This is a genomic window from Citrobacter sp. JUb117 (assembly GCF_024809055.1).
In the GTDB taxonomy this organism is placed as follows: Bacteria; Pseudomonadota; Gammaproteobacteria; order Enterobacterales; family Enterobacteriaceae; genus Citrobacter; species Citrobacter gillenii.
Window position 1 is genome coordinate 1 of the sequence record NZ_JANUFB010000001.1, and the last position, 57,671, is coordinate 57,671.

A 57,671-nucleotide genomic window follows, 5' to 3' on the forward strand; every position below is an offset into this window, starting at 1 on the left:
CGGAGCGAAGGCAGACGGTCTGGAGGGCAACGCCGTAGTGGCGCTGGTGACGGATGCGCAGGGCAATCCGGTGGCAAAGGCAGAGGTGACGTTCATGGCCGATAATACAGGAGCCTCGTTTGCGCCTGCGGTGGTGACCACGGGCGATGACGGCAGGGCCAGCACCACGCTGACCAGCACCGTGGCCGGGAAAATTATCGTGACGGCAACGGTAGGCAATAATGCCGCCAGCAAGGAGACGGCATTTGTTGTTGGAGAGGCGGCGTTCTCGAGGTCAGAAGTGGCTGTGGATAAGGATACCTATACCTCTGGTGATGATGTTGTTGTGACCGTAACACTTAATGATGAGTATGGAAATGCTGTTATTAATCAAATAGATAAGCTGGGTTCGAGTACCGTTGACGTAAATAATGCAACCATAAAAGAGGGAAGTAGCTGGCAGGACGAAGGGCGTGGGAAATATATCGCGACGTTCACCGCCATGAAGGTGACGAGTAGTGCTACCGCAAAGCTTCAGCTTAGCGACTGGGACACTGGCGTGACGTCGCTGCCTTATAGCATTGTTGCCGGAGAACCTGTTGCCTCAACGTCAACATTAACCCGCAACGCTAATGGTTATTTGGTGAATCAAGAGATGATATTCACCCTAATTCTACGAGATGGAAATCGAAATGTGGTCAGGATGGACCCTGAGAGCGTTTTAAGTGATGCAACATTCAAAACGCCTGGTTCAGATACCGTAATAAATAAACTGGAGATGAATAGTAATGGTTCTTACTCATTCACGATAACGGCGAGCGTTAAAGGTGAAGATCTACAGGCATCATTTAGACTCAATGGCTGGGCGTCAGATATTGTTACAACAAATTATGATGTTATGCCAGTTTTTCGTAATGTGAGGGGACTCCATAGCAGAGATACAAATATGGGCTTGAATCACCCCAAAGAGGGTTTCTACGGTGCTCAGTTTGTCCTGGACTTACAGGGGGGCGGCGATCGCACGGATTATAACTGGCGTACCAATGCGGATTGGGCAACGGTTGATGGGAGCGGCGTGGTGATGCTAAAAACGACGATAGCAAGCCATCAGGCCAGGGAGGTCACTGTGACGGCCACACCTAAGAATGGGAAAACGTTTGGCATTATTCGCCATACCTTCAAACTTGATAGATGGATTTCGGTTTATGACAATGAGGTATTCTATCCCGATGCCCTGGAAGCATGTGCTTCACTGAACATGAGACTCCCGGCAGATGCGAGAGATGGTTTTAGTGATTTCTGGGGTACTAAGTCTAAATATGAGCAATCTGTAATTCCGTCTCATATTTATACCGATAGCGTACGTTTTTGGATAAAAACGACTAATAATGCAGCCCCCTATCTGTGGGTACGTTATCTTATTAACGGAGTCTATTCCGGGGGGGCAGGAATATCTGCTAAATCACGTTTCCTGTGCATTGAGGATTTCTAAATATACAGGGAACTGACGACGTAACCATCACACCTCCCTACGTTATGTGGGGAGGTGTAGTCAGTTCTGTTTGGCCAAACGGCTAAAGTCTGACAATTAGCGTCTTCGTGGTAAAACGGTGGCGAGATGAGGATGAGGTACTGAGTTGTTGCGACAGTGAGCGAACATTTTGCTAACCGGAGCCAGATTGTGTGATGTATTCAAAATGCAAACGCGATCAGCTCAACGTCGTCGGGCGTGACCTTAACCATTGAACCCTCGCTGTGCCACGCACCTAATACTACGCGGAACGCAGGTTGTCTATTGGCTGTCAGTTCATGCACCGCCGGGCGATGGGTATGCCCGTGAATTAACCACTGGACCTGGTGTTTTTCCATCTCGGTAACCACGGCCTGCGGATTCACATCCATAATTTCCAGCGATTTGCTGCTGTTGGCGGCTTTGCTGTTGGCGCGCATCTTTGCGGCAATGCGTTGGCGAACAAACAACGGCAGAGCAAGAAACAGTGTTTGTAGCCAGGGCTGATGCACTTTAGCGCGAAATGCCTGATAACCGGCATCATCGGTACACAGCGTGTCGCCATGCATGATCAGCACCTTGCGGCCATACAGGTCGAGCACTTTTTCCTCGGGTAACAAGGTCATGCCGCTCTCGCGGGCAAAACGCTTGCCGAGCAGAAAATCACGGTTGCCGTGAATGAAGAAGCAGGGGACGCCGGAATCAGCCAGCGATTTTATTGCGACGGCGATTTCATGGTGCAGCGGAGTGGGGTCATCGTCACCTATCCAGGCTTCGAACAGATCACCAAGAATATACAGCGCATCGGCTTTTCGTGCTTCACCGGCTAAAAAACGCAGAAAACCGGCGGTAATCGCCGGTTCTTCCGTGCAGAGGTGAAGATCTGCAATAAACAGTGTCGCCACGATTACTCGCTGACGGTCACGTTTTCGATAATAACGTCTTCTTTCGGTACGTCCTGGTGCATGCCGCTGCGACCGGTAGAAACGTTTTTGATTTTATCAACCACGTCCATGCCTTCAACCACTTCAGCAAATACACAGTAACCCCAGCCCTGCATGCTTTCGCCGGAGAAGTTCAGGAAGTCGTTGTCGGCAACGTTAATGAAGAACTGCGCCGTTGCGGAGTGCGGAGCCTGAGTACGGGCCATCGCCAGCGTACCACGGGTGTTTTTCAGACCGTTGTTGGCTTCGTTTTTGATAGCCTCTTTGGTTTCTTTTTGCTTCATGCCAGGCTCAAAACCGCCGCCCTGAATCATGAAACCATTAATCACACGGTGGAAAATGGTGTTGTTATAGAAACCTTCGCGGCAGTAGTCCAGGAAGTTTTTAACTGTTTCAGGCGCTTTATCATCAAATGTTTTGATTACGATATCGCCGTGATTAGTGTGGAAAGTAACCATTTTTGCATCCTGTTCCGATAGAGTGGTGCTTCGACCCTGGTCAGGGTCAGAGTTAGGGGTGTGTTATAGCATAACCGCAAGATTCGATCACCTTGCAAAGTGTGCTGCTTCGGGGCCAATTTATAGGTATTATAGGGCTTTGTTATCCACACACGTCTACACGGAATCTTCGATGTTAAAAATCTTTAATACACTGACGCGCCAAAAAGAGGAATTCAAACCTATTCATGCCGGGGAAGTCGGCATGTACGTGTGTGGTATCACCGTTTACGATCTCTGTCATATTGGTCACGGACGTACCTTCGTCTCTTTTGACGTGGTTGCGCGCTATCTGCGCTTCCTCGGCTATAAGCTGAAGTACGTGCGTAACATTACCGATATCGACGACAAAATCATTAAACGCGCTAATGAAAATGGCGAAAGCTTTGTGGCGTTGGTCGACAGGATGATCGCGGAAATGCACAACGACTTCGACGCGCTGAATATCCTGCGCCCGGATCTCGAACCGCGTGCGACGCATCATATTGCGGAAATTATTGAAATCACCGAACAGCTGATCGCCAAAGGTCACGCTTACGTGGCTGATAACGGCGACGTGATGTTCGACGTGCCGACCGATCCGCACTACGGTCAGCTGTCGCGCCAGGATCTGGATCAGCTGCAGGCAGGTGCCCGTGTGGATGTGGTGGATGTGAAGCGTAACCCGATGGACTTCGTGCTGTGGAAGATGTCCAAAGAGGGCGAGCCGAGCTGGCCGTCCCCGTGGGGAGCAGGCCGTCCGGGCTGGCACATCGAATGTTCTGCGATGAACTGCAAACAGCTGGGCAACCATTTCGATATTCACGGCGGCGGCTCTGACCTGATGTTCCCGCATCATGAAAACGAAATTGCCCAGTCCACCTGTGCGCACGACGGCGAATACGTCAACTACTGGATGCACTCCGGGATGGTGATGGTTGATCGTGAGAAAATGTCCAAATCACTGGGCAACTTCTTTACCGTGCGCGACGTGCTGAAATACTACGACGCCGAAACCATTCGCTACTTCCTGATGTCCGGCCACTATCGTAGCCAGCTGAACTACAGCGAAGAGAACCTGAAGCAGGCACGTTCTGCACTGGAGCGTCTGTACACCGCGCTGCGCGGTACTGACAAATCCGTGGCGCCAGCCGGTGGTGATGCCTTTGAAACGCGTTTCATTGAAGCAATGAACGATGATTTCAATACGCCGGAAGCCTACTCGGTGCTGTTTGATATGGCGCGTGAGGTCAACCGTCTGAAGGGTGAAGATATGGCGGCGGCTAACGCCATGGCCGCGCATCTGCGCAAGCTGTCCGGCGTGCTGGGCCTGCTGGAGCAGGATCCGGAAGCGTTCCTGCAAAGCGGTGCGCAGGCGGATGACGGTGAGGTCGCTGAGATTGAAGCGCTTATCCAACAGCGTTTAGATGCCCGTAAAGCGAAAGACTGGGCGGCGGCCGACGCGGCACGTGACCGTCTGAACGAGATGGGTATTGTGCTGGAAGATGGCCCACAAGGCACCACCTGGCGTCGTAAGTAATTCTCTCAATTGCCGGATGGCGGCTAACGCCTTATCCGGCCTACGATGGAATGATCGGTAGGCCTGATAAGCGTAGCGCCATCAGGCACTATTAGTGACGTCTGTACCACCACAGCACACCCATCATGACGGCTCCCGGCAGCCACACCCACATTAATTCCGAGATAATCACCTGATGCCCATACGGCGTGGCGTAGCGTGACAGCGCGAACGGCGCAACCTTAATCACCTGCCACGGCGCAAAGAAGCGCTCATCTGACCATGGCCACAGCCAGCCAACGCCTTTTCCTCCGGTGGTCACCGAATCCAGCAGGCTGTGTGACAGCAACGACACCGTCAAAAATAACCAGCAGCGAACCAGCCCGGCTTTAAACCATCGTCGACCTATCATGATGCACAGTAACGGCACCGCGAAGGCGAACAGTAGCGAGTGGGTAAATCCGCGGTGACCGAACACGTTGCCGTAGGCAATACCGAACTTAAACGACAGGACGTCGGCGTCAGGCAGCATTGCCAGTACAACCCCGGCAAACAACAAGCGTGGGGGAATGACTTTGAGCCCCAGACCCAATCCTAAACAAAGAGGTACAGCTGCGTGGGTAACGATGGTTGGCATGATAGTCGCTTCGTATAAGAAAACGATAGGCTAACAGTCTGGTGTGAAGTGAAGGTGAAGTTAATTATCTGAAAATCAGGGGGAACGGACCGGATGTGGTGTGAACCGCCATCCGGCCCTGGGATCATGCCACGACGTTAATGCTTTGACCTTCAAAGCTCACGGTCTGTCCGGCAACGATTTTGCAGCGTTTACGTGTTTCTACTACTCCATCGACCTTCACTAACCCTTCGCCAATGGCAATTTTTGCCTGGGCGCCGCTTTCGCTCCAGCCTTCCAGCTTTAGCAGATCGCAGAGTTCAACGTGTGGGTGTTTACCCAGTGAAAATGTGGCCATCTTAAACGTCCTTTACATCATGGTATTCAACGCACGCCTGAAGCGTGTTTTCGATAAGTGTGGCGACCGTCATCGGGCCAACGCCACCCGGCACCGGTGTAATATACCCGGCGCGCGCAGCGGCATCTTCAAAGACCACATCGCCAACAACCTTGCCATTCTCCAGACGGTTGATGCCGACATCAATCACAATCGCACCTTCTTTGATCCATTCACCGGGAATAAAACCCGGTTTGCCGACGGCGACAATCAGCAGGTCAGCATGCTCTACGTGGCGACGCAGATCTTTGGTAAAGCGGTGGGTTACCGTGGTGGTACAGCCCGCCAGCAGCAACTCCATGCTCATCGGACGACCGACAATGTTTGAGGCGCCAATCACCACGGCATTCAGGCCGTAGGTATCGATGTTGTAACGCTCAAGCAGTGTCACGATGCCGCGAGGCGTACACGGACGCAGGCGCGGTGCACGCTGGCACAGGCGACCGACGTTATACGGGTGGAAGCCATCGACGTCTTTATCCGGTGCAATGCGTTCCAGCACCTTAACGTTGTCGATCCCCGCCGGTAACGGCAGCTGGACCAGAATACCGTCGATGGCGGCATCCGCATTGAGCGTATCAATGAGCTCAAGAAGTTCCGCCTCGCTGGTGGTTTCAGGCAGGTCATAGGAGCGGGAGACGAACCCCACTTCGTCGCAGGCTTTGCGTTTACTTGCTACGTAAATTTGCGAAGCCGGGTTGCTACCTACCAGCACAACAGCCAGGCCTGGGGCGCGTAATCCAGCCGCTAAACGCGCCTGAACTTTTTGAGCCACCTCAGAGCGTACCTGCTGCGCAATCGTTTTACCGTCAATAATCTTTGCTGCCATCAGAGAGAGGATTCCGTCTGTTACGTTAAATCGAAGGGGATGTCACTATTTTGTCAGAAGCGCGGCGTGCTGTCAGTTTTCGTTTGCATTTTTAGGTGAGATTAGGAACGTCTCGCTGTGCGAACGGGTGAGGTGTCAATATCGTAAAGACAGGAATAATTACTGAGTACGCTAATTAATTTTAACGTTAGTGAAACAACTCATCACCCTTCTGTTTTCATGGGTAATGCGTCATAAACCAGTCTGTTACGTACCATTGTGGTGGTGTTTAAGTAATATTTACCCAGACATTTCTTAGATCCCAATAAGAATTAGCCAGGGCCATTACAAGGATTTGCAGGTATTTTTCATTAATTGAAATGTTTAATTTATCCCTGTGACGAATTGTCATATTCGTAAAGATTAATTAGTGAATCTCGCGCTCAGGAGAGTTGGGGTCAAGCATCATTAATTCTCTTTCGATATATATCTTTACAGGATGCAGAGATAATTTGCCTGACATTTTATGTCGATAATGATTCAAACGGAGCCGGCAGGATACCGGAACCGGATGTGTGTAATTCAAGGGAAATCCATGAAACGTAAATTAATAAATACTTCTGTTATTGCCAGCTTGATGTTAGTTGCAGGGGCCGCCGTCGCAGCCGATCCGGTCAGCGTGAGCGGCGGTACCGTTCATTTTGAAGGTGAACTGGTCAATGCAGCTTGTGCGGTAAGCACACAGTCAGCCGATCAGGTGGTGACATTAGGGCAATATCGTACCGCCAGCTTTGCAGCCATCGGCGATACCACGGCACAGATTCCGTTCTCCATCGTGCTGAACGACTGCGATCCTGCGGTTGCCGCGACGGCAGCTGTGGCGTTTTCGGGTCAGGCGGATGCCTCCAACTCAGCTCTGCTGGCGGTATCTTCAGGGAATAACACCACCACCGCTGGCGGTGTAGGCATCGAAATTCTGGACAACGCGTCTACCGCGCTGAAGCCAGATGGTGCCACCTTCTCTACTGCCCAGACGCTGGTAGAAGGCACCAACACCCTGCGTTTCTCCGCACGTTATAAAGCGACCGCTGCAAGCGCCACGCCAGGCCAGGCAAACGCCGACGCCACCTTCATCATGAAGTACGAATAAGCCGTTCTGATTGGCGCAAGGAAGACGACAGCCTCAATGGATGAGGCAATATCCGGGGATGACGAAGGATGTGGCAACTGATTTTCAAAGGCATGACGCTGGCGGGAATGCTGTGCGTAATGCCTGCGCTTGCACACACGGTAATACTGGAAAGCGGTCGCCTTCACCTGCGTGGGCAACTGGTCAATGGGGCCTGTACGGTGGCCACCGATAGCCAGAACTTGCGGGTACAGATGGGGCAGTATCGCACCAACGCATTTGGCGAACCGGGAAGCTTTGCCTCGACCAGCGTACCGTTTTCACTGCGCTTAACGTCCTGCAGTGCCGACGTTTATGACCATGTTGGGATTGCGTTTGCCGGCGTCACGCCTGCAGAAGATCCGCAGGTCTTTCTGGCCAGCGGTGAGGCGTCTGCGGCCTCGGGTATTGGCCTGGCATTATTTGATGAGGGGCAACGACAAATTATTCCGAATGCGCTGCCGCGTCATTACTCCCCAATTTTAACGCAGGAAATGACGTTTCACTTCACCGCGCGCTATCGGGCTGTCTCGGAAAAGATAACGCCAGGAACGCTTCGTTCAGACGTGTGGTTTACGTTGGTCTATCCCTGATTTATTTACCAACGATAATCACACCAAAGGTATTTGTAGCCATGTTTAATTATCTTAAATCAGGTTTTATTATTTTCCTCACCTTATTTGTTTCCTGCAGTGCTCAGGCTGCTGGGGGAATTGCACTAGGTGCTACCCGCGTTATTTATCCCGCCGAGGCTAAACAAACATCGCTGGCTATTAGCAATAGCGATACTAAAGAACGTTTCCTGGTTAATTCATGGATTGAGAATAGCGCAGGCGTTAAAGAAAAAGCCTTTGTGGTGACGCCTCCACTGTTTGTCAGCGAGCCCAAAAGTGAAAATACGCTGCGCATTATCTATGCCGGTCAGCCACTGCCTACAGACCGCGAATCGCTGTTCTGGATGAACGTGAAGGCGATCCCGTCAGTCAATAAAGACAGCCTTGAGGGTAAAAACGTTCTGCAACTGGCGATTTTGTCGCGTATTAAACTCTTTGTCCGCCCAAATAACCTGCCACAGGTACCGGAAGACGCGCCCGGCATGTTGCAATTTTCCCGTTCCGGCACGCAGCTGAAAATTACGAATCCGTCAGCGTATTACGTCACGCTGGTTAACCTCAGTGTGGGAAATACGAAGGTTGATAACGTCATGGTGGCACCGAAGAACGCGGCGCAGATCCCGCTGCCTGCGGGCGTTCAGGGCAGCGTGACGTTCCAGACGGTTAATGACTACGGGGCAGTGACACCTGCCAAAACGGTTAGCGTGCGTTGATAAACGATGAATAAGACAACGTACTTACCTGGCCGGTTACCGGGGATTACGCCACCGCTGGCGGGCGTGGCGTTGTCCACGCTCGCTGCCTTATTTCCGCTGTCAGGCCACGGGGAAAGCTATTTTAACCCGGCATTTTTATCTGCGGATACGGCGTCCGTGGCGGATTTGTCGCGTTTTGAAAAAGGGAATCACCAGCCTGAGGGCGTCTACCGCGTGGATATCTGGCGTAATGATGAATTTATTGCCACCCAGGATGTTCATTTTGCCACCAGTAAGGCGAGTACCGGCGAGAAATCTGGTGGGCTGACGCCATGTTTTGGTCTCGATTGGGTTAAGCGCCTGGGGGTCAATACGGCGGCGTTTCCGGCGCTCAGTCAGGACCCGAACAATACCTGTATTAATTTGCCCGAGGCTATCCCCGGCAGCGAAATCGCCTTCGATTTCTCTACGCTACGCTTGAATATCAGCTTGCCGCAGGCCAGTATGCTGAACAGCGCGCGGGGATATATTCCGCCTGAGGAATGGGATGAAGGGATCCCGGCTGCGCTGGTGAACTACAGCTTTACCGGCAGTCGTGGCAGCGATTCTGACAGCTATTTCTTAAGCATGTTGAGCGGCCTGAACTATGGCCCCTGGCGGCTGAGAAACAACGGCGCCTGGAGCTATTCCAAAGGCGACGGATATCACTCGCAGAGCTGGAAAAACATCGGTACCTGGCTTCAGCGCGCCATTATCCCGCTGAAAGGTGAGCTGGTGATGGGCGACAGCAACACCGGTAACGACGTCTTTGACAGCGTCGGGTTTCGCGGGGCGCGGCTCTACTCGTCAGACAGCATGTATCCGGATAGCTTGCAGGGGTACGCGCCAACGGTTCGCGGCATTGCCCGTACGGCGGCGAAACTGACCATTCGCCAGAACGGTTATGTTATCTACCAAAGCTATGTGTCGCCTGGGGCGTTCTCGATTACCGATCTCAACCCGACGTCGTCCAGCGGTGACCTGGAGGTGACGGTAGATGAAAAAGATGGCAGCCAGCAGCGCTATACCGTCCCGTACTCCACGGTTCCACTGTTACAGCGCGAAGGGCGACTGAAATACGACCTGGTGGCCGGGGATTTCCGCAGCGGTAACAGCCAGCAGTCATCACCGTTTTTTGTCCAGGGCACGTTAATCGCCGGGCTACCTGAAGGCTATACGGCCTATGGCGGCACGCAGTTGGCCTCTCGTTACCGCGCGCTGGTGTTCGGTACCGGGCGCAACCTCGGCGACTGGGGCGCGGTCTCCGTCGATTTAACCCATGCGCGCAGCCAACTGGCGGATGACAGCACCCACCAGGGGCAATCGCTGCGTTTTCTGTACGCAAAATCACTGAATAATGTCGGCACCAACTTCCAGTTACTGGGATATCGCTATTCGACCCGGGGGTTTTATACCCTCGACGACGTGGCGTATCGCAATATGGAAGGTTACGAATACGAATACGACAGCGAAGGCAATCGCCATAAAGTGCCGGTGGTCCAGAGCTATCACAATCTGAGCTACAGCAAAAAAGGCCGTTTTCAGATCAACATCTCGCAGAATCTCGGAGATTACGGATCGCTGTATGTCTCAGGCAGTCAGCAAACTTACTGGAATACGTCCGATACCAACACCTGGTATCAGCTCGGCTACGCCAGCGGCTGGCAGGGGATTAGCTATTCGCTCTCCTGGTCGTGGAACGAATCGGTAGGGATTGCCGACACCGACAGGATTCTGGCCTTCAATATGTCGGTGCCGTTTAGCCTGTTGACCGGGCGACGCTACACGCGCGATAACGCGCTTGATCGCACCTATGCCACCTTCAACGCTAACCGCAATAGCAACGGACAAAACAGCTGGCAGAGCGGGATTGGCGGGACGTTGCTTGACGGGCGCAACCTGAGCTACAGCGTAAACCAGGGGCACAGCAGCACCAACGGTTACAGCGGTAGCGCCAGCGCAAACTGGCAGGCGACCTATGGCACGCTGGGTATGGGATACAACTACGACCGCGACCAGCATGACTATAACTGGCAGCTCTCCGGCGGCGTGATTGGGCATGCGGACGGAATCACCCTGAGCCAGCCGCTGGGCGATACCAATGTGCTGATCAAAGCACCAGGCGCCGAGGGCGTAAGGATAGAGAACCAGACCGGGGTGCAGACCGACTGGCGTGGCTACGCGGTCATGCCGTACGCCACCGTCTATCGCTATAACCGTGTGGCGCTGGATACCAATTCAATGAACAACCATACCGATGTGGAAAATAACGTCAGCAGCGTAGTACCGACACAGGGGGCGCTGGTAAGAGCGGCGTTTGATACACGTATCGGCGTGCGCGCGTTAATTACGGCGCAACAGGCGGGTAAACCGGTGCCGTTTGGCTCCATTGTGCGTGAAACCGCCAGCGGCGTAACCAGCATGGTGGGAGACGATGGACAAATCTACCTGAGCGGTTTGCCGCTAAAAGGTGAGTTGCTGATCCAGTGGGGCGAAGGCGCGAACGCGCGCTGTACGGCGCACTATGCCTTGCCTGAGGAGAGCCTGAAACAGGCGGTAACGCTCACCAATGTGACCTGCGAACGCCCGTCGGCATGAAAGGAATAATACGATGAAACGACAAACTGGTTGGTTACTCGGGAGCGCTTTACTGCTGCTGGCAAATTCGTCATGGGCCACGGTCTGCCAGAATTCGAATGGCACGCCGACGGATGTGTTTTACGATCTGTCGAACGTCTTTAACAGCAGTAATAACCGCCCCGGTCAGGTCGTGACGTTGCCGGAAAAGTCCGGCTGGGTTGGGGTTAATGCGACCTGTCCTGCGGGGACGACGGTAAATTACACCTACCGCAGCTACGTGACGGAACTCCCGGTGCAAAGTACGGAAGGGGGCTTTCAGTATTTGAAGCTGAATGATTACCTGTTGGGGGCTATGAGTATCACCGACAGCTATGCCGGGCTGTTTTATCCTCCACGTAACGATATTCGTATGGGAACTCACCCAAACGTACCTAAGCAGAAACCCTTTGGCGTCATGGATTCAAAGCTGGTATTCAAATTAAAAGTGATCCGCTCATTTATTAACATGGTACCAATCCCCCGCCAAACGATGTTTAGGGTCTATGTCACGACCAGCATCGGCGATGCCCTGAGTGTGCCGGTATACACCATCAGCTACAGCGGCAAGGTCGAGGTGCCGCAAAACTGCGAAGTGAATGCCGGACAGGTTGTCGAGTTTGATTTTGGTGATATCGGCGCGTCGTTGTTTAGCAAAGCTGGGGCTGGAAATCGGCCAGAAGGCGTTAACCCGCAGACTAAAACGATGGCCATAAAATGTACCAATGTTGCCGCGCAGGCCTACCTGACCATGCGCGTGGAGGCTGAAAGATCTTCGGGGCAAATGATGGTGTCGGACAACGCCGATTTAGGCTTTATTGTTGCCGACAGCAGCGGTGTACCGCTAACACCTAACAACCTGTCCAGCACCATTCCGTTTCGCCTGGATGATAACGCCGCGGCGAGCGTCAGTATCCGGGCGTGGCCGGTTAGCGTGACGGGCAATAAACCGGCGGAAGGGCCATTTACTGCCCGTGGATATCTGCGAGTAGATTATGACTAAGAGGCGCGCAATGGTCATTCGCATACTGTTGGTGGTTGCTGCCTTGCTGTCGTTTACCTCGCTAAGTCGGGCGGATACGTCGTTGGGCGAGATCAATATTGAGTTGCGCGGTAATGTAGTGGACTTTACCTGTGCCGTGATTGCCAGCGACAGCAATAAATACGTGGACCTCGGTACCTGGCCGACAAAGCAGTTAAAAACCAGTGGTGATACCACCCAACCGGTTCCTTTTTCGCTAAAGCTGGAAGGCTGCCCGCCTGGGTCGGCGTCAATCACCTTTTCCGGTACGCCGGCAGCGGGTACCACGCTACTGGCGCTGGATAATACGGCGATGGCGCAAAAGGTGGCGATTGAACTGCATGACAGCGATCGTACACGGTTGCCGCTCGAACAGGCGAGCCAGACGGTGAGTATTGACGAAAATGGCAATGCCACACTGACCTTTTTCGCCAACTATATTGCCTTAGCGGATGGGGTCCAGCCCGGACTTGCCAGGGCTGATGCGACGTTTATGATCAACTATAACTGACCACTCACTCCCGAACGTCATCTCGTCGGGAGTGGGGTTACATTAATTCATGCATTTTCGCGTAATCGATCAGCTCGACAATGGTATGCAAACCAAGTTTGGAGTAGATATTGGCTTTGTGCGCACTGATCGTTTTATTGCTGAGTAATAGCTGCTCTGCAATTTCTTTATTGGATAACCCATTTGCCAGATAACGTAGCACCGTGACCTCGCGATTGGAAAGCGGCATGTCATTCAGCTCTCCTTTACGTATATTAATGTTATTAATAAAGTTAAGCGTATCTGACGGGAAAAAAGAATAACCGGATAAGATCATTTTTACCGCATTGTAGATATCATTCAGGTCCTTGCGTTTACTGACAAAACCATTTGCACCTGCCCGGATAGCGCGTCCGGCGTAAAAAGATTCTGATTTTGAGGACAGAAACAGAACCCGCGTCTTTTCCTGCAGTGATTTAATTCTCTTGAGTAGGGTAAATCCATCGGCACCAGGCAGTTCAATGTCCAGAATGACGAGATCGACAGGATAGGTGCGTAGGTGATCAATTGCTGTACGACTGTCGTCAGTTTTCAGTACCACTTCGATATTACTATTTTTTTCGAGCAGCACTTCTATCGACATTCTGACAATAGGGTGTTCGTCCATAATGATAACGGATGCTGGTTTCATTGTTGTATGCCTCAAACTGTTCGTGTATCTTGCGATTTTGATAAAACATCAGGCGTTATTAATATTGTCAAATAGCCAAGGGTTGTTCTGCGAGAAGAACCGAATAAATAAGACTTCATCCTTGTTTATTCAGCCGTTCTTGGTAAGAACAATGAGTGTGTGGAATATCCATTTCACACCAGGAAAAATTTACAATTAATCATTAAACAGTAGGGATTATACCTACTCTACTCATTCGGAAAAGTCTTGCGGTAAGTAACTTCTTAATGGCTGTTACGATATCCTGAAAGAACCCAATATGCTTACGATTGTTAGTATTATTTTCCTTCTGTTTTAATTATGGCAGATTGAAAGTTTTTTTAAAATACTAAAAACAACACAACAGGCTGATTGTTTAGGTTTTGTTAAGGAGGTCTTAGATGGCCATTACGACGTAATGCACAGAGTTCGTAGGGTTAAGTGCTTTGCACGCCGCAGGCATAATACCAGGATTAGTTGTAAATATTAAATTTATGTAAAAATTACATGGGGCGTCTCAGTAATAAATAAGTAATTTCCTAAAAAATCTTATTTCACAAAGGTTTATGGTGTTAAATTAAATGATGAGAGGTAGCGTTAAGACGGTGTATCAGATGCAAAAAACGTTGGCGGTGTGGCAATCCGAGGTACGTAATCAGTTGATTCAGACGATAGATAACCCGGTGGTAAGGCCGGTTTTGTATGCAGGCAATCTTTTTTAAGGATTCACCTTGCAATAGTAATGAAACCATCTCCCAGTCAGCCAGGTTTAAACGCGAAGAATGAATATTATTTAGATTTGGCGATAATAAAGCGTGACGTATGTCTGCAAGGCGCTGACGGCGGGGGAGAACATAAAAAGGACCGGTCATGGCAATAAATTTACCCAGACTTTCGTCATTATCGTTGAGTAATAAAAAAATCTGTATGTCATTACGCTGTTTAACCAGCAGGCGTAACTGTTGGAGCGTCTCGAAATATGAGAATGGCAATCCTTCCATATCAATCACTAACTGACTGGATTCAGGGGATTGCAGACTGTCGAGCGCCGACTCAAAATTCTGGAAAACAGCCGTACGGGTACCTGAAAATAAATAGCGGTTCAGTGTAAATGCGAGATAGTAATCAGTGGTGATAATTGCCTGAGATACAGTGTCTCCCGGTAATGTATAATTGATTTTTTGTGCCAGATACTCAAGCCGGTCAAATACCTGCGGCGCACAGTGATGATATTGATGGGTACAGTGAGTGTTTTGTAAACGGCGATGTCGTTCCCGACGTAGTACGCTGCGCATCCTTCCTGTTTTCCTTTCCGTTTTATTTTTCCTGCCCTGGATAAATGGCGGGCCATAAATACCCCTGCCCCAAATTTGCGCCGGCTCGCTGGGCAATTTCCTTGTGCGTTTGGGTTTCAATCCCTTCGACAATCACCTGATTTGCGATTGCTTGTCCTTTCTTAATGATCTGCTGGAGCCTGCTGGGTTTTTTACTCAGTGTCCAAAAGGTATTTTTATCCAGTTTAATGCCTGACAGGTGCCAATTAGCCTCAATGAATGCGATGAGTAATTCTTCATTGACGTCATCCATCCAGATAGGGGTGCCTGACGCTTCAACATGCTGCATAGCGTTATACGCCACATGGCGTTGAGCAACATTGAGCAAAAGGAATGTAGCAGGGTCCTGTATTTCGATGACAAGGTTAGGTGGATACGTAACATCACGGCAATGAAATGACGTCCAGTTCAGAAAGGCCTTCATCGGCAGGTTCAGTGAATAAACGTAGCCGGGCTGATAATGTACGATGTTGGCTATTTGGCGATAAAACAGGCTTTGTTGTTGTGCGAAAGAAAGCTGGCGAAAATAGTTCTCGCTATTCATTTTTCGCGGGAGGTGGGTCAGGACTTCAAAGCCGTATCGGTGCGAAGTCGATAACTCGACAATGGGTTCTAATTTCAGTGTTGAAAGTAGAACGTTAGCATCATTTTTTATTGAAGGATGTGCGTACTCATATTTATCGTTGCACAATAACAGGCTCGGCATCATGATATTCTCCCACGCGGAGCAAATATTACCGAGAGTGTTTTATTTTTACCCCGGAAATAACACATAGGCATTATTGTGGCAGCATAGAAATGGGGGCAGTAGGCGCATATACTTAATTGCACATGAGACATTTCTCATAAAGTTTCCAGCGCATAAGAAACGGTTCAATTTTGTAGAAAACTCAGGTTAACCCTGATGTATCTTAAGAATTGTTGTTCATTTTTCACCTGCAGTTTTCTCATAATACTCCGACGCGTTACCTTCGCTTCTACCTCACTAAGTGCAAGAAGCTGTGCGGTTTCGGCGGAGGTATATCCGCTGGCGAGGAACATTAAAAACTGACGCTCTGCAATGGAAAAGTTGCGGGTGGTGCAGTAGTGACAGATGGTGGCAGGGACGCTGGAACGGAGTGCGCGTTTTTGCAAAATGAGTACCATTTTTTTGCCGATCTCTTCGACATCATCTTCGCGATAAATCAGCGGTAGCATGTACAGGCAGGGCCTGAACATCAGCTTATCTTTATCGCATTTGCTGCAAATAATGACCCGATGCTGGTGACGGGTGTGGCGGGGAATTTCGTAACAACCCGCGCTGAGCCACTCTTCATCCAGCGATAAAAAGGCGATGTCTGCACGATCGATATCGTCGACAGGCAAGAAGCAAATCTCCTGACGCCACTGATTCGTCAGGCGAGTAATGATGATTTTCAGACCATGTTCGAAGTGACTATTTTCGTCTTTGATGGCGATACTTAACATTGAAGGGATCCTAAACCGCAGGGAAGGGTGTAGGAGAATGTTAAGCAAAATCATTAATTTTCTAAATACATTTAACCTTAAACCGGGCTTTACGGCGCCTCAGTTGTTACCAGGTGATTTCCTGGATACCCGTGGACGAGCAGAAAAAACCACCATTCGTACACTTCGCAAGCAACCAGAACAAAAGGCATTGACTCAGCAGGCGCTGACCGTATAATTCACGCGTTTCATCCGCATGAAGTTTTCACTTCGCAATGCGCCCTTAGCTCAGTTGGATAGAGCAACGGCCTTCTAAGCCGTAGGTCGTAGGTTCGAATCCTACAGGGCGTACCATTTTATTTCAGTAACTTACCCATTTTCTGTACGTTCCTTATTTTCCAGATGGGACATATTTGGGACATCATCACTGAAAATTGAGTCAATTTGCTTCGCGTGTTCCGTTAAATGGTTTGGCGCAAGGTGAGCGTATCGGCGCACCATCTCGATGCTCTCCCATCCTCCCATTTCCTGCAAAACAGAAAGCGGTACTCCGGACTGAATCAGCCAACTGGCCCACGTGTGTCTCAGGTCGTGGAATCGGAAATCATCAATCCCGGCCCGGCGGCAAGCTGCATTCCATGCCCGCTGAACATCGACGCGCATCTTTCTGACAGTCGGCGTCTTTGGCCCATCAGGCCGGATGCCTTCTTTCGTATGCACGAACACCCATTCATGATGCCTGAAAATCTGGTCGGGCCCTTTTCCAAAGATGTTGGCTGAAAGATAGCGTAAGATTACAATACGTTTGGCCTTAGACAAATGCGATCTTAATCAACAATAGCTGAATAACGCCGCCAGAGAAATTTCAGCAGGACAATTTACGCTACAAAGGAATGAATCATGGAAACAATTGATGAGTGGGAACATATACGAGAGTTATTGCGTAGTACTGTGCTTCTCCAGGAAGGTTATCAGCAAGCAAAGAAACGATATTCAAGTAGAATTGCCCCTGACTTTAATTTATTTCGATTCTTTCATATAAATGAAAATACGCTTTCTAAATGCCTGGCATTTCTTCTGAGGCCCGATGAAAGTCATGCTCAGGGTGATCTATTTATCAGTAGTTTCTATCAATTAATAGAGAAACCAGAAAATTTTGTACCTGACAAGAAAGCTCAGGTATTTACCGAATTTACTATTTCTGGCAGCAGAAGAATTGACATATTGATTGTGGATCAAAACGAGTTAACAGGTATTGAAAATAAGCCTTGGGCGATCGATCAAAAAGATCAACTTCACGATTATGCTCACTGGTTAGCTGCGGAAGCGCAGCGGCGAGGAATTGGCTGGTCTTTGATATATCTCTGCAATAATGAGATGAGTGAGTTTACTTTTCACTCTCAGTCATCAGACGAGATAAAAAACTATGTAAAACCCATCACTTTCTTCCAATTGGAAAGGTGGCTTTCAGATTGTGCGTTACGCGTAGAGGCACCTGCGGTGCGCTGTTTTGTCGATGCTTTACTAAAATTTATTCGTGAAGATATTAATGGAGAAACTGCTATGGAATTGCAAAGTGAATTAACAGAAAAACTGGTCGCGTCCCCCCAAAACCTAAGCGCAGCATTTTTAATTGCTCAGAATATGCGTCAGGTTAAAGAACGCCTGTGGAAAGATTTTATCTTGTATCTGCGTCAGCAATTGTCACCATTTGGCATCAATGTCGATATGAATGATGCGTTGCGCTCGGGCAGTAAATACGCATCATTTTCGATGTTATTTAAAGAAGGTGATGATTTTAAATTATGCTGGGAATTTGAGACAAGCGATTATCGAAATCTGGCCTATGGGATCTGCTTAACCAACGAGACAAACGAAAAGTTTCATCACGATGTCTTTCCTGCAATAGCTAAAGCCATGTGCCAAATTTACCCTGAAGTCGACGCTGAAGTCGATGCTAAAGCTGAAAGTGAAGGGTGCTGGCCCTGGTGGTGCTATGTCGATGAAGGAATGAATGTTCCACGTAACTGGACAATGGAGTCAGATGCCTGGACATTGCTACTTGAACGTGGCGAAGGTAGCTTTGCGCAATCAGTAATCAGTATTGCAACACGTATCCATGACGAGATTGACTTATCTTTGTTCAGGGCTTCTCACTAAAATCTAAGTGAATAGTATTTGCAAGCTTCAGGAAATTTTAAACCAATAAGAACGGGAGCTGATTCGCTCCCGTATGTATGGTCTTTTGTCGGCATGTCACCGCACTACAAGCACCGGGCATTTTGCGTGGCGCACCACGGCGGAGGCCGTTGAACCCAGCAGATAAGTGCTAAAACCCGGCTTATGCGAACCGATGATGACGAGTTCTGCATCTACCGCTTCCGCTAACTTTAAGATCTGATCTTTAGGCGGGCCGTAAACGACGTGCAGTTCCGTCCTGCCGGCAGGAATGTTGAATTGTTTAACAATCTCTTGCAGCTTTTCGGTGGCCTTAGCTTGAATGCCACTTCTGTCCGGGAATTCATTGGAGTAGGCCAGTCCCAGTGATGCGTAGAATGGGACAGTAGGGATAACGGCTAAAAAATGGACCTTTGCGGTTTTTGCGTGCGCCTTGACCTGTGGGATCACCTGACGCGTTACATCGGTTTCAGAGATATCAATCGGCACCAGAATAGAACGATACATATTCACCACCTCTTGTTTGTTATACCGCTAATCTGAGTGTAGTGAAGGCTATTTCTGTATGATAAGTGACCAGATCAAGGTTGTGTGTATCAATCAATATTGATGTGAATAATGTGATGAATGTTCAATATCATTTTGACGATCTTTATGTTCATATTCGCTGTGCTCACTCAGCCAGAACAATCACATCTCCCGTTGCTGGCGCGTCTGTTCCGGGCAGCCAAAAACGTCCCCACGAACCGGTGCAATGACAGCCGAGCAACTTTTCGGGCTTTTGTTGACGGAGAAACCGACGCGTTTTCCACAATTTTTGCGGCGACGCCGCGCGTAAATGAAAGCCGCCGATCAGGGCGTAGATCTTGGTGGTGCCCGTAATGTTTTGACAATGGCGGACGATGTTCTCTATTCCTCGATGCCCGCAGCCGGTAATAATGATCAGTCCGCGCTCAGACTGATAAATCAATACGCCTTCGTCGGTGATGTAATCCGGTTGGGGTGTTTGCTCCTGAATAACGCCGTAAGCCTGTGGCGTCGGCACGTTTATTTCTCCGGACCACAGAAAGCGCTCACTAATCGGGAATGGCTCGCGGGTATAGGTCATATGCAGGCGAGAGTAATCATTCTCGCGTGATAATTTTTTGATTTTTTGGCTATATCCGGCAACGGTGATTGCAGAATAACGCTCGCAGGCAATGTGCGGATGGCAGATGACGTGCGTATTATCCGCCAGCCACGGCACGCCGCCACAGTGATCGTAATGCCCGTGCGAGAGTACCACGGCGGTAAGTTGAGATAGGTCAACGCCCATTCTCGCGGCATTCAGCTTAAAGCTGTCATCCGGCCCGGTATCAAACAAAACAGAGGTTGTTTCATCCTGGACGAACAGGCTTAACCCAGGGGCTGCCTGCAATGATTTGTCAGCACCGGCAGCGCGCGTGTTTTCAAGCAATACCGTAAGGGTTAAAGCCATACCAGACTCCGGCGTTAAAGCATCATACTGTAACGCACAGAAGGTAAGAGCGCTGTGATCTCAGCGCTCTTCGGGGCTACTCAGCGGCGATAGTACTGGTCGTTGTCGTCGTCATGGCGGTGGTGATGTCGCCAGGCGTGCTGGTTTTCTCTGTCTTCCTGCTCCTGGCGTTTATGCTCTTTATCGCGTTTGGATTCACGATTCTTGTGGTTAGCAATCGCCGTGGCTACCGCTGCAGCGCCTACACCTGCGGCTGCGGCAGACAGGTACGGATGCTCAGCACAGCCTGCCAGGCTGGCCATGATTACCAGTGCAGATATCAGTTTTTTCATTGTGGTGTCATCCGTTATTCACGCACAATCTTGCCAGCGTTACCGGCGTCGCTATCGTTCCAGCTACCGCGGCCGTTCGCTTTCAGGGTGTAAGTGGCATACCCCACGCGGAAGGTCATCGTATCTTTATAGGTATTCACATCGCGTACTTCATTGCCGTTGATGTAAACGCCGGAATCTTCTACGTGAATATCAACGCTGCGTTGACCGTTTTCAAATTTAGCCACGTAATTACCGGTGAACTTACCGTCGATACCGGCCTGGTCATGATTATCCTGATTACCGCTGTTCTGGCGGTCTTCATCATGACGATGATGGCGCTGATGATGGTTTTCCGCATTGTCGATAAACCCCTGATCGCGGTTCCACTCATAGGATTTATTCACATCGCAACCGTTGAGTTCACTCATTTGTGTACAGCCTGAGCGTTCATATTTTTTCTGTATCGCCGGGGTAATGGCGCATGCAGTTGTCGCGGTTGTCAGACCCAGAACAAAGATGGCCAGCAGACGTTTATTCATTCTGTTACTCACTATCATCATTAAATTTATTTATAGGAATATTGATTTTATTGCTGTCATGTTTATGACGAAGAAAGTTTCCCATTAAATATTAACGGTGCATACCAGGGGGATTCCTAATTTATATTTTCTGAGGGCGTTAAATTATGGTGGTATACAACATAATACGTAGGTATTTTACGTATTGTATACAATTCATTTATTATTCTGGAGGTTGTTTAATTTTTGATGTGCGATTTAATGGAATATTAATATTGACATTAATCGAGGAGAGAAAGAATGAAGGAGGTAATGAGAAATGCAGACTTATTGAACAATAAGCCTGCGTGTGTGACTCAGTCAATGCTGGCAATGCTTTGTTCTACAAGATTTTCCAGTTTTTTTAGTGCCTGAATAGCATGCGTATCCAGCCCGTATTTCTCCAGCGTTTCGACCGGATGAAAACCGACCCAAACCAGCCCGTCCGGTTGCTGGCTAATTAATACTCTGAAGGGTAAGTCGAGCGCTAATTCTGGATGCTGCAACATTAGAGCAGTACCCCCTTTGGGGTTACCAAAAATAAGTACCGTAGTGGGTGGAAGTATTAATTCCACCTCGGCAGCAGCTTTGGCATGATCAAACTCGCCAAATAAAACAAGGCCATGTGATTTTATGTTGGCCAGCAGGCGCTGACGTGTTTGCTGAAAATCAAAGGCGCTGAATAGCTTATTCATGGAATTTCCATCCGTAATGGGAGAGTGGTGTTATTCATCCAGAATAGTACATGAGTTATCCCTGCGCGGGGATCTGTTGGCGATGTTTTTCTGCCTGTTGCTGATGTGAAAACGCATGACCGTTATTCATTGACTCATGTACAACCATTGCTTTTTCATGCTCATCCATTTGTGAAAATGACGGCGCAACGGCCTTAGTGGACTGACTATTACGTGCTTGCGTCTGATGTGCCTGCACCATTTTCTGATGGGCAGGGGCATCGCTATTATTCATCATGTCATGGGCCATCGCCGCCTGTTGATGGGTATCAACACTTTCTGCGGCATTCACGCCAGCTGAGATAAAAAATGCAATAGCAAAAAAAGAAGACATCTTGTTCATCATATTTCTCCAGTAGGGGTTTACGGAAGAAATGATAATAAGCAGGTGCGCTCAGCGAGGTGACAGAATTATGACGGTTACGTCAGAGAATCAATAAAAATGCCAGCAGGTCAGCGGATGGCACATTCGTGCCACCCTGCAGGGCTAATTTGCGTGTTTTGGCAGTGTCAGAATAAAGCGGGTGGCGCGGGTGTCAGAGGTGACCGCCACCTTTCCCTGATGGGCCGCGACAATTGATTTCACAATCGCCAGGCCAATGCCGCTCCCTTCACCTTTACGCTGTCGTGACGGGTCCACGCGGTAGAAACGGTCGAACAGTCGCGGCAGATGCTCCGCGGCGATGGGCGTGCCGGGATTCTCGACAATAATGTGTACCTGTTCGTCCGCCTCTTTTACCCGTACGGTCACCGACTGGCCCTTGGGAGTGTAACGCATGGCGTTCGACAGCAAATTGCTCAGGGCTCTGCGCAGCATTAACGGATCGCCAGACACCCAGCATGCGCGGCCCTCAAAGCGTAAACTCACCTCGCGCTCTTCTGCCCACGCCTCGAAAAAGTCAAACACCTTACCGACCTCATCCGCCAGGTTGAGTGCCGTCTTTTCCGGGATCAATTGATTATTGTCCGCCTGTGCCAGGAACAGCATGTCGCTCACCATCTTCGACATTCGGCCAAACTCTTCGAGATTAGAATAGAGCACATCTTCCAGCTCTTTCTGGCTACGGGGCTGGCTAAGTGCGATTTCCGTTTGGGTGACCAGATTGGTGATGGGGGTGCGGATCTCATGGGCAATATCCGCTGAGAAATTAGACTGGCGTTTAAACACATCCTCGATGCGTTCGATCATATGGTTAAACGACCCGACCAGCTGCTCCAGCTCTATCGGTACGGCCTGGGGATCGAGGCGGACATCGAGATTCTTGGAGGTAATGTTCTGGATACGGCGACTGACGTTACGGATCGGTTCATGACCTTTATAGACGGCGAACAATACGATGAAAATAATCATCATGCTGATCAGCGATGCCGTCATAATCAGCTTGTTTTTCAGATCGTTAATATAGTGCAGATGAAAGTCTATTGATAACGCCATATACAGCGTCCAGGCCGGTTTGCCGTCCGCTAACTGGCCTACCGGCAAACGAATCATGCGCCAGTTGGAGGGCGTGTTTTCTCCGTGATCGTGATTTTGCGTGCGTAGCATGGGGCCGGAGATTAAAAAGACATTATTATTACCGGCGTTTTTATCCGGTTTCGCATGGGTAATAAACTGACGCAGATCCGGCGCACCAGGTGAATGGAAAATGGCTTTTTGGTTAGCATCTTCCAGTGAAATAATAACGTTAGAGTAACCGGAAACCACGTTTTTTAAGATTTCCAGCCGCCGGGATTCCGGTTCGTTGGGTTGATTAAGGATCCGTTCCAGCGTGGTGCTGATCTCTCTTAAATCGTTGATATCCTGCTCGGCAAAATGGACTTTCACCGAGTGGATCATTATCCAGGCGAAGGCGAAAAACGAAGCGATGGTTGCCAGGCTGATAAAAAAGGTCAGTCGCGTGGCCAGCGAAAAAGGGCGCTGCAGGCGTTTAATAGCCATCCGGTACCTCAAGCATATATCCCACACCGCGTACGGTCTGAATCAGCTTCGGTTCAAAGTCATTATCAATTTTGGCACGCAGGCGCTTTACGGCGACGTCAATCGCATTGGTGTCGCTGTCAAAATTCATGTCCCAGACCTGTGAGGCAATCAGCGAGCGGGGTAATACTTCCCCTTGATGGCGCAGGAAAAACTCGAGCAGCGTAAATTCTTTGCTGGTAAGGGTAATGCGGGTGCCACTGCGGGTGACTTTTCGGCTGACCAGATCAACCATTAAATCCGCAACCTGAAACTGACTTTCGACAATCACTGCCGCGCCACGGCGCAGCAGCGTTCTGACCCGAGCCAGCAGTTCGGCAAAGGCGAAGGGTTTCACCAGATAATCATCCGCCCCCAGTTCCAGGCCTTTGACCCGGTGTTCAATCGTGCCCAGCGCGGTAAGGAGAAGAATCGGCATGCCTTTGTTAGCGCTGCGCAACATACGCACGATATCCCAACCGTTCACGTCAGGCAGCATGATGTCGAGGATGATCAGGTCATAATCGCCGGTCATGGCCAGGTGATACCCGTTCAGGCCGTTATCCGCCAAATCGACAACAAAACCGGCTTCCGTCAGGCCCTTCGTCAGGTATTCGCCGGTTTTTTTCTCATCTTCGACGACCAAAATCTTCATCACATTCTCCTTCACCCACTGGCTGTGCGGGTTTCAATTCTAGAGAAGCGGGATCGGATAGCAATGAGTTATTGGGAAAATGACAGCTTTGTCATTTTCCTGTCACCGCTTAAACAGAGTCGATTCGGTAAGGTGCACGGTAATAAATTCACATTCCAGTCCGGTTTGGACGAAAAGAACTATGTGCAAATTTAAGCTTCTTACTCTCAGCGTTGTTTTTATTCTGGCCGGTTGTTCGCTGGCGCCGGAGTATCAGCGTCCGGCAATGCCGATACCGCAGCAATTTTCGTTGAGCCAGAATGCGCTGGTACCGGCACCACAGGGATACCAGGATACGGGCTGGCGCACCTTTTTCGTTGATGATCAGGTGAAAGCGCTGATTGGCGAGGCATTGCTGAATAACCGTGATCTGCGCATGGCCACCCTCAAGGTTCAGGAAGCGCGAGCACAATATGGGGTGACGGATGCAGACCGCTATCCGCAGCTTAATGCTGGCTCCAGCGGTACCTATAGCGGCAAATTTAAAGGCGAAACCAGCACGCAGAAAGAATTTGAGGCCGGACTGAATCTCAGTTTCGATTTGGATTTCTTCGGCCGCCTGAAAAATATGAGTGAAGCCGAACGACAGAATTTCTTTGCCAGTGAAGAAGCGCGTCGGGCGGTGCATATCTTATTAATTTCCAACGTCTCGCAAAGTTATTTCAACCAGCGACTGGCTTACGCGCAGCTGAAAATTGCCGAAGAGACGCTGCAAAACTATCAGCGTTCATACGCTTTTGTTGAGAAACAACTGTTAACCGGTAGCACCAACGTGCTGGCGCTGGAACAGGCGCGGGGCGTAATTGAAAGCACGCGCGCCGATATCGCCAAACGTAAAGGCGAACTGGCGCAGGCGAATAATGCGCTGCAACTGTTGCTTGGCTCCTACGGGAAATTACCGGATGACCGGGCACGTAGCCACGGTGATATCAACGCGGTGACGCTGCCGCCGTCGCTGCCATCGCAAATACTGCTTCAGCGACCGGATATTTTAGAAGCCGAGCATGCATTAATGGCGGCAAATGCCAACATCGGTGCTGCACGGGCGGCCTTTTTCCCGTCCATTACTCTCACCAGTTCGCTATCGGGTAGCAGCAGTGACCTCTCCAGCTTATTTAATGCCGCCAGCGACATGTGGAATTTCGTACCCAAAATCGATATTCCGATTTTTAACGCCGGACGTAATCAGTCAAACCTCGATTTGGCCGAAATTCGTCAGCAGCAGTCGGTGGTGAATTACGAACAAAAAATCCAGAACGCGTTTAAAGAAGTGGCGGATGCGCTGGTGTTGCGCCAAAGCCTGGCAGATCAAATTACCGCTCAGCAGCGCTATCTGGACTCTTTGCAAATCACGCTGCAACGCGCCAGAGCGCTCTATCAACATGGTGCGGTGAGTTATATCGAAGTACTGGATGCAGAGCGTTCTTTATTCGCTACCCGGCAATCACTGCTCGATCTTAATTACGACCAGCAGGTTAATGAAATTAAGCTGTTTGCTGCCTTAGGCGGCGGCTGGGTTGAATGATATTTAATTATAAATTCTCAGGAGTATATGACATGAAAAGTACCGCTAAAGCCGCTTTGTTTACTGTGTTGTCTGTGGTCATGTTTAACGCTCAGGCCAATGAGCATCAGCATGGCGAGATGATGAATATGCAGCCCGCTACCCAGCAGGAGCAAGTCATCAGCGCCACGGGCGTGATTGAATCTATTGATATGGCGAGCAAAAAAATCACCATCAAGCACGAACCTATTCCGGCGGTGAACTGGCCTGCGATGACCATGCGATTTACGCTGGTCCCGGAAACGAAGGCTGATGATATTAAGCCCGGCGATAAGGTCGCCTTTACCTTTGTTCAACAGGGAAATCTCTCTGTATTACGTGATATTCACGTCAGTCAATAACGCAGTCGCAGGTCTCTTTTATTCTCACCCGTTTTCTCTGAACGCGGGTGAGACACTCGCGCAATGGAAATCACTATGGCGTCTTTAAATATTAAAAATACCGCGCTTATTCTTGCCAGCATGATTGTCGGTGGGGTTATTGCCGTCGGTATCTATCCTTATTTGTCATCAGCAAACGTCCCGACCGACAGTGGCCCCGATGCGCAAAAAGAAGCGCGTAAAGTCCTGTTCTGGTATGACCCGATGTATCCGAATACCCGTTTTGATAAGCCGGGTAAATCGCCGTTTATGGATATGGATCTGATCCCGAAATATGCCGATGAAGAGACCGCGAGCGACGCCGCCGCAGGGGTGCGAATCGATCCGACGCAAACCCAAAATCTGGGGCTAAAAACCGAGGCTGTACGTCGTGGACCGCTGCAGTATGCACAAACGTTCCCGGCCAACGTTAGCTATAACGAATATCAGTTTGTGATTGTGCAAGCCCGCTCAGCGGGATTTATCGAAAAAGTGTATCCGCTGACCGTTGGCGATAAAATTAAGCAAGGCGCGCCGCTGATTGATCTGACCATCCCCGACTGGGTTGAAGCGCAGAGCGAATATCTTCTGCTGCGCGAGACCGGCGGTACCGCCACTCAAGTCGACGGTATTCTCGAAAGATTGCGTCTGGCCGGGATGCCCGAACAGGACATCCAGCGCTTAAAATCGACGCGGAAAATTCAAACCCGCTTCACCCTGCGCGCGCCCATCGATGGGGTGATCACCGCCTTTGATTTGCGCACCGGCATGAACATTTCGAAAGATAACGTGGTAGCAAAAATTCAGGGCATGGATCCGGTGTGGGTCAGCGCATCGGTCCCGGAGTCTATCGCCTGGCTGATTAAAGACGCCTCGCAGTTTGCGATCACCGTACCCGCCTGGCCGGATAAAACATTCACCATCAGCAAGTGGAGTATTTTGCCGAGCGTGGATGCCACGACGCGTACCCTCCAGTTACGTTTGCAGGTCGAAAACCCTGACGAGGCACTCAAGCCGGGGATGAATGCTTACCTCAAGCTGAAAACACAAAGTGAGCCGATGCTGCTGATCCCGTCCAAAGCGCTGATTGATACGGGCAGCGAGCAGCGGGTGATCACCGTGGATAACGACGGACGCTTTGTGCCGAAGCAGGTTGCCGTATTCCATGAATCTCAGGGGCTAACGGCTATCCGCTCCGGTCTGACGGAAGGTGAGAAGGTGGTCTCCAGCGGCCTGTTCCTGATTGATTCCGAGGCGAATATCGCCGGGGCGTTGGACCGCATGCGCGCCCGGAAGAGTGGGACGCCAGACGCCGCGGCTATGCCCGCAATGCCGACCCCGGCGACCCATTCACACTGAGGATATAACACATGATTGAATGGATTATTCGCCGCTCAGTGGCTAACCGTTTTCTGGTGATGATGGGGGCGTTGTTCCTCAGTATTTGGGGAACATGGACCATTATCAACACCCCAGTAGATGCACTGCCGGATCTCTCTGATGTGCAGGTGATTATTAAAACCAGCTATCCGGGACAAGCGCCACAAATCGTTGAGAATCAGGTCACTTATCCTCTGACCACCACCATGCTGTCGGTGCCTGGTGCGAAAACGGTGCGCGGTTTCTCGCAGTTTGGTGACTCTTACGTGTATGTCATTTTTGAAGACGGCACCGACCCTTACTGGGCACGCTCCCGCGTATTGGAATATCTCAACCAGGTGCAGGGAAAACTGCCCGCAGGCGTCAGCGCGGAAATGGGGCCAGATGCCACCGGCGTCGGCTGGATCTTTGAATATGCGCTGGTGGACCGCAGCGGCAAACACGATTTGGCCGAACTGCGTTCTCTGCAGGACTGGTTTTTAAAGTATGAGTTGAAAACGATTCCCAATGTCGCAGAAGTGGCGTCGGTAGGCGGCGTGGTCAAAGAGTACCAGGTGGTTATCGACCCGATGAAGCTGACGCAATACGGTATCAGCCTGGCTGAGGTGAAATCGGCGCTGGATGCGTCTAACCAGGAGGCGGGTGGCTCATCCGTGGAGATGGCGGAAGCGGAATACATGGTGCGTGCCAGCGGGTATCTGCAAACCCTCGATGACTTCAATACTATTGTGCTGAAATCCGGGGCTGACGGTGTGCCGGTTTACCTGCGCGATGTTGCCCGCGTGCAAATTGGACCGGAAATGCGCCGTGGCATCGCCGAACTGAATGGTGAAGGCGAAGTGGCTGGCGGCGTGGTGATCCTGCGCTCGGGTAAAAATGCACGTGACGTAATCTCCGCCGTCAAAGCCAAACTTGAGACGCTGAAAAGCAGCCTGCCGGAAGGCGTTGAGGTAGTTACAACATACGATCGCAGTCAGCTTATCGACCGCGCGATTGATAACCTGAGCTACAAGTTGCTGGAAGAGTTTATCGTTGTGGCGCTGGTGTGTGCGCTGTTCCTGTGGCATATCCGCTCGGCGCTGGTCGCCATTATTTCCCTGCCGCTGGGGCTGTGTATTGCGTTTATTGTGATGCATTTCCAGGGACTGAACGCCAACATTATGTCGCTTGGCGGCATCGCCATTGCTGTAGGGGCGATGGTTGATGCCGCGATTGTGATGATTGAGAACGCGCATAAGCGGCTGGAAGAGTGGGCGCATCAGCATCCGGGAGAAAAGCTGGATAACGCCACGCGCTGGCAGGTGATCACCAACGCCTCGGTGGAAGTGGGACCGGCGCTATTCATCAGTTTGCTGATTATTACCCTGTCGTTTATCCCTATTTTCACCCTTGAGGGGCAGGAAGGGCGACTGTTTGGCCCGCTGGCGTTCACCAAAACCTATGCCATGGCTGGGGCCGCATTGCTGGCGATTGTGGTGATCCCAATCCTGATGGGATTCTGGATCCGCGGCACGATCCCGGCGGAAAGCAGTAACCCGCTTAACCGTTTTCTGATCCGCATTTATCATCCGCTGTTGCTGAAGGTGCTGCACTGGCCGAAGGCCACCCTGCTGGTGGCGGTGTTGTCGATCCTGACGGTTATTTTCCCGCTCAATAAAGTCGGCGGCGAGTTCTTACCGCAGATCAACGAAGGTGACCTGCTGTATATGCCGTCGACCCTGCCGGGGATCTCGGCGGCGCAGGCGGCGGATATGCTGCAAAAAACCGACAAGCTGATCATGACCGTGCCGGAAGTGGCGCGGGTATTTGGTAAAACCGGTAAGGCCGAAACCGCCACCGATTCCGCGCCGCTGGAAATGGTTGAAACCACCATCCAGTTGAAACCGCAGGATCAGTGGCGTCCGGGGATGACGATGGACAAAATCATCGAGGAACTGGATAAAACGGTCCGGCTGCCGGGCCTGGCGAACCTGTGGGTACCGCCGATTCGTAACCGCATCGACATGCTGTCTACCGGGATCAAAAGTCCAATCGGGATTAAGGTCTCGGGTACCGTGCTGGCGGACATTGACGCCACGGCAGAGCAAATCGAAGAGGTGGCGAGGACCGTGCCGGGCGTCGCGTCTGCGCTGGCGGAACGTCTGGAAGGCGGGCGCTATCTCAGCGTCGATATTCAACGTGAAAAGGCCGCGCGTTATGGCATGACCGTAGGTGATGTACAGCTGTTCATTACCTCGGCAGTCGGCGGCGCGATGGTGGGCGAAACGGTGGAAGGGATTGCCCGCTATCCGATCAATCTTCGCTACCCGCAAAGCTATCGCGACAGTCCGGAAGCGTTACGACAATTGCCGGTCCTGACGCCCATGAAGCAACAAATCACGCTGGCGGATGTGGCGGATGTGAAGGTTGTTTCAGGTCCGTCGATGTTGAAAACCGAGAACGCACGCCCGACCAGCTGGATCTACATCGATGCCCGCGATCGTGACATGGTCTCGGTGGTAAACGATCTGAAAAAAGCGATTGCCGAAAATGTCCAGCTAAAACCGGGGACCAGTGTGGCGTTTTCGGGCCAGTTTGAGCTGCTTGAACGCGCCAGCCATAAGCTCAAACTGATGGTGCCGATGACGCTGATGATCATCTTCGTGCTGCTGTATCTGGCTTTCCGTCGTTTTGGTGAAGCGTTGCTGATTATCACCAGCGTGCCGTTCGCACTGGTGGGTGGGATCTGGTTCCTCTACTGGATGGGGTTCCATATGTCGGTGGCGACCGGCACCGGATTCATTGCGCTGGCAGGTGTTGCCGCCGAGTTTGGCGTGGTGATGTTGATGTATTTGCGCCACGCCATTGAGGCGGAGCCCGCGCTGGAAAATCCGCAGACCTTTACGGTGGCTAAGCTGGATGAGGCGCTGTATCACGGGGCGGTGCTTCGCGTGCGCCCCAAAGCGATGACCGTGGCGGTGATTATTGCCGGCCTGCTGCCGATTTTATGGGGTACCGGGGCCGGGTCGGAGGTGATGAGCCGGATTGCCGCCCCGATGATTGGCGGTATGATCACCGCGCCGCTGCTGTCGCTGTTTATCATTCCGGCGGCGTATAAGCTGATGTGGCTGCACCGCCATCGTTCGCAGAAATAACGCCTGAATAGCGTTGCGCCGGAGAACGTAATACGGCGCAACGCTATTTTTCCAGCGCCTTGACCCGCTTTCTGTACTCACCCGGCGTGCAGCCGTATTCACGCAGAAAGACTTTGTGAAACGATGATTCGCTGGCATAGCCCACCGCCTCAGCAATCACGATCAACGGCCGTGAATCACGCGCTAACATCTGGGCGGCGAATTGCAGACGCAATGTGGTTAAGACCGCGAGCGGCGTGGAGTTTGAGACTTCACGAAACAGTTGCGCGAAGCTGGCCCGCGACATATGCGCGCGCTGCGCCAGCTCTTCGACAGTCCACGGATGAGCGGGCAACTCAAGCATCAGGTTAGCGATAACCCCCAGTTTGGGATGCAGCAGCAGATTCAACATGTTTTTACCTGGTGCGGCCCGTGTCAGCCACTCGCGTACAGCAAGGGTAAACAACGTGGCGCATTGCTGGCTGCATACCACCTCAGAACCTGGCAGCGTGCTCATTGATTCCCGTTGCAGCAGTTCAATCATGGCTCTCAGCCACTGACCAACAGGGCTATTTTCCTCGGGGGCCAGAATGAGCAATTCCGGCAGTGCGGTTAAAAAATAGCGTGAAGATGCCTGCAACCGTAGGCTTCCGCAGACGAGATGCGTTTGTTCCTCGCCTGACTGGCACAGCCGGTGGGCGGAGTTTTGTGCCAGCATAACCACTGTGCCAGGATGCAGCGTGTAGGACGAGCCGTCCGGGAGATCAAGCTGAGCCGCACCCTGAGTTACCGTATGCCAGCGAATAACCGACAGCTCTCCCGCAGCATGTGGCAACTGCCAGTCTCTGCTCAACAAGCAGTTTTTATCAATAGACCCCTGCGGGTCATTAAGCGTTAATAATCGGCTAAGCGCGTCCATAAAGACTCCTGAACAATTTTATACCCTTAGGGAGATATCGCCATTATCGCTATAATTTTATATTAAAATAATACCATCAAATGGTTAGTTGGTAATATGGTTTGTGCTTTCACAAATTTGCATATTTCACTTTAGACGATTTGACATAAATAAGCGCGTTATGGATACGCTGTTTATGTTCGTCAGTCCTTATACTTCGGGTTAACAAATGAACAGTGATTTTGCAAAGAGGCAGTATGAATCAGTATCAGGCGATCATTATTGGTTTTGGCAAAGCAGGTAAAACGCTGGCGGCGACGCTGGCAAAAGCAGACTGGAAGGTGGCGATTATTGAGCAGTCCAACACCATGTATGGCGGGACATGTATCAATATCGGCTGTATACCCACTAAAACGCTGGTGCATGATGCCGAAATGCAGCATGACTTTGCCGCCGCAATGCAACGCAAAACAGATGTTGTTCGCTTTCTGCGTGATAAAAACTTCCATAACCTTGTCGGTCTGGACAATGTCGATGTGATTGAAGGGCGCGCTGAGTTTGTTGACAACCATACTGTGCGGGTCATCCAGGCGACCGGCACGCGTGAACTCCGCGGCGAGAAGATTTTCATTAATACCGGTGCGCAGTCGACGATGCCTGATATTAAAGGATTATCCAGCACACCTGGCGTATTCGACAGCACTGGATTGCTGAATCTGGCGCAGCGTCCTCAGCGGTTGGGGATTTTGGGCGGCGGGTACATTGGCGTGGAATTCGCGTCCATGTTTGCCAATTTTGGAAGCAAGGTCACTATCTTTGAAGCCGCGCCGCTATTTTTACCGCGTGAAGACCGGGATGTCGCTGATGCCATTGCCCGCATTTTGCGCGACAAAGGTGTCGAGCTGATTCTGAACGCCAATGTACACTCTGTATCGTCCCAGGACGGTGCGGTACAGATACAGATGCCAGAAGAGACGCATTCGGTGGACGCGCTACTGATCGCCTCGGGGTGTAAACCGGCAACGGAAGCACTGCAACTGAAAAATGCTGGCGTGGACGTCAACGAGCGGGGCGGAATTATCGTGAATAGATATCTGCGCACCTCGGCAGATAATATCTGGGCCATGGGCGACGTGACTGGCGGATTGCAATTTACCTATATCTCGCTGGATGATTTCCGCATTGTGCGCGACAGTTTATTGGGAGAAGGGTTGCGCAACACCGGCGACCGCCAGAATGTGCCGTATTCCGTGTTTATGACACCGCCGCTTTCTCGCGTGGGGATGAGCGAAGAGCAGGCCAGAGCCAGCGGGGCGGAGGTTCAGATCGTGACGTTACCCGTTACGGCGATCCCGCGGGCTCGGGTGATGGATGATACGCGCGGTATGCTCAAAGCCGTGGTTGATGTGAATACCCAACGGATATTAGGTGTCTCGCTATTGTGTGTAGATTCACATGAAATGATTAATATCGTTAAAACCGTTATGGATGCCGGATTACCCTATACCGTTTTACGTGACCAAATATTTACCCACCCGAGCATGAGCGAATCATTAAACGATCTATTCGCATTAGTTAAATAATAAAACGCTGTGTCTGCCTTTTTGCCCCACCCGTGTGGGGCTTTTTTTATGCGTGTAGCACAGTACCTAAATAATACGTATGAACAGTTATTCTGGCGTTACGGATGGCAATAAATAGAATGTGTGAGTTTATTATATTAACACTGAATTGACTGGTTAATGGAAATAGAAATGAATATGTTGAAAGCAACTTTACTGATGACCTCTTTACTGACTGCACCTGTCACGTTTTCCGCGCTGGCGCAGTCGCCAACCGAAATTGCCCACGTTAGCGTGTCAGCCGTCTCCGCCGCGCCTTCTGTGATTGAGGAGGCCATTGCAAAGCTGGCGCAGGAGAAACAGGCATCATCGTGGAAAATCACCTCAATGCGTATTGACAGCAGCACTTACGCTACGGCGATTTTGTACAAGTAAGGGCGGTTGGTATGGAAAAATATCTTCGCTTACTGGGCAAGGCCGATCGCATCGGATTAACCCTGATTCGCCTGAGCATCGCCATTGTGTTTATCTGGATTGGATTATTAAAATTCGTTCCATACGAAGCCGACAGTATTACGCCATTCGTGGCCAACAGTCCGCTAATGTCATTTTTTTATGAACATCCGCAAGAGTATCAGCAGCATTTGACGCATGAAGGGGAATTTAAACCGCAGGAGCGGGAATGGCAAGCAGCGAATAATACCTACAGCTTCTCTAATGGACTGGGCGTGGTTGAGATAATTATTGCCTTGTTGGTGCTGGCAAATCCGCTCAGCCGCAGGTTGGGATTAATCGGCGGGATTCTGGCATTCGCCACACCGATTGTCACCCTGTCTTTTTTAATCACCACGCCGGAAGCATGGGTTATGCCGCTAGGCGATCTGCACCACGGTTTCCCGTATTTATCGGGGGCCGGGCGGCTAGTGTTAAAAGATACATTAATGCTGGCGGGTGCAGTAATGATTATTGCGGATTCAGCTCGGACCCTCGTTAAGCAGCAGTACTGATTTTCTCACGTTGTACCCTCTGTAAGATAGTATGCCACTAGAGTTTAATACGGTAATTACCGGAGCCAGCATGATGCTGGCTTTTTTTTGCCATAAGCTAAATTCGTTATCCCCAAACCCCTGCTGAAAACGTCTTGTTATTCTTTTTTGTTATGCTTGTTGCGCAACTTCGCGTGGTTTTAGACTTCACTTCAGCTAGAATTAACCCGTATCAAACGTTTTTACATATCAATAAAACATTAAAGATAGTTAAAAACTTAAATTTTTATCAACAGTTTGACATGGAATCCACTAAGGTAATTAAGCGCCAGGAGTGGATGCTGATTTCGTGTTTTTGTCTGCGAACAAGACCGGAACATTTCTTAAATATGGAAATAAGGGTTTGAGAATGAGCTTTGGATTAGCAAAGGACAACAAGTTTGAAATCATAGCGATCCTGCGCGAAGAGTTGCACAAGAAGACTAAACTGGAAGTCTTATGTGAAAACAACAGCGTTATCACACAGTTAGAAAAGATTGATTTCGAGCGCTTTGTGCTTTCTCCGCACAAAGACATCGTTCCTGAAAAGGTCCAATACTTCATCCTGCACAGTGATAGCGGGATTGTTAAATTTAGCGCCAGATACGAACAGGCGTCCGCAGGTGATGCGCAAGCAGGGTTGTCGTACCTTATCCCGGATATGATTTTCTTTGCGCAACAGCGACAAAATCAGCGTTTCTCCTTCCTCAAGGGCTATGATTTTTTCTGTTCTGGTCGTTACAAAAACGGCGAAAATTACTCACTGAAGATTAAAAATATTTCTCAGGGGGGCTGCGCATTAATCGTTAAGGATGTGAATGCACGATTCCTTTATAAAGATGCGGTTATTAAAGGTGCCACCCTGGATTTTGATGTGTTTGGCAGTTTACTGCTTGATCTCAAAGTGATTGATGTCGTCATGATCAATGAGTTTGATGATGATAATCAGTTGTACTCCTGCTACCAGATATCGTGCGAGTTTGACTATAAGAACCGTCGTGAAGAGGCGGAAGTCGAGAAAATAATCATCAAATTTTTAATGAGTAATAAGATTCGAAGTTTATAAGGAACGGTGAACAGGATGTTGATGTGCGGCACTGATAATTTTGTGGGCAGCGGTATGTTCGCCTATCTGACAAGTAAACATATCCCTATCAAAACATTCCCGTTTGAGGATATGTTGCAGCAATCATCATTGTGCCAACATCAAACAATGGTTTTTAATATCATTAACAATGAACAACCGTGTTCTGCAATTGTGCAGTTTTTGAATAAAAACCGATTTAAATTTTATAATAACGTTATTGTCATTGTCGCTGACAGTTTGGTGGCGAAATTATGTGTTGAGTTATTATATGTGGAAAAGACCATTGTCCTGACGGAAAAGTCATCACTGCGTGATTTTGGACAACTGGCTACGCTGGCGGTTGGGAAATGGAATCCCCGACTGTATCGGTCGCAGAAAAGGCTCACGGAAAGAGAACAGCAGATCCTCAATCTGTTGGTAAGTGGTTATACTGCCAGAGAAATTTCTGAATTAGTCAGTTTGAATTATAAAACGATTCAAGCGCACAAGATGCGGGTCGTTACGAAACTGGGACTGGCCAATACCTCTGATTTAAATAAATTAATTATTAGGTTTACCCATAGCTTGTCTTTTTTACCCTGATCTGAATATTCTTTTCTGATGTGAAATACGTAAAAGTAGATACAATTTGGGAGTGATTTCGACTGGTTTTTGTTGTGGTGATGGGGGGGGAAGGGGTGTGTTAGATTCCAGTGATGTGCTAACGGCGCTTGAAAAAGCATTCAATACCAGTCAGCTTTATATGGTTTATCAACCTATTTTTAACTTACAAACCCACACTATTAGTGGGTTTGAAGCGTTAATGCGTTGGAATAGCCCACAGATGGGCATGATCTCCCCTGATGTTTTTATTACGGTGCTGGAAAATAGCGGCAATATATTTTCCATAGAGGAGATGGTAAGCAACCCTCCATGGGACATTGCCGCCTCCTGGCCAGACCCTCTTTCTCTCTCTGTTAATATTTCTGCCCTTGAATTCTGCGATCCACTGCTCCCACAACGTGTCAGACAAAATCTCGCCGCCAGTGGACTACCTGCTCATCGATGCCAAATAGAGATCACGGAAACGTCGCCGCTGTGCGACAGCCAGATAGCCGCTAAAAACATGACAGAACTGAAGGCGATTGGGGTGAAGCTGGCGCTTGATGATTTTGGTACCGGGCACGCGAACCTTAATTATCTGCTGAAGTATCCGTTTGATACCTTAAAGATTGATAAAGAATTTGTTGCAGGCATCGAGCCCGATACCCGATCGGCAAAGATCGTTGAGGGTATTATTACATTAGCGCACAATTTTGGCATTGAAGTGCTGGCTGAAGGGGTAGAAACCCATGCCCAGTTAGAACGTTTGACGCTGATTGGCTGCGATAAAATTCAGGGTTTTTTTATCTCTCCTCCGGTGATGGCCGAAGACATTCCCGCACTGTTAACCCAATTTAGCCGTTAATCACTCTCTCCCTGGGCTATAACGCCTTTTCCTGATGGAGGCGCACGCGCGTTATCCGGACAACCGCCGGACAACCGATGTTGATTCCCTCGCGCATAAAAAAGCCCTCTGTAATAACAGAGGGCTGGCTACGTTTACGTTAGATTAAAACGATTTCTTAAAGCCAATAGATGCATTCACCGGGGCTTCAATCTGCGACTTACTGCTGCCGTTGCTGAATTGCGTACCCAATTCACCGTAGACCTGCACATTCCGGTCAATAGACCAGCTCAGTCCGGCGGCGACTTCGGTGCTGGAGTACTGCTGTGACGATTCCAGCGTAGTGGTGGCAACCGCATTGCTAAACTGCGTCTTGTCTTTTGAACCCAGACCCTGCCAGACGTTCACCCGGCCGTAAGGCTGGAATTTGCCGTGGTTGGTATCATAGTCTGCGACCAGACGCACACCCAGACGCGCGGTAAACGAATCGGCGGTATCCATCTTGACCTTCGTTTGGGTGACGCCATCCAACGTACTGTTATCGAAGTTGCTGTACTGATAGATCAACTGCGCCTGAGGCTCCAGACTCCAGGCGCTGGCGCCTAAGCGGAATGACTTGCCCACTTCCGTTGAGGCCGTCAGCGTATTGCCTTTCACCGTGTGCGAGCCGTTATTTCCGGATGCCGACAGACGGGATTTATGGTTACCGTACTGCAGGACGTTGTCGACATACATTCCGTCATCCGAGAACCAAGTGGCATAACCGCCAACGTAAAACGCGTTGTCATCGATATTACCGCCTTTGCCATCGCTGCCAGTTTTGGTGCCTTTAACACTGCTGTCGATGTCGAGCACGCTGGCATACATCCCGGCTTTCCAGCTTTCATTGGCGTACATATCGACGCCGACCTGGATGCCCATGGTATGTGAACTGGTTTGTGTCCCTGTCGCATCATCCAGTTTGGTTTTGCCGGAGTAACCAATCATTCTGGCCCACGCGCGGTTATCTTCATCAATACCCGGTTTCACCTCGTCACCCATACGCTGGTGCATGTTACCCAGCAGGCTGATGTCACCCTGGCGAACGACGCTGGCGAGGCCGGAGTACAGCATGGTTTCCGGACGGTATTCGCTTCTCAGATACCAGTTTTCACCCTGACCTTGCGCGTTACCGGCGTGCAGTTGGTACTCAAATGCACCCGCAGCCATGCGTTCAGCGGCAAGATGGAAGGCGTCTCGCGAGGTCTGCGCGGTGGTGGTGGCGCCATTCAGCGCGGTGACCACTTCGATGCCGTCACCCACGGTAGGCGCGCCGAGGCCGGAGCCGTCAACATCAAGCAACGTTTTCCCGCTGGCTTTACCGCCGTCGATAATCAGGCGATCGGCAATACCCGCGCCGCGACCATTCTGCGTGGCTGCCATGTTGATAGTGCCTTTCTCGCCGGTGTAGTCTCCTTTGACGGTTAAGGTTGTACCAATTTGCTGACCGATAAGCGACACATCGCCGCCGTTACTCAGCCCGGCTACCGTCTGGTTGTAGCCTTGGGTGTTAAGCGTAGTGTCCGCAACCACATAGTGGTGCGACGCCGCGCTCAGGGTGTTGGTATCACCCGCTTGCAGCACGCCGTGGGTAATCAGCGTTGCGCCGCTGTAGCTGTTTTTACCCTGCAACTCGGTGGTGCCGTTGCCGGTCTGGTGCAGTTGACCTTTGCCGCTGATATCACCGGTTAATGCCAGGGTATCAGCGCGATTGACGCTGAGTACGCCATTATCAACGATATCACCCTGAATGCTGCCGATATCGCCGCCGGTGCCGAGTTGTAATACGCCCTGGTTGATGGTGGTACCGCCGGTGTAGGTGTTATCCAGCGTCAGGGTCAGTGAACCTTTGCCGGTTTTAATCAACTGACCATGACCTTCGACTTCGGTCAGCAGGGATACATCGTGCCCGTTGGTGTCGAACGTCCCGCCACCGGATTCCAGCGTTACCTGACGTGCGGTATCGAAAGCGTCGCCATATTTCAGCGTACCACCATTAAAGGTGATGCCAGTATCTGCTGCGCCGAGGTTGGTATCACCGGCTACCTGAAGCGTACCTGAAGTGATAGTGGTGCCACCGCTGTAGGTATTGTCGCCCGTGAGGATCAGCGTACCAAGATCGCCTTTATTCAGACCGCCGGTGCCACGGATCACGCTGTCAATGGTGGCGGTGTAGTTAACGCCGTCTACCGTACCATCGCCAACGCGGATCAGCGTATTGGCGGTATCGGTGGTGATAGCCTCTCCGCCGACGCGATAGCCGTCGGTGGCGAATTGTGCACCGCTGATGATGACGTCGCCTTTGCTGTTATCGACCGTCACATTGCCCGCCTCGCCCTGGAAGACGGCAAACGCGGCATCGGTAAATGGCGCGTTCAGCGCGCCTTCTGGCGTGGATTCATCGGTGGTCCAGTTGTCATTCCCCTGGCTGGATTGCCAGATCCCGTCGCCACCGTTAATCACGCCGTTGTTTTTCAGGTTGCCGTTCTCACCGCCGGTGCCGTCCCAGAAGCGCAGCGTCAGCCCGGCATGGTTGACCAGGTTTACCTGATTTTTAACCGAGGTTTGTACATACAGGCTGTCAGCGGCTTCCGGTGCGTTAGCAATATCCATCACGTTATTGGTCAACGTGCCGGTATAGTTGATCACGCGATAAACCCCAACGTCAAAACTGCCGTTCGGTGAGGTCTCGATGTTGAGCTTGCCGTCAAGCGTCAGATCGCCGTTGACATCAATCAGATCGTTGAAAGCTCCGCCTGGGGTATAGGCCTGACCAAACTGATAATCCAGCTGTGCGTTATCGCTTAGCGTCAGCGAACCGGTGGTCAGTTTACCGACGCTGTTGATGGCCGCACCGGCGGTAATGTGACCGTTATCCTGCACATCCACCGCGCCGCCGATAATGCCGTTACCGCCGAGCGTAGCGCCGGTTTTCACCGTGACCTGGCCGGTTGCGGCAGACTGATTACCGTTGACCAGCAGCACGCCCTGGTCAACATCCGTGATGCCGGTCCAGGTGTTGTCGCCGGTCAGGGTCAGCGTACCGTCGCCGATTTTCACTAGGCTGCCGTCGTTGCCGCTGATAACGCCGCTGATAGTGTCAGCCAGATTTAGATTACCCAGCGACAGTTGCTTGTTACCCAGCTCGACATTACCCGCACCGGACAGTGAACCGATGGAGGTGGCGCTGTTGACTGCGCTGACATCCACCAGGCCGTCCGCCAGGTTTTTGACCACCGTATTTTCCGCCATCGAGTTATCAGCCGCGGTCATCAGGCCGCTGTTGTTTACCGTTGCATTGCCGCCGCTGGCGTTGTCTTCCAGCGCCAGGGTGCTGTCTTTCGCTACGTTGACCGTCGCGTTAGCGGCGGTGGCTTTATCGCGTAATACTGCTTTCGCTTTACCTGTCAGATTCAGGTTGGCGCTGGCGGCAGTGACGGTATCGGCCAGCGTTAACAGACTGTCGGCGATGTTCATGGTCAGCGATGTCAGGCTGGTGTCTGCACCATTGATGTTCAGCGTTGCGCCGTTATTGACGTTAACAGTGCTGCTTTCATTGCTGCCGAACGCCCCGGTTTTACTGACGTTAACCGTCACATTATTGCTATTCCCGGTCCCGGCAATTTCGGTTTCCCCTTGGTAGCTGTTGGTGCGGTCAAGCGTTAAGGTGCTGCCCGCATCGCTTGAGCTACTGGTCACTTTCAGCTTGCCATCTCCGGTAATATCGCCGGTTGGGGTGAAATGGTGCGAATTGAGATCAAATACCGCCGCGTTAGCATTGGCGCCCAGCTCGATGGTACGGTTGCTGGTCAAATCAGCGCCCAGTTGCAGCGTGGAGGCGTTATTGATGACCAAATCCGTGCCACTCTGGCCGAGGTTGCTGTCGGCGGAGATTTGCAAGGTGCCGCCGTCAATGCGCGTACCGCCGCGATATTCGTTATCACCGCTGAGGATCAGACGGCCGAGGTCGGTTTTCACCAGCGTCAGCCGATCGCGGGCGCTGGCCTCGCGAAGGATAGATTCAATGGTCGCGGTATAGTTTTGTCCCGCGCCACCGGCCCCGACGCGCAGCAGCAGTTCACCGGTGCCCGGCGTTTGACCCGCATGAGTGGCCGTTTCGGTGGTGGCATAAGCGTTGAGCGCATCACCTTTCACGACATAGCCGTCGGCGTCAAACTGTGCTCCGGAGAAATTGACGTCACCTTTGGCGTCATCCACGGTGACGGTACCGCCTTTGGTGGTAAACACGGCGAAGGATTTCTGCGCCCACGGCGCGTTGCCCTCACCGGTGGCCGTTGTCCAGTTGTTGTCGCCCTGGTCGCCAATCGCCATCCATTTGCCATCGCCGCCGTCAATCTTGCTGTCGCCTTCAATGCCCGATTTACCGTGACTTTGGTTGACGGTTGCGCCGTCCCAGAATTGCAGCGTGACGCCGTTGGCGTTGACCAGGTTGACCTGTTTGTCGATAGAGGTCTGGACAAAAATGTTGTTCTTATCCTGACTGTCTGGCACCGCGCCCAACTCCAGCGTCCGGTTATCCAGCGTGCCGCCGTAGTTATATATACGGTACACACCCGGTCCAAAATTACCGCCCTGAGACGTGGTGACGTCCAGCGTCCCGTCCAGTTGCAGGTTGCCGGTGACAGTAATCAGGTCATTCAGCGCGCCACCCGGCGTATAAGCCTGACCCAGCTCGAAGGCGGAGGTGGTTTTGCTGCCCAGTTGCAGGCCGCCGTTAATGGTTAATGTTCCCGCACCGCCGTCACCCGCGCTGAGGGTCGAGGCGTCGTTCATCAGCACGTTGCCGCCGATAATACCGTTACCGCCAAGCGTGGACATGCCGCTGACGGTGGTTGCGCCCGTAGCCGCACTCTGATTACCGTTTACCAGCAGCGTACCGTGGGTGACGGTGGTGTCACCGGTATAGGTGTTATTGCCCGCCAGGCGCGTAATGCCACCGCCGATTTGCTGCAGCGCGCCGATACCCGAAATCACGCCGCCGAGCAGCACATTATTGGCGCGATTAATCGCCAGTACGCCGTTGTCGAGGATGTTTGATACGGCGCTGATTTCGCCGGTATCGCCGCCGGAACCTAACTGCAGCGTCCCCGTTTGATCAATGGTGGTAGAACCGGTGTAGCTGTTATTGTTGGTAAAGACCGTGGTCCCGCCTGCCTTACGTTCAAATTTCCCGTCACCGCTGATGACGCCGTCGTAAATTTGCGCGGCTGACGTATCGCCCTGGGTATCAAAGATAACCCTGCTGCTGGTGCCCTGGGTTTTCACGTCATAATTGCCAATGGTCGCGGCGGTGCTGGTGGACTCGACGTGGTCGCCGGTACGCAGCGTTGCACCATCGTTTACGGCAATGGTTTTGCTCGCCAGACTCAGATTTTCAACGACGCGGACATCCGCGTTTGACCCGGTAATGGTCAGCGAGTCCCAGCCGGTGCCAATGTTGGTGCCGGTGGTCTGGTTATCGCTGTTCAGGCTGCCAATTTTTGCACTGTCGCCGTGGGTGTTGGTGAAGGTGAGGGCGTTGCCCGTACCCGCAGCGGTAATGATATGGCGCGTTTTATCCAGTGATACATCGCCGATCTTGGCCGTATTGTTACCGCCGGTGCCGGCGAAATTCACCTCGCCCGCAAAGGTGCCGCTTTGCCAGTTAAAGGTGTCCGTGCCTTCACCGGTGTTGATCACGCCGCTGGTCACACCGCCGCTGATATCAATGGCGTCATTGCCTTTACCAGACTGAATGGCTACGGCCGTGTCGTTGATGGCCTGCAGGGTGCCGGTGTTGGTGATTTTTTTATTGCTGTCACCGCTGGCATCAATCACCGGTGCGCTGGTGCTGGCAGAGATAATTTTGCCGCTATTGCTGACGGCGCGGACGTTCTTCGCGATGATCGCCGAGCCGCCTGCGCCGTCACGTACATTGATATCGGCATTGGTGGTGAGCGCGCCATCGGTATTCGCGCGAATACCGCTGCCTTCAGCCTTAAGGACCTCAATGGTATAGCCTTTGCCTATGCTCAGGTCGCCCGATGTTTCGCCGCCATTACGTTGTTCAAAGGCGAAGCCGGTACCTTTCCCGTGAACGTTGAGGATATTTCCCTCGCTGTCACGATCGGTCATGGTGAGCGCCACGCTGGTGCGGATCCCCGCGCCATCGTTGGAGTCAATGGTCACGTTGCGCAGCAGGATATTGTTGTTGTTGGCATCGTTTTGAATGCCTGCGCCAGTTCCATCGGCGCGGATCATCACGCTTTGCGCGGACAGCGCACCGGCTTTATCGGCGAGTCGAATACCGTCAGCGGAACCGTTGGTGGTAATACTGTCACCGGAAATGCCATTAATCAGTAAACTGGCACCTTCAGTCAGTAGAACACCGGCAGTACCATCATCGACCAGGATTTGGCCCAGTTTATTAATCTGCGCACTGGCTCCCGAAGCCTGAACACCGATACCGTCACTGACATGCAGGGCTTTGTCGGAATTGTTGGTGAAACGCCCGCCTTGCTGTACATCAACACCGATGCTGTCGGTGCTGGCTAGATCGATAATGGCGTTGGCACCAAGGGTCAGATTGCCGAGATTTCTTGCCACATAGGCAATAACCTCGTTACCGCCAGTTTCAGAGGTGATCTTCGCGTTTGAGGTGAGGGTAGTTTCAGTCGGGTTACCTTGCTCGTCGTCGCCATTCAACTTATGTGCCTTACCGTCAACAATCCCGGCAATGGTTCTTTCACCGGTTAAATTGATGGTGGTTTTATCGCTGATGTTACCTGTTGCGCCGCCTTCAATCAGCAGGGCTGCGGAATCGGAGCCTTTCACGCTAAACGTGGCTTCGCCGGTGTCTACACTACTGCCTGCGCCGGTGGCGAAGACGCCGACGGAGTTTTTGCCGCTTAAGGTCAGGTCGAGATTGGAACTCGAATTATCTTTCGGGTTGGTCGTATTACCTGCAAGTTTTGCACCATTAGCGATACGAAAAATAGTGGTGTTAGCCTGACCGTTGTCATTCATCACCGCCTGACCAATGTTGGCGGTAGCCCCTTTGCCATACAGGTAATAACCAATCTGGTTGGTGCTGTTGAATAGTGGACTGCTCAGGGTGTCGACATTCGCGATGGCGTTATCACGCACGTGCACGCCGATGTTCCCGGCTTTGTTAAGTGTGATAGCGGAATCGACGTTGACCGTCGCCTGACCATTAACGCCACCCTCAGCCCAGATAGCGTAGTTACGGTTACCCACACCGCCGGTACCGTCTACCACAATAGAGCCTGAGTCGCTGGTGGTCACCAGGGCATTTTTTTTCGTCGCGCTGACGTGAATGCCGACGTTGTTGGTGCCATTGACGTTGATCTTGCCGTCATTGCGAATGATCTGACCATTTTCAGCGCCACTGTCACGAACAGTGATGCCGTAGTTCTTGATATTCCCTCCACGACCATCGCCATTGACCACAATATTGCCGGTATTCAGCACGTTGCCTGTCGCGTTGCCGATCAAGATCCCCGCAGCGTTGCGTATGCCGACGCCCAGCGTGATGAGCCCCTTATTGATGACCTCGCTGGCACTTTTGGTCATGATCCCGGCGCTTGGGCTGGAACCGCCTGGCAGGGTGGCATCCAGGGACAGATTATTGGCGTTGCGACCAAGATAAATAGAAGCATTCTGCGCGTTGGTAAAGGTCGCGTTGTCAGCGACTTCTACGCCAAAGGCGGTGCCTTTACCATAGGATGCACCGTTTTTGCTCCCGTCGACGATATTGATAACGCCGTTATTCACGCCCTGTGCATCGTTGGACAGTTGCATGCCAATGGCCAGCGTCAACGAGTTATCGGGATTATCCTTGCTCCAGGGATCGGCGGCAGAGGCGGTACCGAAGTTATCGGTGGTGATGGCCTGGTTGATGGTGCCGTTGTTGGTAATGGTGCTGGCGCCTTGTCCCTGCATACCAAATGCGCCATAGCTGTTGACCTTTTGATTGCCGTCTTTATCAATAAACAACCCGGAGTTGATGGTGCCGTGGTTGGTAGCAGTGGCGTCTTTCGCCAGCATGCCGATGGCCAGACTTTGCCCGCCGGAGGAACGCAATGCGTTCAGTTCGCCGAGGTTAGTGATAACCCCACCGTCAATGGCTTTCATTACGCCATTAATGCTGCCGTCAACGGCGATCATCGCACCTTGGTTCAGGGTGCCGGTAGTCCCAGCGCCGTTGGCATAGATGGCGTGCAGTTCACCACGCCCGGCGGTAGTGTTATTCGTATGCGACAGGCCGTCGGTCCAGACGTCATAATCCCAGGTGATAACGTCAGATTTTTTACCGGAACTAAGCACGTTTTCAATCAACTCGGCATACTTCGCTTGCGCAGCGGATACCGTCGTTATTTGGCTATTTTCGGCATCCAGCCACAGCTGGATCTGGCTGACTTTTTGTCCATCCGGTTTTTGTGCGGCGTCATCACTTTCGCCTAATAGCCAGCTATTGAACTCAGCCAGCTCCGCGGCCGTTGTAATCGAGAACGTTTTGGTACCTGTTTCGATAACCTCACCGGTGTCGTTATAACCGTAAGCCAGTAGCGTTACATCAGTGCCAAATACGGAGGTGATTTGTGAACCGTTAAATGTTTCCGTTGGTACAACCGGGGCAGCGTTGAATTTTATGTAGTTATCGGACTTCCAGTTCACCTGGCTGTTGGCACCCTGCGCTTGCAGCAGTGAGGAGTCCTTGGCCAGCAATTCGATGGTATTGGCCTTGTCACGTACGTTAAGCGTGTCGTTGCCAATATTCAGATTGGCGATGCCTCCGTTTGTCGCCAGAGCAATACCAAATTGCTTATAGATTTGCGTTTGCTGTGGATCATAAGTGTTCAACACCGCATCACCGATTTGTGATTCGGTGATAAAACCGGCTAATGCGCTGGTATCGAAGACTTTAATTGGCTCGGGTTCTCCCGGAAGCGCCGGATCAAAAACATCAAAATCTGTGCTCTGCGAAGGTTTCGCCGATTGAGTATGAGTCAGGTATTCTGCCAGTTGCTCCACGGTGGAGATCGTTTTGACATTCTGATCGGGGCTGGTGGCTTTTAGGGTGATTTTTCCGTTTTGCAGCAGCTCTCTGATGGTGGTTGACTCCACAACGCCGCTTTGACCTGGGGCAATCGTTGGGATTGCGCCGCTGATGTTGAGCGCCTGACCAGTAGAGTTATCTTCATATAAGAAGCCATAATTATGAATTCCTTCATTTACCTCAGCTGAAATACCTCTCTGATAGTCAGTATAAATATTGTGCTCACCTGTATCGATAATCGGTGCCGCAGATGCCAGCATCGATGCACCGCTTAATGCACTGGCCGCCAGTACCGCGACAGTTTTACGCGAACTGCTTTTTTTCTTGCCTTTGGTTAATTCAGAAACGACAACCCAGATACCGAGTACCGCGTTCCAAATAATGCTGTAAACTTTATTCATATATAACCCTTATCTGCATTTTATATTGCATGCGTTATTACGTTGAGTTGTTGGCTATGGTTGGCACGCGGGAGTGCTACCTGGCAGGTCGATTTTTAAAAATGGGGATGCCTTCCGGGTTTCGCGGAATAAAAGACGAACTGAAAGTGAGTCCCTTTTAAAAAATAATCGTTATGGTCGTCCTTAAATAAGTCAGTTACGGCTGGCTATAGTGCGAGATGGTGTACTTGAGCCGGGTATTGGTTTTGCCAAGCTTTCTGGCAATGTTGCTTTTGTACGCCCCAATGGTTTTTTCACTTTTTTGCGATGCGCCGGCGATTTGAGTCAGCGTCCAACCGCGGGCCAACATCATCATGACGTTAAATTCGTTTGCGGTTATTTTGTTATGTACTGCTTTGATAGTGCGTGATTTTTTTATTTGAGTGATAGAGGTGAATGCGTGCAAAAGTTGATCAAGAGAGTCGTCTTGATCGAGAAAATGCATGTTCATCCCGCAAACGGTTTGAAAAAGTGAAAAAGTGGCTTCATCGGCCAGAACGATAATCATCGTCGCAGGGCGTAAGGCCATGTTGCGGATAACTCTGGCATATTTTAAAAAATCAGAATTGCCAGGATTAATAATGATGCAATCCAATTTATGAGAATGTATGTTGACGGCAGAAAGCGTCTGAGAGGAGTGGTACGTGATATCCGTAAATAATGCTGAACCACGTAAAATTTCTCGCATGCCAAGCCATGGGTAAAGTGAGTCACCCAAAAATATAGCTTTAGACATAACGATCTCCTTGAAATTTTGATGCAAGCAATCGCCTCTTTTTTTTATTAAAAAGAGTTCCTCGCGATGCGTGAAATGTTAATTAAAACGAATATCCCGTTCTGTGTTTTGAACGTATCCTTATTAATTTCGGTTTCAACAGATACTTTCTGTATTTATTAAAATCTTTAACTATTCTTAATGTTGATATTACACTTTGTTAAAATTTAAGATAAATCGTTTAAATCACCTCTGGGCAGATGATTGATAGATTTCGCTTATGAATCGAGAAAATTGCGGACTGGATAACCCTAGAGACACAGGGGATTCTGATAGGTGTGGCTAAGAAGGTCGCCAAAAAAGAGCGTAATTCAGTTGGATAGGGCTCATTTTTAGCACAATGAGAACGCTGTAAGATAATTCTTAACTTAAACCAGGCTGGCGCGGAGGGTGTATAGGGGAGGGATGAAAATATTGCCATATTCAAATTTATTTACGTCTTCATTTTGTTTTATGGTGTTATGTTCTTTGATTTTATAAGTTTCAAGGATTTAATTCTAAAATTGTCTTTTTGTGCTTAATTTGAAAATCACACGAAAGAATAGCGATTAGCTTGTTTTTTGTACGTCGTCGGCTTATCCGGCCAGCAGTTCTTGCTCGACCTGGCGTACCTGATCTTCCAGCGTATTGCGGATCTCGGTTAACGCCCGTTGTTGGTCGGCAAAGTAGGCTTCCTTATCTGTCACAGAGGCGGCGAGGCGCCAGGCGTTCTCAGCTTCCAGTTCGCTAATTTCATTGAGCAAGCTGCTAATTTGCTCTCTGAGCTGCTGTATCTTGCGGCGTAAATGTTGCAGATCGTTAAGGCGGTCGCTTGCCATCATCGGTTCGAGACCGTTTTGCAACTGGGTAAGCAGCGTACGAACGGCGGCCAGATCGGCATTTTGTCGCGCCTGATTCAACTGTACCATCATCTGGTGCGCTTTATCTTTCAGGTCATCCGCAACCACGTCCGGGTGGCACAGGCGACTGGCCTGACGCCACAGGCGTTTTAGTTCATTGCGCTCATCATGAGAAAGTGTCCGTTCGCGGTTATAACGATGCTGCGCGTCCTGCTGTTGCTCCTGATATTCATCATATTCATGACGGGCTTCTTCCTGCGCCTGGCGGGTGGCGCTGTCATCCTGGCGGGAAAAGTCGTTTTCCAGTTCGCGAATTTCCGCCAGCAGGGCGGTGATAAGCTCCGTTTGCTGCTGAATGCGCTGCCGGGTTTCCACTGATTCGCGCGAGTCTGAACGCTGGCTCATCCACTGCTGTTTGAGCTGCGCCAGTTGATCGACCGCCTGAGAAATAAAGTGCTGACAGGACTGATAATCTTTTTCCCGGCGTTTGCGCTCGGCTTCCTGCTTACGTTGCGCACTGGCGGCCAGATGTTTACGCAACTCGAGAATACGACTCATCAGCGGCCCAAGGTGCTGATGATACAAGTCGTTGAAGTCATCAAGGATTTGAATGCGTGCATTGCGTTTATCAATTAAGTCGCGCAACTGTGTTTCAAGTGCTTTTAGCTCAAGTTTGCTGGCAGCGATGCCGGGATCTTGCCACGTTGATACCGCTCGCTGTGATTGCAGCCAGCCGGTGATTTCATGCAGGGCATCGCTGAAGCGTCGTGCTTCAAGCGCCTGAACGATCGTCTTCGGTACGTCCGTCAACGTGTCATTTTTCAAATGCACTAGTTGCTGGAAAATGATCTCGTCATCTTCCAGTTCGATGGCACTTTTGATGATTTCAAGACGTTTAATGATCTTATTCATGACGGTCGCTGCCCGGCGTGGCTTAAAGCGCGTGACAGGAACCTGACCTGGGGAACGCGTTTAAAAATGTTGAAAAAACAGTAAGGTGCATTTTGTGGTCTGCGGTGCCTTTTCGTCCAGAATAATTCACGGTAATTATAAGAAAGCGGAGGTAGCGCGCGTCAGTCGCACTCTTCAAACCTCCGTTTCATCTTTTTTATTCACGATCTAATTATTCTTGATTCAATAAAGATAATGCGTATAGTTCTCATTCTCTTTTGTTATTAACCATTTCCGTACACTCTGGTAAGGATCCCCGCAATGAAAAAAACAACATCCGCTCTGGCATTGCTGATTGCCGCAGCGCTAAGTGGCTGTGCCGCACATTCAACGCCAGCCAGTCGTACGGCGGTACAGGAAAAAGCGGTGACGCCAGCTGCTACTGATGTCCAGCAGCGTGCGTTGGCTGATGGTCTGTATGAAATGGCGCTGAGTCCGGCGGGCGATGCACTGTATGTTGCCAGTGCGGAAGGATTTAAAGATGTCCAGGGCGGGGTGGTTTACAAACTGGATCCGAAAACGCTCAAGACGCTCGGTCTAAGCCATACCGATATGAAAAACTTTGGTATGGCGCTCTCGCCAGACGGTAAAACGGTGTACGTTACCAACTCACTGGACGGCGGCCTGAGCGCCCTGAATACCGCCGATGGTAAAGTGAAAAACCGTGTACTGTTCCCGGAACGTAATGCCGAAGGTTTCCCGTACGGTGCGCGCCAGGTGCTGCTGCATAATGGCCTGCTCTATATTGGCGCGGTGGCTGACCCGGCGGTAATTTGGGTGGTGGATGCCGAAACCCTGAAGCTGAAAACCCGTATCAAAAACACCGGTAAATGGATGACCGGTCTGCATTACTCTGACGTCACTCAGCGTATTTATGCCGCCAATGGCGGCGGCGAAATACTGGTGATCAACCCGCGTAATCAGCGTATAGAGAAACGCTGGAAGCCGCTGGGTGAGAAACCTGCGCTGTTGCTGAATATGGCAGAAGACGCGCAAACGGGCCGTTTGTTTGTCACCGATAACTCGCAAGCGAAAACGACTCTGGTGCTGGATATCCACACAGGTAAATTGCTCAAGCAACTCGATGTTGGCGATTCGTTAGCGGTGAAATTCAATGCAAAGCGCAACGAAATCTATATTACCCAGCGCGATGCCGGGAAACTACTTAGCCTGAATGCAACCGACTACAGCGTGAAGAAAAGCTGGGATCTGCCGCCGAACCCGAATAGCCTGCTGCTCTCTGCGGATGGGCAAACGCTGTTTGTCACTGTGAAGCAGAAATTTAATAAGGACCACTCCACGGATGCACCCGATAACGTGGTGCGTATTGATCTGAATAAATAACAACAACGCGTTGGCTTCCGCTAACGCCCGTTGATTGGTGACTTTTTTCCTGCGCCTCGGTGCGTTGGGCAAGGATGCCCGGCGTATCCAAACGATTGCGCCTTGCGACAACCAGGTTGAAATGTTAAAAGAAGCCCCTTCAATATAAACGACACAGGGGTAGGGCGTGAAAAACGCGTCATCTGCATCCGACACCAGCGTGTCCGATGCCGCGTCAACGAGTGAGCCGACGCTTCAGCGGGGGTTGCAAAACCGCCATATTCAGTTAATTGCGCTGGGCGGCGCAATTGGTACGGGTCTGTTTCTGGGCATTGGCCCGGCGATTCAAATGGCAGGACCGGCGGTGCTGTTGGGCTATGGTGTAGCAGGGATCATCGCGTTTCTGATCATGCGCCAACTGGGCGAAATGGTGGTTGAAGAACCCGTTTCCGGATCGTTTGCCCACTTTGCCTATAAATACTGGGGACCGTTTGCCGGTTTTCTGTCTGGCTGGAACTACTGGGTGATGTTTGTGTTGGTCGGCATGGCTGAACTGACGGCGGCTGGGATCTACATGCAATACTGGCTTCCCGATGTGCCTACCTGGATTTGGGCCGCCGTATTCTTCGTTATCATCAATGCCATCAACCTGGTCAACGTGCGACTGTATGGCGAAACCGAGTTTTGGTTTGCACTGATCAAAGTGCTGGCGATTATTGGCATGATTGGCTTCGGCGTCTGGATGTTGTTTTCTGGTCACGGTGGCGAACAGGCAAGTATCGATAACCTCTGGCGCTATAACGGCTTTTTTGCCACCGGCTGGAACGGGCTGATCCTCTCGCTGGCGGTGATCATGTTCTCCTTTGGTGGGCTGGAACTGATCGGTATTACTGCGGCAGAAGCGCAGGATCCGCAAAAAAGTATTCCGAAAGCGGTAAACCAGGTGGTGTATCGTATTCTGCTGTTTTACATCGGTTCACTGGTGGTGCTGCTGGCGCTATACCCGTGGGTTGAAGTGAAATCAAACAGCAGCCCGTTTGTTATGATTTTCCATAATCTTGACAGCAACGTGGTGGCTTCCGCGCTGAACTTCGTTATTCTGGTGGCTTCTCTGTCGGTGTATAACAGCGGCGTGTACTCCAACAGCCGCATGCTGTTTGGCCTCTCCGTGCAGGGCAATGCACCGAAGTTCTTGACCCGCGTCAGCCGTCGCGGCGTACCGGTTAACTCTCTGGTGCTTTCCGGGGCGATCACCTCGCTGGTGGTGCTGATTAACTACGCGCTGCCGCAAAAGGCCTTCAGCCTGCTGATGGCGCTGGTCGTGGCGACGCTGCTGTTGAACTGGATCATGATTTGCCTGGCGCACCTGCGCTTTCGCGCGGCAATGCGTCGCAAAGGGCGTGACACTCAGTTTAAAGCGCTGCTGTACCCGGCCGGAAACTACCTGTGTATTGCGTTCCTCGGCATGATTCTGGTGCTGATGTGCACCATGGATGAGATGCGTCTGTCGGCGATGCTGCTACCGGCATGGATCCTGTTCTTGTTTGTGGCCTTCAAACTGCTGCGCCGTAAAGCCCGCTAATCCCTTACCGATCTCATCCTTTGCGATGAGATCGGTCACTCCCTGAACTTTATCGTGATTGATCTCCCAGTTCTGTTCTTACTGACAGGATCTTTGTTTTGTAATCGATTACTTTTCATTTGAATCTATTTGTAATCGATTACTTTTTAAGGGTGGGGCAAAAAATGGTGTCGACAACCGAGAGTAGTGGAAAACAGAGCGTACAGTACCGGCTGCTGGTGCCGCGGCTGTCGCTGATGATGTTCTTACAGTTCTTTATCTGGGGAAGTTGGTCCGTCACGCTGGGGCTGGTGATGAGCCAGCACAATATGTCGCTGCTGATTGGCGATGCGTTTTCCGCCGGACCGATAGCCTCAATCTTGTCGCCGTTTGTCTTAGGTATGCTGGTGGATCGCTTTTTCGCCTCGCAAAAAGTGATGGCGGTGATGCACCTCGCCGGGGCGGCGATCCTGTGGTTTGTGCCGCAGGCGCTGGTAGCGCAAAACGGTGCGCTGCTGATTGGCCTGCTGTTTGGCTACACGCTGTGCTACATGCCGACGCTGGCGCTGACCAATAATATTGCGTTTCACAGCCTGTCGGATAAAGACAAAACCTTCCCGGTAGTACGGGTGTTTGGCACCATAGGCTGGATTGTTGCGGGGATCTTTATCGGCGTGACAGGCATTTCGGATACCACCGGCATCTTTACGCTGGCGGCGGTTATCTCTGTGATTCTGGCGCTCTACAGCCTGACGCTGCCAAACACGCCTGCGCCCGCGAAAGGGTTGCCGGTAAAAGTCCGCGATCTGTTTTGCGCCGATGCTTTCGCCTTACTCAAAACCCGTCACTTCTTCGTCTTCTCACTCTGCGCTACGTTAATCTCGGTACCACTGGGGACCTACTACGCGTACACCGCATCGTTTCTGGCGGATGCGGGCGTTGGGGATGTCAGTACCGCGATGTCGTTCGGTCAGATGTCCGAAATCTTCTTCATGCTGGTGATCCCATTCCTGTTCAGACGGTTGGGCGTGAAATACATGTTACTGATCGGCATGTGTGCATGGTTTGTGCGTTACGCCTTCTTTGCGCTGGGCATCAGCGAAGAAGGGCGCATCCTGCTGTATCTCGGTATTTTGCTGCACGGAGTGTGTTACGACTTCTTCTTTGTGGTCGGCTTTATCTACACCGACCGTATTGCCGGGGAAAAGGTGAAAGGTCAGGCGCAAAGCATGATCGTAATGTTTACCTACGGGATCGGTATGCTGCTGGGCTCGCAAATTTCCGGTGCGCTGTATAACCGTCTGGTGGCGGGGCAGGCAGTACCTGAGTCATGGATCCCGTTCTGGTGGATCCCGGCGGTTGCAGCGGCGGTGATTGCCGTGATTTTCCTTTTCTCTTTCAAGTATGACGAGAAAGAGCAGGCGTAATATTCAGGAGGGGTTATGAGAACCATTAAGGGACCGGGGATTTTTCTGGCGCAGTTTATCGGCGGACAATCCCCGTTCAATACCCTGGACGGGCTGGCGCAGTGGGCAGCGGGTCTGGGCTACAAAGCCATACAGATGCCGTGTAATCATGCGTCGCTGTTTGATGTTGAACAGGCCGCTGTTAGCCAGACTTACTGCGATGATATTCGTGGAATGCTGGCGCAGCACGGACTGACGATCAGCGAATTATCCACCCATCTCGAAGGCCAACTGGTTGCCGTTCATCCCACCTACGATGACGCTTTTGATGGTTTTGCGCCGCAGGCGGTACGCGGTAATCCTCAGGCCCGACAGGCGTGGGCGACGCAGACGTTACACCAGGCTGCGGCAGCCTCGCAAAAACTGGGGTTGACGGCGCACGCCACGTTTTCCGGATCGCTGGCGTGGCCCTATTTTTACCCCTGGCCGCCGCATAATGCGCAGCGTTTTGCCGAGGCATTTCAGGAACTGGCTGACCGTTGGCGGCCGATTCTCGACGGTTTTGATGAGCAGGGGGTTGATGTCTGTTTTGAAATTCATCCCGGCGAAGATCTGCATGATGGCATCACGTTCGAGCGTTTTCTTGCGCTGGTGGATAATCATCCGCGCTGCAATATGCTCTACGATCCCAGCCATCTGCTGTTGCAGCAGATGGACTATCTCGGATTTATCGACGCCTATCACTCGCGCATAAAAGCGTTTCATGTCAAGGATGCGGAGTATCGAGCCAGCAGCCGCAGCGGCGTCTACGGCGGTTACCAGCCGTGGATCGACCGCGCTGGACGCTTCCGCTCATTAGGCGACGGGCAGGTTGATTTCAAAACGATTTTCAGCAAGCTCACACAATATGATTATCCCGGCTGGGCGGTACTGGAGTGGGAATGCTGCCTGAAAGACGCAGAAACCGGCGCCCGCGAAGGCCGTGAGTTTATTCAGCGGCATATTATTCCGGTTTCATCCCACGCATTTGATGATTTCGCCGCAGGCGATGAGGTACGCAAATGATCCAGGTTGGCATTATTGGCAGCGGGTTTATTGGGCCTGCGCATATTGAGGCGCTGCGTCGACTGGGGAATGTGCAGGTGGTGGCACTCTGCGACAGTTCGCTGGCGGTGGCTCAGGCGCGGGCCAGCGTGCTACAGGTGCCTCATGCATATGGCAGTGTGGAAGCGCTGTTAGCGCACCCGGGGCTGCAGGTGGTCCACAACTGTACGCCGAATCATCTGCATGCCGACATCAACCGGCAGATACTGCGTGCTGGACTGCACGTATTTTCTGAAAAACCGCTGTGCATGGCCCCCGAAGAGGCCCATGAACTGGTGACGCTGGCGGAGCAGGCGGGGGTCGTGCACGGCGTGAGTTTTGTCTATCGCCAGTTTGCGATGGTGCAGCAGGCGGCCAGCATGGTACGCAATGGCAGCGTTGGACGTCTGTTTGCCGTGCAGGGCAGCTATTTACAGGACTGGATGCTGCTGGAGACCGACTACAACTGGCGGGTTGATGCGGCGTTGGGCGGCGGCTCGCGGGCGGTGGCCGATATTGGCTCGCACTGGTGCGACACGGTGCAGTTTGTCACCGGTAAACGCATTGTTGAGGTGATGGCCGATCTCGCGATCGTCTGGCCCACGCGGAAAGCGGACGCGGCCGGTGGTGCGACGTTTAATTCGCAGACGATTGGTCGGCAGTTGGAGGATAAACCGGTGACCACCGAAGACCGCGGGTCGGTGCTGGTGCGGTTTGACGACGGCAGCAAAGGCTGCTTTAGCGTCTCGCAGGTTAGCGCCGGGCGCAAAAACCATCTGAGCTTTGAGATTAGCGGCAGCCAGTGCGCGTTGAGTTGGGATCAGGAAACGCCGCAGCAACTGTGGGTGGGCCACCGCCAGCAGGCGAACCAGATCCTGACGGACGATCCGGGGCTAATGAATGCCGATGTCGCCGCCAGCGCGCATTTCCCTGGTGGGCATATTGAGGGCTGGCCGGATGCGTTTAAAAATATGATGCTGCAGTTCTATCAGGCCGTACAGACAGGCCAAATGCCCGCGCCACAGGCCCGACGTTTTGCCTCGTTCAAGGATGGCGCAGACGTGATGTACATCATTGATGCGATTATAAAAAGCCATCAACAGCAGCGCTGGGTGTCGGTACAGCGTTAAACCGGTCCGGTTCGCCGGGCGGTGATTTTATGGTAGCCTCAGCACAAAGCGTAAAACGCAGGATGTGTCGTCGTTATGTCTATTCAAAAAATCGCCCAGCTTGCCGGTGTGTCGGTAGCGACGGTATCACGTGTGCTGAATAACAGTGAGTCCGTCAAGGCCAAAAACCGCGAACGTGTGCTGCAGGCTATTAAGGAAAGTAATTACCAGCCCAACCTGCTGGCTCGTCAATTGCGCACGGCGCGAAGCTCGATGATCCTCGTAATGGTCTCCAACATTGCCAACCCGTTTTGTGCCGAGGTGGTGAAAGGTATTGAGGAGGAGGCGGAGAAAAATGGCTATCGCATTCTGCTGTGTAATTCCGGTTCCGATACAGCGCGTTCGAAGTCAGCGCTGAAGCTGCTGTCAGGTAAAATTGTTGATGGCATCATCACCATGGATGCCTTCTCAAAATTACCGGAACTGACCACCCTGATTGGCGATGCTCCGTGGGTGCAGTGTGCGGAATATGCCGATAAAGGCGCGGTTTCCTGTGTGGGCATTAACGATGTAGACGCCGCGCAGTCGGTGATATCGCATCTGGTAGACAAGGGCTATCGGCGTATTGCGCTGATCAACCATGACCTGAGCTATAAATACGCCCGTTTGCGTGAACGCGGCTACAAGGCGGCGCTGCATGCGTTATCGCTGGAGTATCAGGCAGTGGAGTACGCCCGTGAGTTAAGTTCCAGCGCCGGGATCGCGGCGATGGAAAACCTGCTGGCGGCGGAGGTGAAACCCGACGCGGTGTTTGCGGTATCGGACACGCTGGCAGCCGGTGCGATGCGTGCTATTAGCAACGCCGGGTTACAGATCCCGCAGGATATCGCCGTGGTGGGCTTTGACGGTACGGAATTGGCTGAAATGGTCTCCCCACAGCTTTCAACTATTGAGCAACCTTCGCGTGATATTGGCCGCAAGGCGGTGGGGTTATTACTGAATAAAATCGATAACCCCGATGCCCCAACAGAAAGGGTGATGATGGACTGGCGCTATATTGCGCGCGCCAGTAGCTAAAGATTAACGCTGAAACGCCCCTGACAGGGCGCGAATATCATTCCCGGTCGGCGACTGATGAATACGTAATCCGAACTCTTCGACCACAGCAAAAATATGGTCGAAGATGTCAGCCTGAATACTTTCATATTCCAGCCACACCACTGTATTAGTAAAAGCATAAATCTCAATCGGCAACCCGTGGTCGTCCGGAGCTAACTGGCGCACCATTAACGTCATATCTTTGCGAATGCGCGGATGGTGACGTAAATATTCGTTCAGGTAGGCGCGAAACGTCCCGATATTGGTCATCCGGCGATGATTCAAGACGGATTCAGGTGCATCTAATTGCTGGTTCCACTCGTTAATTTCCTGAAGGCGCGTGGTCAAATACGGTTTCAGCAGATGTGCTTTATGCAATCGCTGGCGCTCATCTTCATCGAGAAAACGAATGCTGGTGGCATCGATGCTGATACTGCGCTTAATTCGCCGACCGCCGGACGCTGACATGCCGCTCCAGTTTTTAAACGAGTCAGAGACCAGCGACCAGGTGGGAATGGTGGTGATGGTATTATCCCAGTTGCGTACTTTGACGGTGGTTAAACCAATATCGATCACCGCACCATCTGCGCCGTATTTCGGCATTTCCAGCCAGTCGCCCAGTTTGAGCATATCGTTGGCCGAAAGCTGTATTCCGGCTACCAGACCGAGGATCGGGTCTTTAAACACCAGCATTAAGACTGCCGCCATGGCACCCAGACCGCTTATCAGGATGGCGGGTGATTGACCAATCAGCAGCGAAATCATCAGAATGCCGACGAGAATCGCGCCGATTAACTTGATGCCCTGAAAGATGCCTTTCAGCGGCAACTGCGAGGCGGCGGGGAGTTTTTGCGACAGATTAAGAATAACGTCGAGCAGAGAAAAGACCGACAGCAGGGCGTACATCATGATCCACAGCTGGGCGCAGGTGACTAATATCTCTGCGGCTTCGCTGCCTTTTTGTAGCCAGAGCGCGGCCTGTATATTGACGATGATACCTTGCAGCGTAAACGCCAGGCGGTGAAATAGCTTGTTCTGCGTGATGATTTGCAGCCACAGGCGGGAGCTGGCGTTGGCGCGTTTTTCAAATGCGCGTAGTACCACCCAGTGCAAAATAACGTGAACAATAATGGCGGTGATAAAAATAATGCCAAAAATCATCACCAGCGAAGTGGTGTGATTCATTTCAATGCCGAGGTCTTCTACCTGAGATATCAATTCCTGCATAACGTCTCCTTAATAAACAGCGGTCTATGATGACC

At 51.3% G+C, this 57,671-nt stretch carries 49 protein-coding genes and 1 tRNA gene; 27 read left to right on the forward strand and 23 right to left on the reverse strand.

Features of this window, described 5'->3' with window-relative positions:
• Window positions 1-1,471, forward strand: a 1,471-nt coding sequence (locus M2374_RS00005; protein WP_259153235.1) for an Ig-like domain-containing protein, incomplete at its 5' end; no start/stop codon positions are given.
• A gap of 200 nt (window positions 1,472-1,671) precedes the next feature.
• Here the strand turns inward: M2374_RS00005 and lpxH are convergent.
• Window positions 1,672-2,394: a UDP-2,3-diacylglucosamine diphosphatase gene (gene lpxH / locus M2374_RS00010; RefSeq protein ID WP_174360602.1), complete on the reverse strand. Its 723-nt coding sequence runs from the start codon at window positions 2,392-2,394 to the stop codon at window positions 1,672-1,674.
• Between the two features lie 2 nt (window positions 2,395-2,396).
• Window positions 2,397-2,891, reverse strand: a complete 495-nt coding sequence (ppiB, locus tag M2374_RS00015) for a peptidylprolyl isomerase B (RefSeq protein ID WP_115259171.1) — start codon at window positions 2,889-2,891, stop codon at window positions 2,397-2,399.
• A 172-nt stretch (window positions 2,892-3,063) separates the two neighbouring features.
• Between ppiB and cysS the strand changes: the two genes are divergently transcribed.
• Window positions 3,064-4,449, forward strand: a complete 1,386-nt coding sequence (cysS, locus tag M2374_RS00020) for a cysteine--tRNA ligase (protein WP_181688400.1) — start codon at window positions 3,064-3,066, stop codon at window positions 4,447-4,449.
• Between the two features lie 91 nt (window positions 4,450-4,540).
• Here cysS and M2374_RS00025 read toward each other — a convergent pair whose 3' ends face one another.
• The 3 genes from M2374_RS00025 to folD form a co-directional block, all read right to left on the reverse strand.
• The gene (locus M2374_RS00025) at window positions 4,541-5,065 is read right to left on the reverse strand and encodes a metal-dependent hydrolase (protein ID WP_096757998.1); all 525 of its coding nucleotides are present in this window, start codon (window positions 5,063-5,065) and stop codon (window positions 4,541-4,543) included.
• A 124-nt stretch (window positions 5,066-5,189) separates the two neighbouring features.
• A complete protein-coding gene (gene ybcJ, locus M2374_RS00030; protein ID WP_096757997.1) occupies window positions 5,190-5,402 on the reverse strand; it encodes a ribosome-associated protein YbcJ in 213 nt (70 codons plus the stop codon).
• Window position 5,403: 1 nt separating this feature from the next.
• Window positions 5,404-6,270 (reverse strand): bifunctional methylenetetrahydrofolate dehydrogenase/methenyltetrahydrofolate cyclohydrolase FolD, encoded by an 867-nt coding sequence (gene folD, locus M2374_RS00035; protein ID WP_096757996.1) that lies wholly within the window; start codon window positions 6,268-6,270, stop codon window positions 5,404-5,406.
• Window positions 6,271-6,844: 574 nt separating this feature from the next.
• Here folD and fimA point away from each other — a divergent pair.
• The 6 genes from fimA (at window position 6,845) to sfmF (ending at window position 12,913) form a co-directional block, all read left to right on the forward strand.
• Complete coding sequence (fimA, locus tag M2374_RS00040) at window positions 6,845-7,399, forward strand: type 1 fimbrial major subunit FimA (protein WP_181688399.1); 555 nt, start codon at window positions 6,845-6,847, stop codon at window positions 7,397-7,399.
• Window positions 7,400-7,476: 77 nt separating this feature from the next.
• A complete protein-coding gene (gene fimI / locus M2374_RS00045; RefSeq protein WP_181491452.1) occupies window positions 7,477-8,010 on the forward strand; it encodes a type 1 fimbrial protein subunit FimI in 534 nt (177 codons plus the stop codon).
• A gap of 41 nt (window positions 8,011-8,051) precedes the next feature.
• Window positions 8,052-8,744, forward strand: a complete 693-nt coding sequence (fimC, locus tag M2374_RS00050) for a type 1 fimbria chaperone FimC (protein ID WP_181688398.1) — start codon at window positions 8,052-8,054, stop codon at window positions 8,742-8,744.
• Window positions 8,745-8,750: 6 nt separating this feature from the next.
• Window positions 8,751-11,363, forward strand: a complete 2,613-nt coding sequence (locus M2374_RS00055; RefSeq protein WP_181688397.1) for a fimbrial biogenesis usher protein — start codon at window positions 8,751-8,753, stop codon at window positions 11,361-11,363.
• A 13-nt stretch (window positions 11,364-11,376) separates the two neighbouring features.
• Window positions 11,377-12,384 carry a type 1 fimbria D-mannose specific adhesin FimH gene (gene fimH, locus M2374_RS00060; protein ID WP_117342163.1) on the forward strand — a complete coding sequence of 336 codons (1,008 nt, stop codon included), beginning with the start codon at window positions 11,377-11,379 and terminating at the stop codon, window positions 12,382-12,384.
• A 10-nt stretch (window positions 12,385-12,394) separates the two neighbouring features.
• Complete coding sequence (gene sfmF, locus M2374_RS00065; protein ID WP_117342164.1) at window positions 12,395-12,913, forward strand: fimbria assembly protein; 519 nt, start codon at window positions 12,395-12,397, stop codon at window positions 12,911-12,913.
• 37 nt (window positions 12,914-12,950) lie between these two features.
• Here sfmF and fimZ read toward each other — a convergent pair whose 3' ends face one another.
• From fimZ to fimW, 4 genes are all read right to left on the reverse strand, one after another.
• Window positions 12,951-13,583 carry a fimbria biosynthesis transcriptional regulator FimZ gene (gene fimZ / locus M2374_RS00070; protein WP_117342165.1) on the reverse strand — a complete coding sequence of 211 codons (633 nt, stop codon included), beginning with the start codon at window positions 13,581-13,583 and terminating at the stop codon, window positions 12,951-12,953.
• Window positions 13,584-14,173: 590 nt separating this feature from the next.
• Complete coding sequence (locus M2374_RS00075; RefSeq protein ID WP_117342166.1) at window positions 14,174-14,896, reverse strand: fimbriae Y protein; 723 nt, start codon at window positions 14,894-14,896, stop codon at window positions 14,174-14,176.
• 22 nt (window positions 14,897-14,918) lie between these two features.
• Window positions 14,919-15,644 carry an EAL domain-containing protein gene (locus M2374_RS00080; RefSeq protein WP_181688396.1) on the reverse strand — a complete coding sequence of 242 codons (726 nt, stop codon included), beginning with the start codon at window positions 15,642-15,644 and terminating at the stop codon, window positions 14,919-14,921.
• 164 nt (window positions 15,645-15,808) lie between these two features.
• On the reverse strand, window positions 15,809-16,402 hold the full coding sequence (fimW, locus tag M2374_RS00085; protein ID WP_115259165.1) for a fimbria biosynthesis transcriptional regulator FimW: 594 nt from the start codon (window positions 16,400-16,402) through the stop codon (window positions 15,809-15,811).
• A 37-nt stretch (window positions 16,403-16,439) separates the two neighbouring features.
• Here fimW and M2374_RS00090 point away from each other — a divergent pair, with 37 nt between their 5' ends.
• Together M2374_RS00090 and M2374_RS00095 are read left to right on the forward strand one after the other, a co-directional pair.
• Window positions 16,440-16,619: a hypothetical protein gene (locus M2374_RS00090; protein WP_115259164.1), complete on the forward strand. Its 180-nt coding sequence runs from the start codon at window positions 16,440-16,442 to the stop codon at window positions 16,617-16,619.
• A gap of 39 nt (window positions 16,620-16,658) precedes the next feature.
• Window positions 16,659-16,735 (forward strand) — tRNA-Arg (locus M2374_RS00095).
• Between the two features lie 15 nt (window positions 16,736-16,750).
• Here the strand turns inward: M2374_RS00095 and M2374_RS00100 are convergent.
• The gene (locus M2374_RS00100; RefSeq protein WP_259153244.1) at window positions 16,751-17,200 is read right to left on the reverse strand and encodes a site-specific integrase; all 450 of its coding nucleotides are present in this window, start codon (window positions 17,198-17,200) and stop codon (window positions 16,751-16,753) included.
• 81 nt (window positions 17,201-17,281) lie between these two features.
• On the opposite strand from M2374_RS00100, the gene M2374_RS00105 reads away from it, so the two are divergent.
• On the forward strand, window positions 17,282-18,541 hold the full coding sequence (locus M2374_RS00105; protein WP_181688395.1) for a PD-(D/E)XK nuclease family protein: 1,260 nt from the start codon (window positions 17,282-17,284) through the stop codon (window positions 18,539-18,541).
• 96 nt (window positions 18,542-18,637) lie between these two features.
• Here M2374_RS00105 and uspF read toward each other — a convergent pair whose 3' ends face one another.
• From uspF to cusR, 8 genes are all read right to left on the reverse strand, one after another.
• Window positions 18,638-19,066: a universal stress protein UspF gene (gene uspF, locus M2374_RS00110; protein ID WP_181688394.1), complete on the reverse strand. Its 429-nt coding sequence runs from the start codon at window positions 19,064-19,066 to the stop codon at window positions 18,638-18,640.
• 166 nt (window positions 19,067-19,232) lie between these two features.
• Window positions 19,233-20,036 carry an MBL fold metallo-hydrolase gene (locus M2374_RS00115; RefSeq protein ID WP_181688393.1) on the reverse strand — a complete coding sequence of 268 codons (804 nt, stop codon included), beginning with the start codon at window positions 20,034-20,036 and terminating at the stop codon, window positions 19,233-19,235.
• A gap of 80 nt (window positions 20,037-20,116) precedes the next feature.
• Complete coding sequence (locus tag M2374_RS00120; protein ID WP_096757980.1) at window positions 20,117-20,368, reverse strand: membrane lipoprotein lipid attachment site-containing protein; 252 nt, start codon at window positions 20,366-20,368, stop codon at window positions 20,117-20,119.
• A 14-nt stretch (window positions 20,369-20,382) separates the two neighbouring features.
• Window positions 20,383-20,889, reverse strand: coding sequence for a hypothetical protein (locus tag M2374_RS00125; protein ID WP_181688392.1), 507 nt, complete (start codon window positions 20,887-20,889; stop codon window positions 20,383-20,385).
• A 335-nt stretch (window positions 20,890-21,224) separates the two neighbouring features.
• A complete protein-coding gene (locus M2374_RS00130; RefSeq protein ID WP_117342171.1) occupies window positions 21,225-21,602 on the reverse strand; it encodes a DUF302 domain-containing protein in 378 nt (125 codons plus the stop codon).
• A gap of 55 nt (window positions 21,603-21,657) precedes the next feature.
• Window positions 21,658-21,984: a copper-binding protein gene (locus tag M2374_RS00135; protein ID WP_181507044.1), complete on the reverse strand. Its 327-nt coding sequence runs from the start codon at window positions 21,982-21,984 to the stop codon at window positions 21,658-21,660.
• 144 nt (window positions 21,985-22,128) lie between these two features.
• Window positions 22,129-23,580 (reverse strand): Cu(+)/Ag(+) sensor histidine kinase, encoded by a 1,452-nt coding sequence (locus M2374_RS00140; RefSeq protein ID WP_117342173.1) that lies wholly within the window; start codon window positions 23,578-23,580, stop codon window positions 22,129-22,131.
• Window positions 23,570-24,253, reverse strand: a complete 684-nt coding sequence (gene cusR / locus M2374_RS00145; RefSeq protein ID WP_096757976.1) for a copper response regulator transcription factor CusR — start codon at window positions 24,251-24,253, stop codon at window positions 23,570-23,572. The genes M2374_RS00140 and cusR overlap by 11 nt, the downstream gene beginning before the upstream one ends.
• 181 nt (window positions 24,254-24,434) lie before the next feature.
• Between cusR and M2374_RS00150 the strand changes: the two genes are divergently transcribed.
• From M2374_RS00150 to M2374_RS00165, 4 genes are all read left to right on the forward strand, one after another.
• Window positions 24,435-25,817 (forward strand): efflux transporter outer membrane subunit, encoded by a 1,383-nt coding sequence (locus M2374_RS00150; RefSeq protein ID WP_181688391.1) that lies wholly within the window; start codon window positions 24,435-24,437, stop codon window positions 25,815-25,817.
• Window positions 25,818-25,849: 32 nt separating this feature from the next.
• On the forward strand, window positions 25,850-26,197 hold the full coding sequence (gene cusF / locus M2374_RS00155; protein ID WP_115259162.1) for a cation efflux system protein CusF: 348 nt from the start codon (window positions 25,850-25,852) through the stop codon (window positions 26,195-26,197).
• A gap of 75 nt (window positions 26,198-26,272) precedes the next feature.
• On the forward strand, window positions 26,273-27,574 hold the full coding sequence (locus tag M2374_RS00160; protein WP_117342175.1) for an efflux RND transporter periplasmic adaptor subunit: 1,302 nt from the start codon (window positions 26,273-26,275) through the stop codon (window positions 27,572-27,574).
• Window positions 27,575-27,585: 11 nt separating this feature from the next.
• Window positions 27,586-30,729, forward strand: coding sequence for a CusA/CzcA family heavy metal efflux RND transporter (locus M2374_RS00165; protein ID WP_174360612.1), 3,144 nt, complete (start codon window positions 27,586-27,588; stop codon window positions 30,727-30,729).
• 43 nt (window positions 30,730-30,772) lie between these two features.
• Here M2374_RS00165 and rclR read toward each other — a convergent pair whose 3' ends face one another.
• A complete protein-coding gene (gene rclR / locus M2374_RS00170) occupies window positions 30,773-31,627 on the reverse strand; it encodes a reactive chlorine-specific transcriptional regulator RclR (RefSeq protein ID WP_181688390.1) in 855 nt (284 codons plus the stop codon).
• Between the two features lie 236 nt (window positions 31,628-31,863).
• Between rclR and rclA the strand changes: the two genes are divergently transcribed.
• The 6 genes from rclA (at window position 31,864) to M2374_RS00200 (ending at window position 36,727) form a co-directional block, all read left to right on the forward strand.
• The gene (gene rclA, locus M2374_RS00175) at window positions 31,864-33,189 is read left to right on the forward strand and encodes a reactive chlorine resistance oxidoreductase RclA (RefSeq protein ID WP_181688389.1); all 1,326 of its coding nucleotides are present in this window, start codon (window positions 31,864-31,866) and stop codon (window positions 33,187-33,189) included.
• A 177-nt stretch (window positions 33,190-33,366) separates the two neighbouring features.
• Window positions 33,367-33,603: a reactive chlorine resistance periplasmic protein RclB gene (rclB, locus tag M2374_RS00180; protein WP_170973021.1), complete on the forward strand. Its 237-nt coding sequence runs from the start codon at window positions 33,367-33,369 to the stop codon at window positions 33,601-33,603.
• Between the two features lie 11 nt (window positions 33,604-33,614).
• Window positions 33,615-34,175, forward strand: a complete 561-nt coding sequence (gene rclC / locus M2374_RS00185) for a reactive chlorine resistance membrane protein RclC (RefSeq protein ID WP_115259157.1) — start codon at window positions 33,615-33,617, stop codon at window positions 34,173-34,175.
• A gap of 388 nt (window positions 34,176-34,563) precedes the next feature.
• Window positions 34,564-35,259, forward strand: a complete 696-nt coding sequence (locus M2374_RS00190; RefSeq protein ID WP_115259155.1) for a flagellar brake protein — start codon at window positions 34,564-34,566, stop codon at window positions 35,257-35,259.
• A gap of 21 nt (window positions 35,260-35,280) precedes the next feature.
• Window positions 35,281-35,862 (forward strand): LuxR family transcriptional regulator, encoded by a 582-nt coding sequence (locus M2374_RS00195; protein WP_170973020.1) that lies wholly within the window; start codon window positions 35,281-35,283, stop codon window positions 35,860-35,862.
• A 97-nt stretch (window positions 35,863-35,959) separates the two neighbouring features.
• A complete protein-coding gene (locus M2374_RS00200) occupies window positions 35,960-36,727 on the forward strand; it encodes a bifunctional diguanylate cyclase/phosphodiesterase (RefSeq protein WP_146717199.1) in 768 nt (255 codons plus the stop codon).
• 144 nt (window positions 36,728-36,871) lie between these two features.
• Here the strand turns inward: M2374_RS00200 and M2374_RS00205 are convergent, their stop codons facing one another.
• From M2374_RS00205 to M2374_RS00215, 3 genes are all read right to left on the reverse strand, one after another.
• Window positions 36,872-46,225 carry an autotransporter outer membrane beta-barrel domain-containing protein gene (locus M2374_RS00205; RefSeq protein WP_181688388.1) on the reverse strand — a complete coding sequence of 3,118 codons (9,354 nt, stop codon included), beginning with the start codon at window positions 46,223-46,225 and terminating at the stop codon, window positions 36,872-36,874.
• 196 nt (window positions 46,226-46,421) lie between these two features.
• Window positions 46,422-47,000 carry a LuxR C-terminal-related transcriptional regulator gene (locus tag M2374_RS00210; protein ID WP_146717197.1) on the reverse strand — a complete coding sequence of 193 codons (579 nt, stop codon included), beginning with the start codon at window positions 46,998-47,000 and terminating at the stop codon, window positions 46,422-46,424.
• Between the two features lie 614 nt (window positions 47,001-47,614).
• Entirely contained in the window at window positions 47,615-48,790 is a 1,176-nt protein-coding gene (locus tag M2374_RS00215) for a DnaJ family molecular chaperone (RefSeq protein ID WP_153879365.1), read from the reverse strand.
• Window positions 48,791-49,090: 300 nt separating this feature from the next.
• Here M2374_RS00215 and M2374_RS00220 point away from each other — a divergent pair, with 300 nt between their 5' ends.
• The 6 genes from M2374_RS00220 (at window position 49,091) to M2374_RS00245 (ending at window position 56,388) form a co-directional block, all read left to right on the forward strand.
• Entirely contained in the window at window positions 49,091-50,173 is a 1,083-nt protein-coding gene (locus tag M2374_RS00220) for a YncE family protein (RefSeq protein ID WP_115259151.1), read from the forward strand.
• A 166-nt stretch (window positions 50,174-50,339) separates the two neighbouring features.
• Entirely contained in the window at window positions 50,340-51,734 is a 1,395-nt protein-coding gene (gene pheP / locus M2374_RS00225; protein ID WP_096757960.1) for a phenylalanine transporter, read from the forward strand.
• A 164-nt stretch (window positions 51,735-51,898) separates the two neighbouring features.
• On the forward strand, window positions 51,899-53,140 hold the full coding sequence (locus M2374_RS00230) for an MFS transporter (protein ID WP_115259150.1): 1,242 nt from the start codon (window positions 51,899-51,901) through the stop codon (window positions 53,138-53,140).
• A 15-nt stretch (window positions 53,141-53,155) separates the two neighbouring features.
• Complete coding sequence (locus tag M2374_RS00235) at window positions 53,156-54,184, forward strand: sugar phosphate isomerase/epimerase (RefSeq protein ID WP_181219144.1); 1,029 nt, start codon at window positions 53,156-53,158, stop codon at window positions 54,182-54,184.
• Window positions 54,181-55,332: a Gfo/Idh/MocA family protein gene (locus tag M2374_RS00240; RefSeq protein WP_181219146.1), complete on the forward strand. Its 1,152-nt coding sequence runs from the start codon at window positions 54,181-54,183 to the stop codon at window positions 55,330-55,332. The genes M2374_RS00235 and M2374_RS00240 overlap by 4 nt, the downstream gene beginning before the upstream one ends.
• Window positions 55,333-55,407: 75 nt before the next feature.
• Window positions 55,408-56,388, forward strand: a complete 981-nt coding sequence (locus tag M2374_RS00245; protein WP_181219148.1) for a LacI family DNA-binding transcriptional regulator — start codon at window positions 55,408-55,410, stop codon at window positions 56,386-56,388.
• Window positions 56,389-56,391: 3 nt separating this feature from the next.
• On the opposite strand, the gene M2374_RS00250 is transcribed toward M2374_RS00245, so the two are convergent.
• Entirely contained in the window at window positions 56,392-57,636 is a 1,245-nt protein-coding gene (locus M2374_RS00250) for a mechanosensitive ion channel family protein (protein ID WP_115259146.1), read from the reverse strand.
• Window positions 57,637-57,671 lie beyond the last annotated feature (35 nt).

Bases quoted from the DNA above. Each gene is read 5' to 3' on its own strand.
- ppiB (WP_115259171.1), bottom strand. From the start codon at position 2,891: ATGGTTACTTTCCACACTAATCACGGCGATATCGTAATCAAAACATTT.
- M2374_RS00130 (WP_117342171.1), bottom strand. From the start codon at position 21,602: ATGAATAAGCTATTCAGCGCCTTTGATTTTCAGCAAACACGTCAGCGC.
- fimZ (WP_117342165.1), bottom strand. From the start codon at position 13,583: ATGAAACCAGCATCCGTTATCATTATGGACGAACACCCTATTGTCAGA.
- M2374_RS00195 (WP_170973020.1), top strand. From the start codon at position 35,281: ATGTGCGGCACTGATAATTTTGTGGGCAGCGGTATGTTCGCCTATCTG.
- folD (WP_096757996.1), bottom strand. From the start codon at position 6,270: ATGGCAGCAAAGATTATTGACGGTAAAACGATTGCGCAGCAGGTACGC.
- M2374_RS00250 (WP_115259146.1), bottom strand. From the start codon at position 57,636: ATGCAGGAATTGATATCTCAGGTAGAAGACCTCGGCATTGAAATGAAT.
- M2374_RS00230 (WP_115259150.1), top strand. From the start codon at position 51,899: ATGGTGTCGACAACCGAGAGTAGTGGAAAACAGAGCGTACAGTACCGG.
- M2374_RS00090 (WP_115259164.1), top strand. From the start codon at position 16,440: ATGTTAAGCAAAATCATTAATTTTCTAAATACATTTAACCTTAAACCG.
- M2374_RS00120 (WP_096757980.1), bottom strand. From the start codon at position 20,368: ATGAAAAAACTGATATCTGCACTGGTAATCATGGCCAGCCTGGCAGGC.
- M2374_RS00190 (WP_115259155.1), top strand. From the start codon at position 34,564: ATGAGCTTTGGATTAGCAAAGGACAACAAGTTTGAAATCATAGCGATC.
- rclB (WP_170973021.1), top strand. From the start codon at position 33,367: ATGTTGAAAGCAACTTTACTGATGACCTCTTTACTGACTGCACCTGTC.
- M2374_RS00240 (WP_181219146.1), top strand. From the start codon at position 54,181: ATGATCCAGGTTGGCATTATTGGCAGCGGGTTTATTGGGCCTGCGCAT.
- M2374_RS00135 (WP_181507044.1), bottom strand. From the start codon at position 21,984: ATGAACAAGATGTCTTCTTTTTTTGCTATTGCATTTTTTATCTCAGCT.
- M2374_RS00245 (WP_181219148.1), top strand. From the start codon at position 55,408: ATGTCTATTCAAAAAATCGCCCAGCTTGCCGGTGTGTCGGTAGCGACG.
- fimW (WP_115259165.1), bottom strand. From the start codon at position 16,402: ATGTTAAGTATCGCCATCAAAGACGAAAATAGTCACTTCGAACATGGT.
- cusR (WP_096757976.1), bottom strand. From the start codon at position 24,253: ATGAAGATTTTGGTCGTCGAAGATGAGAAAAAAACCGGCGAATACCTG.
- fimC (WP_181688398.1), top strand. From the start codon at position 8,052: ATGTTTAATTATCTTAAATCAGGTTTTATTATTTTCCTCACCTTATTT.
- ybcJ (WP_096757997.1), bottom strand. From the start codon at position 5,402: ATGGCCACATTTTCACTGGGTAAACACCCACACGTTGAACTCTGCGAT.
- M2374_RS00165 (WP_174360612.1), top strand. From the start codon at position 27,586: ATGATTGAATGGATTATTCGCCGCTCAGTGGCTAACCGTTTTCTGGTG.
- M2374_RS00160 (WP_117342175.1), top strand. From the start codon at position 26,273: ATGGCGTCTTTAAATATTAAAAATACCGCGCTTATTCTTGCCAGCATG.
- M2374_RS00235 (WP_181219144.1), top strand. From the start codon at position 53,156: ATGAGAACCATTAAGGGACCGGGGATTTTTCTGGCGCAGTTTATCGGC.
- M2374_RS00220 (WP_115259151.1), top strand. From the start codon at position 49,091: ATGAAAAAAACAACATCCGCTCTGGCATTGCTGATTGCCGCAGCGCTA.
- M2374_RS00140 (WP_117342173.1), bottom strand. From the start codon at position 23,580: ATGGCTATTAAACGCCTGCAGCGCCCTTTTTCGCTGGCCACGCGACTG.
- rclR (WP_181688390.1), bottom strand. From the start codon at position 31,627: ATGGACGCGCTTAGCCGATTATTAACGCTTAATGACCCGCAGGGGTCT.
- M2374_RS00115 (WP_181688393.1), bottom strand. From the start codon at position 20,036: ATGGCTTTAACCCTTACGGTATTGCTTGAAAACACGCGCGCTGCCGGT.
- M2374_RS00080 (WP_181688396.1), bottom strand. From the start codon at position 15,644: ATGATGCCGAGCCTGTTATTGTGCAACGATAAATATGAGTACGCACAT.
- rclC (WP_115259157.1), top strand. From the start codon at position 33,615: ATGGAAAAATATCTTCGCTTACTGGGCAAGGCCGATCGCATCGGATTA.
- fimA (WP_181688399.1), top strand. From the start codon at position 6,845: ATGAAACGTAAATTAATAAATACTTCTGTTATTGCCAGCTTGATGTTA.
- fimH (WP_117342163.1), top strand. From the start codon at position 11,377: ATGAAACGACAAACTGGTTGGTTACTCGGGAGCGCTTTACTGCTGCTG.
- M2374_RS00055 (WP_181688397.1), top strand. From the start codon at position 8,751: ATGAATAAGACAACGTACTTACCTGGCCGGTTACCGGGGATTACGCCA.
- cusF (WP_115259162.1), top strand. From the start codon at position 25,850: ATGAAAAGTACCGCTAAAGCCGCTTTGTTTACTGTGTTGTCTGTGGTC.
- M2374_RS00125 (WP_181688392.1), bottom strand. From the start codon at position 20,889: ATGAATAAACGTCTGCTGGCCATCTTTGTTCTGGGTCTGACAACCGCG.
- M2374_RS00075 (WP_117342166.1), bottom strand. From the start codon at position 14,896: ATGCGCAGCGTACTACGTCGGGAACGACATCGCCGTTTACAAAACACT.
- M2374_RS00210 (WP_146717197.1), bottom strand. From the start codon at position 47,000: ATGTCTAAAGCTATATTTTTGGGTGACTCACTTTACCCATGGCTTGGC.
- M2374_RS00205 (WP_181688388.1), bottom strand. From the start codon at position 46,225: ATGAATAAAGTTTACAGCATTATTTGGAACGCGGTACTCGGTATCTGG.
- M2374_RS00105 (WP_181688395.1), top strand. From the start codon at position 17,282: ATGGAAACAATTGATGAGTGGGAACATATACGAGAGTTATTGCGTAGT.
- sfmF (WP_117342164.1), top strand. From the start codon at position 12,395: ATGGTCATTCGCATACTGTTGGTGGTTGCTGCCTTGCTGTCGTTTACC.
- M2374_RS00150 (WP_181688391.1), top strand. From the start codon at position 24,435: ATGTGCAAATTTAAGCTTCTTACTCTCAGCGTTGTTTTTATTCTGGCC.
- M2374_RS00215 (WP_153879365.1), bottom strand. From the start codon at position 48,790: ATGAATAAGATCATTAAACGTCTTGAAATCATCAAAAGTGCCATCGAA.
- cysS (WP_181688400.1), top strand. From the start codon at position 3,064: ATGTTAAAAATCTTTAATACACTGACGCGCCAAAAAGAGGAATTCAAA.
- M2374_RS00025 (WP_096757998.1), bottom strand. From the start codon at position 5,065: ATGCCAACCATCGTTACCCACGCAGCTGTACCTCTTTGTTTAGGATTG.
- uspF (WP_181688394.1), bottom strand. From the start codon at position 19,066: ATGTATCGTTCTATTCTGGTGCCGATTGATATCTCTGAAACCGATGTA.
- rclA (WP_181688389.1), top strand. From the start codon at position 31,864: ATGAATCAGTATCAGGCGATCATTATTGGTTTTGGCAAAGCAGGTAAA.